47 protein-coding genes and 2 pseudogenes (2 of these 49 cut by a window edge) are annotated in these 57,671 nt (G+C 60.2%); 19 read left to right on the forward strand and 30 right to left on the reverse strand.

What is annotated here, in order from left to right; genetic code table 11:
* From C9422_RS17315 to C9422_RS17325, 3 genes are all read right to left on the reverse strand, one after another.
* A protein-coding gene (locus tag C9422_RS17315; protein ID WP_116581504.1) for a P-loop NTPase fold protein crosses the window boundary here: on the reverse strand, positions 1-2,219 show its 5' portion. 283 nt of this gene lie to the left of the window's left edge; 2,219 of the gene's 2,502 nt are visible here — the first part of the coding sequence; its start codon is at positions 2,217-2,219; its stop codon lies beyond the left edge, outside the window.
* 341 nt (positions 2,220-2,560) lie between these two features.
* Positions 2,561-3,124 carry a PaaI family thioesterase gene (locus tag C9422_RS17320; protein WP_116581505.1) on the reverse strand — a complete coding sequence of 188 codons (564 nt, stop codon included), beginning with the start codon at positions 3,122-3,124 and terminating at the stop codon, positions 2,561-2,563.
* 120 nt (positions 3,125-3,244) lie between these two features.
* A complete protein-coding gene (locus C9422_RS17325; RefSeq protein WP_007977979.1) occupies positions 3,245-4,153 on the reverse strand; it encodes a LysR family transcriptional regulator in 909 nt (302 codons plus the stop codon).
* Positions 4,154-4,257: 104 nt separating this feature from the next.
* On the opposite strand from C9422_RS17325, the gene C9422_RS17330 reads away from it, so the two are divergent.
* The 6 genes from C9422_RS17330 (at position 4,258) to C9422_RS17355 (ending at position 11,795) form a co-directional block, all read left to right on the forward strand.
* Positions 4,258-5,124 carry a pirin family protein gene (locus C9422_RS17330; protein ID WP_116581506.1) on the forward strand — a complete coding sequence of 289 codons (867 nt, stop codon included), beginning with the start codon at positions 4,258-4,260 and terminating at the stop codon, positions 5,122-5,124.
* A 93-nt stretch (positions 5,125-5,217) separates the two neighbouring features.
* Positions 5,218-5,901 carry an isochorismatase family protein gene (locus C9422_RS17335; RefSeq protein WP_116581507.1) on the forward strand — a complete coding sequence of 228 codons (684 nt, stop codon included), beginning with the start codon at positions 5,218-5,220 and terminating at the stop codon, positions 5,899-5,901.
* 36 nt (positions 5,902-5,937) lie between these two features.
* Positions 5,938-6,564 carry an isochorismate family cysteine hydrolase YcaC gene (gene ycaC / locus C9422_RS17340; protein WP_116581508.1) on the forward strand — a complete coding sequence of 209 codons (627 nt, stop codon included), beginning with the start codon at positions 5,938-5,940 and terminating at the stop codon, positions 6,562-6,564.
* 210 nt (positions 6,565-6,774) lie between these two features.
* Positions 6,775-8,223 carry a mechanosensitive ion channel domain-containing protein gene (locus C9422_RS17345; RefSeq protein WP_116581509.1) on the forward strand — a complete coding sequence of 483 codons (1,449 nt, stop codon included), beginning with the start codon at positions 6,775-6,777 and terminating at the stop codon, positions 8,221-8,223.
* Between the two features lie 174 nt (positions 8,224-8,397).
* Positions 8,398-11,016: a putative mucin/carbohydrate-binding domain-containing protein gene (locus tag C9422_RS17350; RefSeq protein WP_165824787.1), complete on the forward strand. Its 2,619-nt coding sequence runs from the start codon at positions 8,398-8,400 to the stop codon at positions 11,014-11,016.
* 338 nt (positions 11,017-11,354) lie between these two features.
* Positions 11,355-11,795 carry a carboxymuconolactone decarboxylase family protein gene (locus C9422_RS17355; RefSeq protein WP_116581511.1) on the forward strand — a complete coding sequence of 147 codons (441 nt, stop codon included), beginning with the start codon at positions 11,355-11,357 and terminating at the stop codon, positions 11,793-11,795.
* A 22-nt stretch (positions 11,796-11,817) separates the two neighbouring features.
* On the opposite strand, the gene C9422_RS17360 is transcribed toward C9422_RS17355, so the two are convergent.
* Together C9422_RS17360 and C9422_RS17365 are read right to left on the reverse strand one after the other, a co-directional pair.
* Entirely contained in the window at positions 11,818-13,410 is a 1,593-nt protein-coding gene (locus C9422_RS17360; protein WP_116581512.1) for a DHA2 family efflux MFS transporter permease subunit, read from the reverse strand.
* Positions 13,407-14,528: an HlyD family secretion protein gene (locus C9422_RS17365; protein WP_116581513.1), complete on the reverse strand. Its 1,122-nt coding sequence runs from the start codon at positions 14,526-14,528 to the stop codon at positions 13,407-13,409. The genes C9422_RS17360 and C9422_RS17365 overlap by 4 nt, the downstream gene beginning before the upstream one ends.
* Positions 14,529-14,902: 374 nt before the next feature.
* Here C9422_RS17365 and C9422_RS17375 point away from each other — a divergent pair, with 374 nt between their 5' ends.
* A complete protein-coding gene (locus C9422_RS17375; protein ID WP_116581515.1) occupies positions 14,903-15,631 on the forward strand; it encodes a class II aldolase and adducin N-terminal domain-containing protein in 729 nt (242 codons plus the stop codon).
* 1 nt (position 15,632) lies between these two features.
* Here the strand turns inward: C9422_RS17375 and C9422_RS17380 are convergent, their stop codons facing one another.
* From C9422_RS17380 to C9422_RS17400, 5 genes are all read right to left on the reverse strand, one after another.
* Complete coding sequence (locus C9422_RS17380; RefSeq protein ID WP_116581516.1) at positions 15,633-16,697, reverse strand: GlxA family transcriptional regulator; 1,065 nt, start codon at positions 16,695-16,697, stop codon at positions 15,633-15,635.
* Between the two features lie 9 nt (positions 16,698-16,706).
* Entirely contained in the window at positions 16,707-18,368 is a 1,662-nt protein-coding gene (locus C9422_RS17385) for a choline dehydrogenase (RefSeq protein ID WP_116581517.1), read from the reverse strand.
* A gap of 151 nt (positions 18,369-18,519) precedes the next feature.
* Positions 18,520-19,689, reverse strand: coding sequence for an aromatic ring-hydroxylating dioxygenase subunit alpha (locus C9422_RS17390; RefSeq protein WP_116581518.1), 1,170 nt, complete (start codon positions 19,687-19,689; stop codon positions 18,520-18,522).
* A 236-nt stretch (positions 19,690-19,925) separates the two neighbouring features.
* Complete coding sequence (locus tag C9422_RS17395; RefSeq protein ID WP_095968036.1) at positions 19,926-21,107, reverse strand: acetyl-CoA C-acyltransferase family protein; 1,182 nt, start codon at positions 21,105-21,107, stop codon at positions 19,926-19,928.
* Entirely contained in the window at positions 21,104-21,886 is a 783-nt protein-coding gene (locus C9422_RS17400) for an enoyl-CoA hydratase-related protein (protein ID WP_116581519.1), read from the reverse strand. The genes C9422_RS17395 and C9422_RS17400 overlap by 4 nt, the downstream gene beginning before the upstream one ends.
* Positions 21,887-22,100: 214 nt before the next feature.
* On the opposite strand from C9422_RS17400, the gene C9422_RS17405 reads away from it, so the two are divergent.
* Genes C9422_RS17405 through C9422_RS17415 form a run of 3 tightly spaced genes read left to right on the forward strand, consistent with a single transcriptional unit; the run spans position 22,101 to position 25,570 of the window.
* A complete protein-coding gene (locus C9422_RS17405; RefSeq protein ID WP_116581520.1) occupies positions 22,101-23,207 on the forward strand; it encodes a polyamine ABC transporter substrate-binding protein in 1,107 nt (368 codons plus the stop codon).
* Between the two features lie 39 nt (positions 23,208-23,246).
* Positions 23,247-24,665: an aminotransferase gene (locus C9422_RS17410; RefSeq protein WP_116581521.1), complete on the forward strand. Its 1,419-nt coding sequence runs from the start codon at positions 23,247-23,249 to the stop codon at positions 24,663-24,665.
* Positions 24,662-25,570 carry a LuxR C-terminal-related transcriptional regulator gene (locus C9422_RS17415; RefSeq protein ID WP_116581522.1) on the forward strand — a complete coding sequence of 303 codons (909 nt, stop codon included), beginning with the start codon at positions 24,662-24,664 and terminating at the stop codon, positions 25,568-25,570. Before C9422_RS17410 ends, C9422_RS17415 begins: the two co-directional genes overlap by 4 nt.
* 103 nt (positions 25,571-25,673) lie before the next feature.
* On the opposite strand, the pseudogene C9422_RS32940 reads toward C9422_RS17415, so the two are convergent.
* The 17 genes and pseudogenes from C9422_RS32940 to paaF all read right to left on the reverse strand — a co-directional run.
* Positions 25,674-25,796: pseudogene (locus C9422_RS32940) on the reverse strand (DUF6124 family protein); the annotation flags it as partial.
* Positions 25,797-25,865: 69 nt separating this feature from the next.
* Positions 25,866-25,967 (reverse strand): annotated as a pseudogene (locus C9422_RS32945) (DUF6124 family protein); the annotation flags it as partial.
* 571 nt (positions 25,968-26,538) lie between these two features.
* Positions 26,539-28,596, reverse strand: coding sequence for a phenylacetic acid degradation bifunctional protein PaaZ (gene paaZ, locus C9422_RS17420; protein WP_116581523.1), 2,058 nt, complete (start codon positions 28,594-28,596; stop codon positions 26,539-26,541).
* Between the two features lie 58 nt (positions 28,597-28,654).
* Positions 28,655-29,908: an OprD family porin gene (locus C9422_RS17425; RefSeq protein ID WP_007978003.1), complete on the reverse strand. Its 1,254-nt coding sequence runs from the start codon at positions 29,906-29,908 to the stop codon at positions 28,655-28,657.
* A 22-nt stretch (positions 29,909-29,930) separates the two neighbouring features.
* Positions 29,931-31,577: a cation acetate symporter gene (locus C9422_RS17430; protein WP_116581524.1), complete on the reverse strand. Its 1,647-nt coding sequence runs from the start codon at positions 31,575-31,577 to the stop codon at positions 29,931-29,933.
* Positions 31,574-31,882: a DUF485 domain-containing protein gene (locus tag C9422_RS17435; RefSeq protein WP_007978006.1), complete on the reverse strand. Its 309-nt coding sequence runs from the start codon at positions 31,880-31,882 to the stop codon at positions 31,574-31,576. The genes C9422_RS17430 and C9422_RS17435 overlap by 4 nt, the downstream gene beginning before the upstream one ends.
* A gap of 126 nt (positions 31,883-32,008) precedes the next feature.
* Positions 32,009-33,085, reverse strand: a complete 1,077-nt coding sequence (gene paaE, locus C9422_RS17440) for a 1,2-phenylacetyl-CoA epoxidase subunit PaaE (protein WP_116581525.1) — start codon at positions 33,083-33,085, stop codon at positions 32,009-32,011.
* A gap of 34 nt (positions 33,086-33,119) precedes the next feature.
* A complete protein-coding gene (gene paaD, locus C9422_RS17445) occupies positions 33,120-33,653 on the reverse strand; it encodes a 1,2-phenylacetyl-CoA epoxidase subunit PaaD (RefSeq protein WP_116581526.1) in 534 nt (177 codons plus the stop codon).
* Entirely contained in the window at positions 33,640-34,401 is a 762-nt protein-coding gene (gene paaC, locus C9422_RS17450) for a 1,2-phenylacetyl-CoA epoxidase subunit PaaC (RefSeq protein WP_116581527.1), read from the reverse strand. The genes paaD and paaC overlap by 14 nt, the downstream gene beginning before the upstream one ends.
* Positions 34,402-34,409: 8 nt before the next feature.
* Complete coding sequence (gene paaB / locus C9422_RS17455; protein WP_007943393.1) at positions 34,410-34,691, reverse strand: 1,2-phenylacetyl-CoA epoxidase subunit PaaB; 282 nt, start codon at positions 34,689-34,691, stop codon at positions 34,410-34,412.
* Between the two features lie 200 nt (positions 34,692-34,891).
* Positions 34,892-35,881: a 1,2-phenylacetyl-CoA epoxidase subunit PaaA gene (paaA, locus tag C9422_RS17460; RefSeq protein WP_007978015.1), complete on the reverse strand. Its 990-nt coding sequence runs from the start codon at positions 35,879-35,881 to the stop codon at positions 34,892-34,894.
* Between the two features lie 1,157 nt (positions 35,882-37,038).
* Positions 37,039-38,364, reverse strand: coding sequence for a phenylacetate--CoA ligase PaaK (gene paaK / locus C9422_RS17470; RefSeq protein ID WP_116581528.1), 1,326 nt, complete (start codon positions 38,362-38,364; stop codon positions 37,039-37,041).
* A gap of 99 nt (positions 38,365-38,463) precedes the next feature.
* On the reverse strand, positions 38,464-39,675 hold the full coding sequence (pcaF, locus tag C9422_RS17475) for a 3-oxoadipyl-CoA thiolase (protein WP_116581529.1): 1,212 nt from the start codon (positions 39,673-39,675) through the stop codon (positions 38,464-38,466).
* Positions 39,668-40,117: a hydroxyphenylacetyl-CoA thioesterase PaaI gene (gene paaI / locus C9422_RS17480; protein ID WP_102702677.1), complete on the reverse strand. Its 450-nt coding sequence runs from the start codon at positions 40,115-40,117 to the stop codon at positions 39,668-39,670. The genes pcaF and paaI overlap by 8 nt, the downstream gene beginning before the upstream one ends.
* Positions 40,110-41,627 carry a 3-hydroxyacyl-CoA dehydrogenase PaaH gene (gene paaH, locus C9422_RS17485; protein WP_116581530.1) on the reverse strand — a complete coding sequence of 506 codons (1,518 nt, stop codon included), beginning with the start codon at positions 41,625-41,627 and terminating at the stop codon, positions 40,110-40,112. The genes paaI and paaH overlap by 8 nt, the downstream gene beginning before the upstream one ends.
* Before the next feature lie 3 nt (positions 41,628-41,630).
* On the reverse strand, positions 41,631-42,422 hold the full coding sequence (gene paaG / locus C9422_RS17490; RefSeq protein WP_007972022.1) for a 2-(1,2-epoxy-1,2-dihydrophenyl)acetyl-CoA isomerase PaaG: 792 nt from the start codon (positions 42,420-42,422) through the stop codon (positions 41,631-41,633).
* A gap of 40 nt (positions 42,423-42,462) precedes the next feature.
* On the reverse strand, positions 42,463-43,236 hold the full coding sequence (gene paaF / locus C9422_RS17495) for a 2,3-dehydroadipyl-CoA hydratase PaaF (RefSeq protein WP_116581531.1): 774 nt from the start codon (positions 43,234-43,236) through the stop codon (positions 42,463-42,465).
* Between the two features lie 348 nt (positions 43,237-43,584).
* Here paaF and paaY point away from each other — a divergent pair, with 348 nt between their 5' ends.
* The 3 genes from paaY (at position 43,585) to feaR (ending at position 46,252) form a co-directional block, all read left to right on the forward strand.
* Positions 43,585-44,175 (forward strand): phenylacetic acid degradation protein PaaY, encoded by a 591-nt coding sequence (gene paaY / locus C9422_RS17500; protein ID WP_116581532.1) that lies wholly within the window; start codon positions 43,585-43,587, stop codon positions 44,173-44,175.
* Positions 44,176-44,312: 137 nt separating this feature from the next.
* Complete coding sequence (gene paaX, locus C9422_RS17510; RefSeq protein WP_007972019.1) at positions 44,313-45,236, forward strand: phenylacetic acid degradation operon negative regulatory protein PaaX; 924 nt, start codon at positions 44,313-44,315, stop codon at positions 45,234-45,236.
* Between the two features lie 101 nt (positions 45,237-45,337).
* Positions 45,338-46,252 (forward strand): transcriptional regulator FeaR, encoded by a 915-nt coding sequence (feaR, locus tag C9422_RS17515; RefSeq protein ID WP_116581534.1) that lies wholly within the window; start codon positions 45,338-45,340, stop codon positions 46,250-46,252.
* Between the two features lie 157 nt (positions 46,253-46,409).
* Here the strand turns inward: feaR and C9422_RS17525 are convergent, their stop codons facing one another.
* Positions 46,410-47,147, reverse strand: coding sequence for an anti-sigma factor (locus C9422_RS17525; RefSeq protein ID WP_116581535.1), 738 nt, complete (start codon positions 47,145-47,147; stop codon positions 46,410-46,412).
* Positions 47,140-47,652, reverse strand: coding sequence for a sigma-70 family RNA polymerase sigma factor (locus tag C9422_RS17530; protein ID WP_116581536.1), 513 nt, complete (start codon positions 47,650-47,652; stop codon positions 47,140-47,142). Before C9422_RS17530 ends, C9422_RS17525 begins: the two co-directional genes overlap by 8 nt.
* 165 nt (positions 47,653-47,817) lie before the next feature.
* Here C9422_RS17530 and C9422_RS17535 point away from each other — a divergent pair, with 165 nt between their 5' ends.
* Positions 47,818-48,786 carry a metallophosphoesterase gene (locus tag C9422_RS17535; RefSeq protein WP_116581537.1) on the forward strand — a complete coding sequence of 323 codons (969 nt, stop codon included), beginning with the start codon at positions 47,818-47,820 and terminating at the stop codon, positions 48,784-48,786.
* 12 nt (positions 48,787-48,798) lie between these two features.
* Complete coding sequence (locus C9422_RS17540; protein ID WP_116581538.1) at positions 48,799-49,107, forward strand: cupredoxin family copper-binding protein; 309 nt, start codon at positions 48,799-48,801, stop codon at positions 49,105-49,107.
* A gap of 125 nt (positions 49,108-49,232) precedes the next feature.
* On the opposite strand, the gene tynA is transcribed toward C9422_RS17540, so the two are convergent.
* A complete protein-coding gene (gene tynA / locus C9422_RS17545; protein ID WP_116581539.1) occupies positions 49,233-51,521 on the reverse strand; it encodes a primary-amine oxidase in 2,289 nt (762 codons plus the stop codon).
* A gap of 718 nt (positions 51,522-52,239) precedes the next feature.
* On the opposite strand from tynA, the gene C9422_RS17550 reads away from it, so the two are divergent.
* The 4 genes from C9422_RS17550 to C9422_RS17575 form a co-directional block, all read left to right on the forward strand.
* A complete protein-coding gene (locus tag C9422_RS17550) occupies positions 52,240-53,634 on the forward strand; it encodes an MFS transporter (RefSeq protein WP_116581540.1) in 1,395 nt (464 codons plus the stop codon).
* Positions 53,635-53,890: 256 nt separating this feature from the next.
* Positions 53,891-54,391, forward strand: coding sequence for a sigma-70 family RNA polymerase sigma factor (locus tag C9422_RS17560; RefSeq protein ID WP_008021652.1), 501 nt, complete (start codon positions 53,891-53,893; stop codon positions 54,389-54,391).
* Between the two features lie 157 nt (positions 54,392-54,548).
* Positions 54,549-55,532 carry a FecR family protein gene (locus C9422_RS17570; RefSeq protein ID WP_116581541.1) on the forward strand — a complete coding sequence of 328 codons (984 nt, stop codon included), beginning with the start codon at positions 54,549-54,551 and terminating at the stop codon, positions 55,530-55,532.
* A gap of 98 nt (positions 55,533-55,630) precedes the next feature.
* On the forward strand, positions 55,631-57,671 hold the 5' portion of the coding sequence (locus C9422_RS17575; protein ID WP_116581542.1) for a TonB-dependent receptor. Its footprint extends 383 nt past the window's final position; the window shows 2,041 of its 2,424 coding nt (coding positions 1-2,041); its start codon is at positions 55,631-55,633; its stop codon lies beyond the right edge, outside the window.

Below are 57,671 nucleotides of genomic sequence, written 5' to 3' on the forward strand. Positions count from 1 at the left end.
AATGTGTTTGACTTTTGGTGAGAGCTATAGTGATGGTCATGCTCCTCTACTAGCACGGCATTGATGATGCAAAGTGCATAAAACTCCATAATTTTTGCGGCGCCAGCATCGGCATCCATTGCATAGGTTTGTGCAACGTTTATTAGGCTAAAATATAGGCGCGTCCAAATTTTTCCAATCAGGATGGCAGAAGGGTTTAAGTTTTTTTCACGACCTTTAGTATCGTCAATCCATTGGCGGATGCTGCTAATTAAGTTTGATGTGAAATTTACGGGTTGCTCGTGCTCGTACACCTTTTCCAAGCCGTCTTCTGAGCCTGAGTTGTCAGACCATCGTGGGGCGGAAATAGTTGGGGTTGATCTGACTTTTCCCAGTTCGTGAGTAATGTGGGTATGTGTATTTTTTGAAGATGTTCGTAATAATCTGCACATTAGTCCAAGTATGTTAAATATGGAGGCGTATGTTCTGTTGTCTTTGTCGAAAACATTAATTAGCGTATAAGAGAATGCGGGTCGGATTTTGCCTTGCTCAAGTTTTGTTAATATTTCATCAATTGGGAGAGCGTTTGGGTTACTACCAGTCCCGCGATTAAGCCTCAGTACGCCACATTTTACTGGTGTGGACGATGGAGTAGATCCCATAATCACAGGTGCCGCATGCCAAGCCCAGTTTAAGGCGTCTTCTTCCCTGCCGATACTGAAGTAGTTTTTGAATCTGGTCAGCGCAATCTCGTCGTCTTCAGTTTTCATGACCTTATGCGCCTCCTTGAACAGTGCAACGCTTCCTGGTCCCTGCAGTAGATATCTAATAGTGTTGGCGGTGTTGTTTTCACAATGTCTCGCAACTTCCGCGGATAGCGCGGCGAAACTTTTGCGCAAGCTTTCATCTTTTGGTTGTGGCCGCAGATAGGCACCGGTGTCAAATTCACCGTCTTCAAGTGTCAAACGGAATACCGCATCAATTAAAGTTGGTGCATCACCTGCGCTCAATGCGTCGGTATCGATTCCCTTTTTGTATAGGCTGCCTAGTACCATGGCGCGCATCGCTTCCGAAAGGACAGAAGGAGCTATGGAGGAACCCTCTTGGGCCAAGTGAGGTGCACAAGAGTTTAATAGCTGAAGGATCGAACGCAGTGGTTGCTTAAGTAAGAACTCTCGAAATAGACTAATGTCTTGATCCGATTTCAATCTGAATCCATCAGCGATAATGCTTTTTAAGACCGTGTCTAGACTGCGAGTCTTTCCATCTTCCCAACTGTGGTGCGTGATCGATATTTTCTCAATCGCGTTATTAAAACTCCATAGTGGCGATAGGTGTATTCGTTTGTTTATTGGGAATAGTTTTAGAAGGTACTGGTCCTCAAGATGATCAATTAGTTTTTCACGTTGCTGATTTCGTGTAGGATCTTGTTTGTATAACCTGTCACCAATATTTTCGCAGTAGTGGTCTCTGACTAGGTGTGAGTACAGTTCGAGGTCGCCGGTTATCAACACAACAAATCTTGGGGTGTCTAGGTAACAGCGAATTAATTCGAGTACCTCTCGCCCTTTTTTAAAGTTCGTGTCTGCATCATCGATGGCAATAACGAGTGCGTCTGCGTCTAGTATTTTGCACGTAATCTCTACAAGTTCTTGAAAATTTCTTGCCAGTTCGACGCCGTCTTTTGCTCTTTCAATTCCCCAGTCAAGAAAGACCTCTTCATCGATACTGTTTAATGGGTTGTGGTCTTCGTTAAGTAGTTGGAGTCCACCAGCGAGTTTTTTAAATTGTTTTCTGAATGCTTCGCCTTTGTCGTCAAAAGTGTCTGAATATCTCTGGCTGGTTTTTTGAAGGTGGGTGTCTACGTTTTTTTTGATTTTATATATTATTGATAAAAAAAGATGCTCGCGAATATTTATTTTGCTTGGGTCGAGTAGTTGTAGTGGTGCAAGTCTCAATTCTCTAAGTTCGTTAGTTTTTTCACTGGTCAGTGCGTTGTATATGGCAGTCAAAAATGTTGACTTACCTGCGCCACGTGTACCGTCGATGAAAAATACCTGGCTGTTTCCAAGCGCAGGCGAGTAGGGCTCGGTTAGATTTTTTTTTGTTAGACGGTTTTTTATTTGAGTGGTGAGTTTTTTGAATGACTCTGCTTGTATGAGATTGTTTGGTTCGATGTGGCCATTTTTTTCGCTGGCTGATAAGTCAATTATTATGTTTGAGTCAATTTTTGAAGTCATTTACTATGGTCCATGTTTAATAGTTAGATCTAACTGATTTGAAGTTAGAGCTCAGAGTGGGGTCTATCGAGTTCTTGTGAAGATTAATACCCACTAACTCACGACAGCTTCTTCCTGGGGAACTTTAATTTTTATAAATAAACCAACTTTAGAGAGAATCCTGTAAAAGCCTACTGAGACGATATCGAATTGATATCATTTCGTCTACGGTGACCTGATCTGGCAATGAAATTTTTTGGGTAAAGAAACGCTAGGTGGCGTAGAGGCGGTCAGGAAACGAGGTTGGGCTGTGCAGTTCAAATTACCAATCAAATATTAGGGAATCGCTATGTGGCACTTTTTTAAACAGAACGCTGAGTTACCCTTACCCCCCGAGCCTCAAGAATCATGCAAGTGGTGGTCCCCGTCGCATACAACCGCCCATCCACATCATAAATCCGCCCCTCGGCCAGCGCCGTCGAGCGACCCAAGTGCACAATCTTGCCCTCGGCACGCACCGGTCCACTGGCGTTGTTCAGTGCGCGGACGTAGCTGATGCGCAGATCCAGCGTGGTGTAACCCTGGCCTTTTTTCAGTTGCGTATGGACTGCGCAACCCATGCATGAATCCAGCAAGGTCGCGGCATAACCGCCGTGGACCGTGCCCAGCGGGTTGTAGTGCCGGGCATCCGGCGTGCCCTGGAAGATGAACAGCCCGGCCGACCATTCGATGGGGATGAAATCCATCAGCGTGCCAATCGGCGGGGAGGGCAATTCGCCGTTGCCGATGCCTTCGAAAAACTCGGCGGGGGACAACGCGCTGACCTCGGCCATGGACAGACTGCCGGGCCCGGCGAGGCGGGCGCGCATGGCCTGTTCCTGGGCGATCCATTGGGCGAGGGTGGCGTCGCGGTTGGGGCTTTGCATGACGGAGTCCTCGGTGGGCTCAATATTATGGGTGTAATCAAATTCGATATTATGCCCGAAATAAAATATCCGCTACCCCCAATCAGCTGACCGCTTGCCGCTCAAAGCTTGCCGCTGCCCCTACGCAATATCACTGCGACTGAATTCCTCCCCGAGAAAATCGATCAAGGTGCGCACCGACGGCAGCAACCCCCGACGCGAGGGGAAGATCGCATGGATCACACCGCTCTTCGGTGCCCAGCCCGGCACCAGTTCCACCAGTTGCCCGGCAGCGATTTCATCGCGCACCACCACGCTGGGCAGGTGCACGATGCCGATCCCGGCGACCGCCGCATGGCGCAAGGCCAACAGGTCATCGGTGACCATGCGCGGGGCATGCCGGATCATCGCCGTGCTGCCATCGGCGCCGAACAGTTCCCACTGATATTCGCGCTGCGCCGCGCCCCAGTGCAGGCTCGGCAAGCCGCTGAGGTCGGCCGGGGAGGCCGGTGTCGACAGGCGCGATAAAAAGGCCGGACTGCCGACCACGCTCTGGGTGCTGTTGCCCAGCACCTTCATCACCATGTCAGTGTTTTCCAGCGGTGGAAAGCGTACCCGCAGGGCAATGTCGATGCCTTCGTGAATCAGGTCGACCCGGCGGTTGGTGCTCTCGATGAACACTTCCACCAACGGGTACTTGAGCATGTACCGGGTCAGCATCGGCCCGACCCAGGTGTTGAGCAGCGCCGTCGGGCAACTGATACGCACTATGCCCTGAGGCTCGGAGCGGTTGCGCTCGATCAGTTCGGCGGCGCTTTCCGCCTCCACCCGCATGGCCAGGCAGCGCTGGTAATACGCCTGGCCGATTTCCGTCAATGAGCAATGCCGGCTGGTGCGGTGCAGCAGGCGCACGCCGAGGCGTTCTTCAAGCTCGGCAATGCGTCGGCTGAGCTTCGACTTGGGCATGTCCAGTGCCCGGCCGGCCGCAGCGAAACCGTGATGCTCCACCACTTGGGTGAAGTAGTAGAGGGTGTTGAGGTCTTCCACCATCGTTCTCCAAATAGAACGCTAAAGCTGATTTTTGCAGTCTAGCGCAGCAAAGGTCACGGTTTTAAGCTTTGTCCATGGCTTCACACCCCTCATCAGGAGACACCATGAAAAACATCATCGGTATCTACACCAGTCCACGGACCCATTGGGTCGGCGACGGTTTTCCGGTTCGCACGCTGTTTTCCTACGACAACCTGGGCAAACACATCAGTCCGTTCCTGTTGCTCGATCACGCCGGCCCCGCTGAATTCACCCCGACCACCGAACGACGTGGTGTTGGTCAGCATCCTCATCGTGGTTTTGAAACCGTGACTATCGTTTACAAGGGCGAACTGGAGCACCGGGATTCCACCGGCAGCGGCGGCAAGATCGGCCCTGGCGATGTGCAATGGATGACCGCGGCCTCGGGGATCCTGCATGAAGAGTTTCACTCCGACGGTTTCGCCAAAAGCGGCGGCACCCTGGAGATGGTGCAACTGTGGGTCAACCTGCCGGCCAGGGACAAAATGGCCGATCCTGGCTACCAGACGATTCTCGATGCTGACATCCCGAGCATCGCCTTGAAAAACAACGCCGGCAGCCTGCGCCTGATCGCCGGTGAGTTCGACGGCCACAAGGGCGCGGCACGCACCTTTACCCCGGTCGACCTGTGGGACATTCGTTTGAATGCCGGCAAGTTGCTCACCCTTGACCTGCATGAAGGGCGCAACACCGCACTGGTGGTCTTGCGTGGCACGGTTCAGGTCAATGGCCTGGAACCGGTGCGCCAGGGGCAACTGGCCCTGTTCGATCGCAAGGGCGATCAGATGACTCTCGAAGCCAGCGAAGACGCGGTGGTGTTGTTGCTCAGCGGCGAGCCGATCGACGAGCCGATCGTCGGTCACGGGCCGTTCGTGATGAACACCGAGCAAGAAATCCACCAGGCCTTCGCCGACTTCCAGTCCGGACGCTTCGGCCGGATGCACGCTTAATTCGCATCGCTTTAACACCCGACTCTACACAGGATGAGTAGGCCGGTTTTCAGGCCAGGGATGGCTGTTGCCCAAAAGAAAGAGGAAACGCACATGAGTACTGTCTACGCGGCCAACTTCAACGGCCAGAAACCGACCATAGATCCCGATGACAGCGCGATGCTGTTGATCGATCACCAGAGCGGACTGTTCCAGATCGTCAAGGACATGGACGTGCCGCAACTGCGCGCCAACGCCATTGCCCTGGCCAAGGCTGCCACCTTGCTGAAGATGCCGGTGATTACCACTGCCTCGGTTCCGCAAGGACCGAACGGGCCGTTGATCCCGGAAATCCACGAGGCCGCCCCCCATGCGCAGTACGTGGCGCGCAAAGGCGAAATCAATGCCTGGGACAACCCGGAGTTTCACGCGGCGGTCAAAGCCACCGGCAAGAAAACCCTGGTGATCGCCGGCACCCTGACCAGCGTGTGCCTTGCGTTCCCGTCCATCGCCGCCGTGCATGAAGGCTACAAGGTGTTTGCGGTGGTCGACGCCTCCGGCAACCACTCGAAACTGGCCACTGACCTCACCGTTGCCCGCCTGGCCCAGGCCGGGGTGGTGCCGATCGACATCATGGCGACGCTCTCTGAGCTGCAAGGCTCGTGGAACCGCCCCGATGCCGAACAGTGGGCCGCTGTCTACGCCCAGGCCATGCCGCATTATCAATTGCTGATCGAGAGCTACCTCAAGGCCCAGCAAGTGGCGAACGAACACGAGGCGCTGGATTCCCAGCGCTAACCGAATCGGCATCGATAACCTGCGAGGATTACTGCAATGACTACTTCCTACAAGCGTCTGGACAAGGACAACGCCGCCGTTCTGCTGGTGGATCATCAGACCGGCCTGCTGTCACTGGTCCGCGACATCGATCCTGATCGCTTCAAGAACAATGTGCTGGCCCTGGCCGACCTGGCCAAGTACTTCAAGCTGCCGACCATCCTTACCACCAGTTTCGAAACCGGTCCCAACGGCCCGCTGGTGCCCGAGCTCAAGGCGCAGTTCCCCGACGCGCCGTACATCGCTCGCCCGGGCCAGATCAACGCTTGGGACAACGAAGATTTCGTCAAGGCGATCAAGGCCACCGGCAAGAAGCAACTGATCATCGCCGGCGTAGTGACCGAAGTCTGCGTGGCGTTCCCGGCACTGTCGGAGTTGGCCGAAGGCTTTGATGTGTTCGTGGTCACCGACGCGTCCGGCACCTTCAACGAACTGACCCGCGAATCGGCATGGAGCCGCATGACCGCCCAGGGCGCGCAATTGATGACCAGGTTCGGCCTGGCCTGTGAACTGCACCGCGACTGGCGCAACGATATCGAAGGGTTGGGCACACTGTTCTCCAACCATATTCCGGACTACCGCAACCTGATGACCAGCTACAGCACGCTGACCAACAGCAAATAGTCCAGCTACGACTATCCCTGTGGGAGCGGGCTTGCTCGCGAAAGCGGTGTGTCAAACAACATAAACGTTGCCTGACACACCGCTTTCGCGAGCAAGCCCGCTCCCACATTTGTTTTTGTGGCGTTTGCAGAATCCCGCCAAATCAATTGCTCCTACACTAGTGCCAATCCACGCTATCTTCGCGTCATTGGCCCTGGATGGAGTTGCTTGATGCTGTCATTGCTCACTGAACACCCATTGATCTGCGCCATGGCGCTGATCCTGATCGATCTCGGGCTGTGGTATTTGCTCAGCGCCGCGGGCAGTGCCTGGCGGCTGCTGGTGCGGGTGGTGATTTTTTCGTTGTTCAGCCTCCTGTTGTTCAACGAAGGCCTGAACCCGATGGAGCCGCCGCCCTGGGCCGATAACGTGCCACTGCACCTGGCCGCCACCGGCTTGCAGATCGGCTGGTGGTTGTTCGGCGCGCGGACTCTGACCGTGTTGATTGGCGCGGTGATGATGCAACGGGTCGGGCATACCGGGCGCTTGCTCCAGGATTTGCTCGGCGCGGTGATTTTCCTGATCGCGGTGATTGCGGCCCTGGCCTATGTGCTGGAACTGCCGGTCAAGGGCGTGCTGGCCACCTCCGGCGCGTTGGCGATCATCGTCGGCCTGGCGTTGCAAAGTACCCTCAGCGACGTGTTCTCCGGGATCGTCCTCAACACCACCAAGCCCTATCAACTCGATGACTACATCTCCATCGACGGCATGGAGGGCAAGGTGACCGACATCGACTGGCGCGCCACCCGCCTGCAGACCTCTCAGGGCTGCATGGCGGTGATTCCCAATTCGTTGGCGGCCAAGGCCAAGATCATCAATTTCAGCCGGCCGAACGACATGTTCGGTATCTCCGTATCCCTGGAAGTGAGCCCTCATGCTAGGCCGAACACGGTGATCGACGCGTTGGAACGGGCCATGCAAGGTTGCCGTGCGCTGCTGGATAAACCGTCACCCAGCGTTGGCCTGAAAACGTCCAGCAACACCGGAGCGATCTACGAAATCAGCGGGTTTGTCGCGTCGATGGATGAGAAACGCTCGGTGCGCAATCAGCTGTACGATCTGGCTTACCGGCACTTGCAGGCCTCCGGGGTCAATTTGTTGTCGAGCGTGGAGCCCAGCCCGCCGATCAACTCGACACGCAAGCGGGCGTTGCTGGACAGCTCGCCGATTTTCTCCACCCTGCGTCAGGAAGAGAAAGACACGTTCAGCCAGAACATGACCCTGCAAACCTTTCGCGCCGGGGAGGTGATCCTGGAAGCGGAGGAGGTCAGCGATCACTTGTTCATTATCGAGTCCGGCGTAATCTCGGTGACCTTGATGCGCCACGGAACGCCCTACGAATCCGGGCGCATGGGGCCGGGGGAGGTGATCGGCGAGGCGGGTATTCTCACCGACAGCGCGCTGCCTGCGCAGTTTACCGCCAAGACATTCTGTGGCCTGTACCGCATCGAAAAGTCCTACCTCAAGCCGTGCCTTGATGCCCGTCACGACATCAACAATGCAATGAAAGCCTTGCTCGATTACCGGCTGCAAAAAGCGAAAACCCTGACTCAGGAGCTGCCGGTGGCGGTGGAGAAAAAGGGCTTTCTGCGGTGGCTGCGCAGACACACCGAGGTTTAATTTCACCCAAGGGTTAAGTTTATAAGGCTGTAAGTGTTCTTTTTTCGCTATAGCCAGGGGCTATATATTTCATTCGATAGTGTTCTATAAAGCTGTCATTTATGACAGCAGTAGTTATTTTCTGCTGAGAGTAGCGTTTCTCTCTCTTAACTCATTCTTTTTGAGGGCATGGAAATGGCTGGCGAAGAGATTCAAATGCAGACCTTTAAATTCCAGAGCCTGGAGCGTCCGGACTGGATGATCAAGGCAGGTCTGGACAAGGGGACGTTTCATGATCGACATGACTTGGGAGTTGTACTTCCCTATGGTACCGAGATTTACTTTCGCCTGAAAACACCGGCATCAAGCGTCGGCGTGCAATTACGTTTGCTGAATGATGACGGAAAGACGGAAAAACAATCTGAAGTAAAAACAGAATGGCGTTCACTGTTTGCTACCGTGGCTTCGGTGCCCTTTGTCGATACTCTATACACAGAAAAAGCTGGCGAGTTGATTGAAATTGAAGTGACGTTTGTGGGGAATGTAACCAGGTTGTCGAAATATTATTCTGGTACGCAGGGGGAGGCTTTTTTTACAAGCTGGAATGCGACGGGTGCTGCATTTGCTCTGTTGTGCACGAAATATGCACAAATTTTAGTGCCTATAAAAGACAAGGTTTTTTTATCGAGTCTAGGCGGGTTGCAAAAACTATCTGATTACTATGATCAATTGTTCGAGTACTTTAATTACTTGACGGGCCTGTCATTTGATACGACGGTGCCCACTGACAGGAATATTCCCAATCGTTATTTTATGAAGGCTGACAAGTCGGGAGGAGGAGCCGCTTATTATGGCGGGGGGTGGACCGCAGAAGTGGGTGGTTCAGTTGCTGGTTTCTGGTTGGATGTCGAGGCGACAAATTGGGGCTGTCTACACGAAGTGAGTCATGGTTATCAAGGGAATTTTTTTAGTGATGAAGTTATCCAGATGGGCGAAATTTGGAATAGTGTCCTGTCTCAACTCTATCAGGATAAGTGGTTGGGGGCTGATGTTTACAGTAAGGGGTGGCTTTACACTTCTGGGGAAGAGAGATTCTACGCGGACGCCAGGAAAGTATTTGATCTAGGTATGAGTAGTGCAGGTCCTGCCGGTCACTTTGTACTGTTTTTCTACATGCTGATTATTTGGAAGACGGGCGAGAAAGGTTTGGCGGAGTTTTATCAGCGTTACCGTCGCATAAGCAATGTTTCAACGGTTGACGCCGTGAATTACCCGGCGATGGATATGTTGAGCAGCGTCTCTATTGATGTCGGGAACGCTGATGTGTCCGGGTTCATGGAATATGTAAAGGTTAAACTGACCAGGCGTCAGATCATAGAAAATTCCTACAGTGGCGCGACACCCGTTTGTCCGCTTTATGTGCCCCTGGCGCCCTCTGATCCAGAAGCGTTTCGGAAAATGGTCGGTGTGAGAAGTTTCTTGCATCTTGTGAGCACTGCCCAATTGGCCGTCACTGGCTTGAAAGGCGGAGTGATTTTTAAATTTAAATCTGATGTCTACAACCAAGTTGTTGGCAAGTCCTTGGTTTTAAAGAGTGGAAGCGGAAAGTCCAGGGTGATAAGCGTCAGGGGTCAAAACAATTTGGTGGCAGATTTGCCTGTGGGAATATATTCCTTGCAGTTGCCTTCTGCTCGTGTTGGTGGTTTTGAAGCTGACAGATTCTATGTGGTGGTTCGACAAGGTGTAAGCGAGTTTGATTGTGTTTATATTGATAAGCGGGCAAGTGTTTTTGCAGATCAAGCAATCTATTTGGGAGGGCTCTCCGGCGACTTTGGTACGATTAGGGTGAACATTTCGCAAGGCGCGTTGGTATTTGATGTAGCGTCGGAAAATCCTCACGAGTATTTTAAAGAAGAATTGTATGCAAAGGTGACTATAAAAAACTCTGAGGGCAGGCTGGTTTTTGAGCGCGAAATTTTGGGGAAGACTACTTTATTTCATCTGGAGCTTTCAATTTCCCCAGGTTATACGATCGAAGTCATTCATGTGGAGCCTGATCGCTTGAGAGTGTCAAATGTCGTGAGCGGGTCACCTGTTATCGATGAAACTAATAAAGTAAATATTTTGACCGTTACGGAGCGTGGTCTTGTCAATCAAGATCTGGGAACCGATGCTGATGAAAACTTGAAGGCTGCCATGGAACGAGCCGCTGAAGTTTACGAGCGATTACCGCATCTGGTTCTGCATGATGACTTTCCGATGAAAGGTGATTTTGTACGTGCCATTAATTTGTTTGCCGAACCTGAGCGAAGTGAGTTGTTTTCACGTTATAAAAAAATTGAGTTTTCTACTCCTGGCACGAATGGTAATGCGGGTGGTAATGTCGTATGGTATCTAAAGGGGTTTGATGATGGTTTGATAGGGCTTGTAAGTTTTAAACTTTCAGAAAACCTGGTTGAGTTAAAAATCTTTCCAGTGATGCCGCATGGTTATTTTGCCTTCCCGTATGTTGCCGTTGTCCTCAAATCAAGCAATGGCGAAATTCGATATTTGCGTGAGCTGCGAGGAGATGCCCTCGCCGAGGAAGAGTCGGTGGTGCTTTCATTTACAACAGGTGACACCGTAAGTGTCATGCACAAAGAGCCTAGCCGTAATTATCTGGAGGATGAAGATGGTTTCCGGTATGCGACGGGGCTCGTTCAACATGCTACCTGCAGCGCTCTACGGCGATTGGAGCTGTCCAGCTACTGGTCGACAACTTTGGACAATCCCGACTCTGAAAATGCCTCGAAGGAATGCAAAGTTGATGGCTAGATCGGTTTTGAAACGATGATCGAAGAGTTGACGTTACTGCGTTAATCAGAGACTCGTTCACCCTACGTTATCTTGCGGCGGACCCTTGCATTTAGCCCTCGCGCGTGAGTGTCCGGCGACTGATGCCTTCGTAGCGCAAGGCTCGTTGCCTGGCTTGGGCATGCTCGGCACTTCGGCTTCCGGCAGGTGAGCGCAGACCAAGTGATGGCAATTCTGAAATAGCCCTCCCTTCAGGAAGCCACCGTCAGTGGCCTCCTCGACTTCTGGAATATTGGCTATTTGTGCAGACCAGCCGAGGGACTAACGTAGCGACACACCCACTTGCCCTGGAGCACGTCATGCAACCCCGTATCGATTTCTACACTGCCAGCCCCGACGCCCTCAAGGCGATGATCGCCCTGGAAACCGCAGTGTCGAAGCTGCCGCTGGAAAAAAACCTGATTGAACTGGTCAAGCTGCGCGCTTCGCAGATCAACGGCTGTGCCTTCTGCATTGACATGCACACCGCCGATGCGATCAAGGGTGGCGAAACCCCGCGTCGTCTGTTCGCCGTGACGGCCTGGCGCGAGGCGCCGTTTTTCACCGAGCGTGAACGCGCTGCGCTGCTGTGGACCGAATCCCTGACCCAGCTCAGCCTGACCCACGCTCCGGACGAAGACTACGAACTGGTCAGCGCACAGTTCACGCCCAAGGAAATGGTCGACCTGACCGTCGCCATCAGCACCATCAACAGCTGGAACCGCCTGGCGGTCGGCTTCCGTAAAACGCCTCAGGCCTGATGTTCAACCAACCGCCGATGCCTCAATGGGCATCGGCACTCGGCGCGGCCGGTGGTTGCACCTTGCGCATCAGGGGCACCATCGCCGTGGCGATGACGAAGCACACCCCGATCATCAGAAACGCGTCGCCATAGGTTTGTGTCTGGGCTTCGCGGTAGGTCAGCAACCATAGCTGATGCAGGCTGGCGGTGACCCCGGCGTCACCGCTCTGGCCGAGGGCGGCGAAGTTGTTGCCGACCTGGGACAGCCATTGGTTGAGGGCCTCGTTGGTGCTGTTGAGGTTTTCCGCCAACCGGGTGAAATGCAGGTTGGTGCGGTCGTTGAGAATGGTCGCACAGGCGGCGATGCCGATGGCCCCGCCCAGGTTACGCATCAGGTTGAACAGCCCCGATGCATGTTTGAGCCGCGCCGGTGCCAGGCCGCCGAGGGTCAGCGTCACCGCGGGCGGCACCGCCAGTTGTTGGGCAATCCCGCGAAAGGCTTGCGGCAACATCAACTCCCTGGCCCCCCAGTCATGGGTGATCGGGCTGAAATCCCACATCGATAACGCGAACAGCCCGAGGCCGGTCATCATGATCCAGCGCAGGTCGACGCGGTTGGCCAGAAAGGCGTACAGCGGAATCGCCATGATCTGGAACACCCCGGTGGAGAAAACCGCCAGACCAATGTCCAGCGCACCATAGCCACGCACCCGGCCGAGAAACAGCGGCGTCAGGTAAATGGTGGCGAACAGGCCGATGCCGGTGACGAACGAGAAGAAGCAGCCCAGGGCAAAGTTGCGATCCTTCAGGGCGCGCAGGTCGACAATCGGATTGGCCACTTGCAGGGTCCGGCCGATGAACGCCAGCCCGGCCAGGCCGCTGATCCATGCGGTGGTCAGGATCGTGCGATCGCTGAACCAGTTCCAGCGCGGGCCTTCCTCGAGGGTGTATTCCAGGCAGCCGAGGAACAGCGCCAGAAACACCATGCTCAAGTAATCCGCGCCTTTGAGCAGCGACAGTTCCGGCTGGTCGATTTTCACCAGCATCGGCACGGCCACGGCGACAAAGATGCCGGGGACCAGGTTGATGTAGAACAGCCAGTGCCAGGACGAGATGTCGGTGATCCAGCCACCGATGACCGGCCCCAGTGTCGGTGCCAGGGACGCTACTGCGCCTATGGTCGCGGCGGCGATCACCCGTTGCTTGCCGGTGAAGAACACGAAGGCCGTGGTGAACACCATCGGGATCATCGAACCGCCCAGAAAGCCTTGCAGGGCGCGGAAGGCGATCATGCTCTGGATGTTCCAGGCCACGCCGCACAGCAGGCTGGTCAGGGTGAAGCCCACCGCCGATGCGCAAAACAGCCAGCGTGTGGAAAACACCCTGGACAACCAGCCCGACAGCGGAATCACGATGATCTCGGCGATCAGGTAACTGGTTTGCACCCACGCGGTTTCGTCGGTGCCGGCGGAGAGTCCGCCGCCGATGTCACGCAACGAGGCCGAGACAATCTGGATATCCAGCAGCGCAATGAACATGCCGATGCACATGCTGGCAAAGGCGAAGACCTTGGTGGCCGTCGCCATGTCCGCGGCATTGAACGGTTGCGCCGGGGCGGCGAGGGCGCGGTTCATGGCGCGCTGGCCACGGCGGGCGCATCAGGCACCTTGCGCGTGTCCACTTCAGCGGTCACCGACAACCCCGGACGCAGGTGGCCGAGCACACTGTCGGCCGGGTCGAGGTGAATCCGCACCGGTACCCGCTGCACGATCTTGGTGAAGTTGCCGGTGGCGTTTTCCGGTGGCAACACACTGAATTGCGAACCGCTGGCGGGGGCGAGGCTGTCCAGGTGACCGTGGAACTCCTGCCCCGACAGCACGTCGGCACGGATCACCACCCGTTGCCCCGGCACCATGTGCGCCAGTTGGTCTTCCTTGAAGTTGGCGTCGACCCACAGGCCGCTGGAAGGCACCACCGAGAGCAATTGCGAGCCGGCCTGGGCATAGGCGCCGACCCGTGCCCGACGGTTGCCGATCACGCCGTCAACCGGTGCCTTCAGTTCGGTGTAGCCGACATTCAGTTGCGCCAGATCGCGCTCGGCCCTGGCCTGGATCAAGGCGGCACGGGCCTGTTGTTTCTGGGTGTCGATCACATTCAACTGGCGCTGAGCGGCCAGCAATTCCGCCTGGGCGCGGTTGCTTTGCGCCTGGGCGGTCTTGAACGTGGCGTTCGCCCGCTGGGCGCTTTCCACCGAGACAGCGTTGGTGGACACCAGTTTTTTGTAGCGGGCATCGTCATCCCGCGAACGGGTGGCTTCGGCACCGGCGGCGTCGATGCCGGCGCGGGCCTGGCCAATGACGGCCTGTTGCAGTTGTTCGGTGGCGTCGAGGTTGGCCAGCAAGGCTTCCTGGGCGGCCACGGCGCCTTCGGCCTTGGCCAGGTTGGCGCGGTAGTCGCGCGAATCGAGACGGATCAGAACATCGCCGGCCTTGACCTTCTGGTTGTCAGTCACCAGCACTTCGTCGATGTAACCCGCCACCTTTGGCCCGATCACCGTGACGTCACCGCCTATGTAGGCGTCGTCGGTTTCTTCGATGAAACGCCCGGCCGTCCACCAATGCGTGCCATATACACCGGCCAATACCAACGCTGCGATGCCCACTGTTGGCAGCAGCAGGCGTTTGAGCAGGGGAGGTTTGGCGGCAGTCACCGGGGCAGCCAGGTCGGGTTCAACGGTGGACATGCTGGTCATGGAGGATTACCTGTTGGAGCGGTGGTTAATTATGATGGCTGTAATATGACGCGTGTAATATTTTGTGGCAAGTGGTTTTTGCTGCCGGTCGTCAGGTAGTTTTCCGGGAAGATGAGCTTCTGTGTGCGCTGGAGAACCCCTGTGGGAGCAGACTTGCTCGCGAATGCGGTGTGTCAGCCAACATCGTCGCGGCCTGACACTCCCTCTTCGCGAGCAAGCCCGCTCCCACAGAGGATCCCGGCGCCGCCACCAACCCGTCCTTGCCTTCCCGGTTGCAGCTGGCGGATAACGGCAATCCGTGTCGTTTCCCGTCAAGTACGTGCAAGGCGTCGCTCTACACTGCCAGGCAAACGATCAGAATCCGGGAGCCGGGGATGAATCTATCTGTCGAACAATTGCGAATCCGACTGGCCTGTGCGTTCCGCTGGGCGGCGCGGCTGAATCTGCACGAGTCCATTGCCAACCACTTCAGCGTTGCGGTGTCGGGGGACGGCCGGGAGTTTTTGATCAACCCTTACGGCAGGCACTTCTCGCGGATCAAGGCCAGCGACCTGCTGCTGGTCAACGCCGACGACCCCGCCAGTCTCGACCGCCCGGACGCGCCGGACATCACCGCTTGGGCCTTGCACAGTGCCTTGCACCGCAACCAGCCCCACGCCCGCTGCATCCTGCATACCCACTCGAAATACGCGACGGCCCTGGCCTGTCTGGCGGATTCACGGTTGCCGCCGATCGAGCAGAACTGCATGCGTTTTTTCGAGCGGGTGGTGATCGACGAAGGCTTCGACGGCATGGGCCTGGGAGACGAGGCGGAGCGGGTCAGCCGTCTGCTGGGGGATAAGCCGATTCTGCTGATGGGCAACCATGGCCTACTGGTGGCGGCGCCGAGCATTGCCCAGGCGTTTGACGATCTGTATTACTTCGAGCGTGCCTGCGAGACCTACATCACCTCGCTTTCGACCGGCCGTGAACTGCGCATCGCCAGCGACGAAATCGCCCGCAAGACCTGCCGGCAATGGCTCGACTATCCGGGCTTTGCCGACAAGCATTTCAATGCGTTGATGGGCATTCTCGATGAGGAAGAACCGGGTTATCGCCTGTGAGTCAGTCTGCCTCGAGCGATCGGTGTTCCTTGCGCAACGGCTGGCGCATCACCGGGGCGGTCCAGACCTGGCTGCGGTCTTCGCTGGGTGGGCAGCCGAAGCGGGCGCGATAGGTGCGGGAGAAATGCTCCAGTGAACCGAACCCGGAACAGGCCGCCACTTGCGCGACGCTCAGGCGCGTCTGTTGCAGCAGGCTGTGGGCCTTGGCCAGGCGCAGGGTGATGTAGTACTTGAGCGGCGACAGGCCGGTCTGATGCTTGAATTGGCGCTCCAGTTGCCGTCGCGACAGGCCGACCTGAGCGGCAATCGCTTCGCAATCGAGCGGTTCTTCCAGCGCCTGTTCCATCAACCCGATGGCACGGCGAATCTTGCCGCCGTACAGCCCGGTGTTGGTCAGGCCGCCGTCCAGTTGATTGTCGGCCGGTGCGCGTACCTGGCCCATCAACAGGTGCATGCCGATTTCCCGCGCCAGTTCGCTGTCGAGGCTCTGGCCGATCCAGCCCAGCAGCATGTCCAGGGTCGTGGTGGCGCCGGCGCAGGTCATGCGCTGGCGTTCCAGAGTGTAGAGCTGTGGCCGGGCATGGACCCGTGGATAGCTCTCCTGAAACCCTTGCAGATTGTCCCAGTGCACGGCGGCTTCGTAGCCGTCGAGCACCCCGGCGGCGGCGAGCAGTTCGGTACCGGTTTCCACGCCCATCAACACCGCGCCGAACAGCGCCTGCTTGCGCAACCAGCTTTTGAGCGCGAGGTTGCGGCTGTGTTTGTGCACATCGAAACTGGCGAGCACCACGCACACATCGAACCCCTGATCGGCCTTCAAACCGTCATTGGCGACCGTGGTCAGGCCATTGCTGGCTTGTACCGGCTGGCCGTCCAGGGACAGCAGTGACCACTCGAACAAGGGCCGTTGAGTCAGCCAGTTGGCAATGGCCAGCGGCTCCAGCACGGCCGCCAGACCGAAGTTGGAAAACGACGGCAGCATCAGCACCGCGACCCGCAGTGGCGCGACCTCGCCGCGCCGCCAGGTGAAACGTGCATCGGTGCTGATGGACGACTGATTACTCATGAGTGATCTCTATCGTTGCTGCGTTTGCCATTGTGGGTGAATCCACACCGGGGCGTCGACAGCCGGCAGTGGCGGCAAGCCGCGAATCAGGTCGCTGGCCTTTTCCGCAATCATCACCGTCGGTGCATTGGTGTTGCCGCTGACGATCAGCGGCATGATCGAGGCGTCCACCACCCGTAATCCGTCGAGGCCATGCACCCGCAATTGCGCATCGACCACTGCTTCGGCATCGCCCGCCGGGCCCATCTTGCAGGTGCCGCTGGCATGGTAGCCGGTTTCCGTGACCTGCCTGGCCCAGGCGTCCAGTGCTGCATCACTTTGCGCTTGCGGGCCGGGCACCAGTTCTTCGCCCCGGAAAGCGGCCATGGCCGGTTGCGCGATGATCTCGCGCACCAGCCGCGCACCGGCACGCATGTCGGCTCGATCCTGCTCGGTTTTCAGGTAATTGAACAGGATGCGCGGCGGTTGCCTGGGGTCGGCGCTGTTGAGTGTGACGCTACCCAGGCTGGAGGGGCGCATCAGGTCGATATGGATCTGGAACGCATGGCCCGTCACCAGATCGACGCTGCCGGGTTTGACCGCCAAGGGCATGAAGGTCAGTTGCAGGTCGGGATGTTCAATCCCGGCCCGGGAGCGGATGAACGCCCCGGCTTCAAAGTGGTTGCTCGCCGCCAGGCCGTCGTGAGTGGCGAACCAGCGTGCGCCGATCCACCACTTGCCCGGCGCGGTGGTCCACGGGTAGAGCGACACCGGCTGCTTGCAGCGGTATTGCACCACGGTGTCCGGGTGATCGTTGAGGCGGCGGCCAACACCGGGTAAATCATGCTTGACCGTGATCCCCAGATCCCGCAGTTCCGCCTCCGGGCCGACTCCAGATAGCAGCAACAGTTGCGGCGAGTTGATCGCCCCGGCGGTCAGTAGTACTTCGCGCCGGGCAAAGGCCTGGCGGATCTCGCCGTTGTGTTCGTACTCAATGCCAACGGCGCGTTTGCCGTCGAACAGAACGCGCAAAGCCAGGGCATCAGTGCGCACCTGCACATTGCCGCGGGCCAATGCTTCACGCAGATAGCCACGGGCAGTGCTCCAGCGTCGTCCGTCGCGGGTGGTGCGGTCCACAGGGCCAAAGGCTTCTTGGCGATACCCGTTCAGATCATCGCTCAGGCCATACCCGGCTTCGGCACCGGCCACCAGAAACGCCGCGCACAACGGCGTCGTTGTATCGCCCGGGGTGACGTGCAGATGGCCTGCCGCGCCGCGGTAATCGTCCGCGCCATCTGCATGGGTTTGCGCACGCTTGAAATACGGCAGCACATCCTGATAACGCCAGCCGTCGCAGCCCAGTTCGGCCCAGCCGTCGTAGTCCCGGGCATGGCCACGGATGTAGACCATGCCATTGATCGACGACGAACCGCCCAGCGTGCGGCCTCGCGGTGTGCCGATCCGGCGACCGTCCAGATACGGTTCCGGCTCGGAACTGTAGCTCCAGTTGTAGCGCGTGCCGCCCACCACCAGGCCTACGGCGGACGGCATATCGATGGTCCAGCTCTGGTCCGCCGGGCCGGCCTCCAGCAGCAGAATCCGCACCGTCGGGTTTTCGCCCAGACGATTGGCCAACACGCAGCCAGCGGACCCTGCGCCCACGATCAGGTAATCAAATTCATGATCGGACATGGTTTAGGGTGCTCCCTCAATGAAAGGTCAGGACACATAACCCTGTGGGAGCGGGCTTGCTCGCGAATGCGGAGTATCAGGCAATGAAAATGTCGACTGACACACCGCTTTCGCGAGCAAGCTCGCTCCCACAGGGACTGCATTCGTCCGGTCAGTTCGCGGTCGACCCATGAATCCCGTTGAATACCAACCGATGAAAGTGATGCACCAGATGCTCGCTTTCATTGCTGCGCTGGGCATCGATCATGTAGCGGCCCTGGTCGTAACCGAGCGAATGCAGGCCTTTCTGCACTGAGATGTTCAGGGCGATGTCCTCCGGCCCCAGATCCTCGTTCATCCACTTCATGCACGACGTACTCACCGCCGCAGTCTCGGCATTGCTGGAGTAGTAACCGAAGCGCAGCAGCGAGCGCTCGGCGTCCAGCGGAATCATGATGAATGAGCCCAGGAACTCCGAGAACGGGAAGGTGTAGAAGGTATTGTTCGGCCACATGCCGATGTTGAAGAAGCACTCGTCCGGGTTGAGGTCCTTGCGTAGCGGCACGCCGTAGGCTTCGGTCACTGAGAGGTTGGCCGGGGCGATGTAGGTCCACCAGTTGTCGCGTTTGCTCAATTGGTAGCCCTTGAAGTCAATCAGCCGGGCCAGGTCGATGTGGCAAGGCCCCGACAGTTTGAAGTGATAACCCTCGATGGAGTTATCCATGATCACTTTCCAGTTGGCCGGTACGATCACGTCTTGCTCTTCGATCAGGCGCATGTCGGCCAGGTCCGGAAACACCCGGCGCATTTCCTCGTCCGCCCCGGGGAACAAATCTCGCAGGGACGGCGCAGCCGGGTCGAGGTTGAAGTAAATGAAGCCGCCCAATTCTTCGGTGCGGATCTGCGGGATGTTGAACTGCTGCAACTCGAAGTTCTTCATCTTCTCGCAGCGGGGTGCGCTGCGCAGGCTGCCGTCCATTTCGTAGCACCACGAGTGATAGGCGCAACGCACCACGCCACCGGTGGTGCCGCGCCGTTCTTCGAGCAGGCGATTGCCGCGATGCTGGCAAACGTTATGGAAGGCGTGGATCTGGCCCTGACGGTTTTTCGCCACCACTACGCTCTGGTCGAACAGATCCGTGACCACGTACTGTCCCGGCTCGGCGAACTCACTGACGTGCCCGGCCACGTGCCAGGCGTGCATGAAAATGTTGTCGCGCTCGGCCTTGAACAGGGTTTCGTCATAGAAGTAACGCGAGGGCAGGGTGAAGGCTTCTTCCGGGTCCTGATGGTCCCAGCCGTCGATCGGGCTCTGCTGCTTACGGTTCTGGAAACTGTGCATGGGGCGATCTCCTCAGTGACTGGCCGCGCGGTACGGCTTCGTGTTCTGAGGGGTAATCTAGGGTGCGGGGCGGGGCCGGTATTGATCGATTGCGACCAGTTGCGCGGAGAAAACATCAAGAACACCCCCTGTAGGAGCTGCCGCAGGCTGCGATCTTTTGATCTTGAACAATCAAAGTCAAAAGATCGCAGCCTGCGGCAGCTCCTACAGGAGGGCGTGAGAAGGGCGGGGGCTGCTTAGACGCGTTCGAAAATCGCCGCAATCCCCTGGCCGCCACCGATGCACATGGTCACCAGCGCGTAACGGCCGCCGGTGCGGTGCAGTTCGTGGATGGCCTTGGTGGCGATGATCGCGCCGGTCGCGCCCACCGGGTGACCCAGGGCGATGCCCGAACCGTTCGGGTTAACCTTGGCCGGGTCGAGGTCCAGTTCCTGGCTGACGGCGCAGGCCTGGGCGGCGAAGGCGATGTTGGCTTCGATCACGTCGAGGTCGGCGACGGTCAGGCCGGCGCGCTTGAGTGCCAGGCGGGTGGCCGGGATCGGGCCCAGGCCCATGAATTCCGGTTCGACGCCGGCGTGGGCGTAGCTGACCAGGCGGGCCAGTGGCTTCAGGTTGTTGGCCTGGACCGCGTTGCCGCTGGCCATGACCAGCGCGGCGGCGCCGTCGTTCAGGCCCGAGGCGTTGCCGGCGGTGACCGAACCGTCCTTCTTGAACGCCGGCTTCATGGCTGCCAGTTGTTCCAGGGACGTGGCGCGCGGGTGTTCGTCGACGCTGAACAGTTTGACGCCTTTGCGATCCTGGATTTCCACGGTCGCGATCTGCTCGCTGAAGTAGCCGTTGGCAATCGCGTGGGCCGCGCGATTCTGGTCTTCCAGGGCCAGGGCGTCCTGCATTTCACGGGTGATGCCGTTGCGCGCGGCGACGTTTTCGGCGGTGATGCCCATGTGGATGCCATGGAAGGGGTCATGCAGGATGCCGAGCATGTAGTCGATGACCTGGGCGTTGCCCATGCGCGAACCCCAACGGGCGGACGGCATCAGGTACGGGCCACGGCTCATGGATTCGGCACCGGCGCCGACGACGATGTCGGCATCGCCGAGCATCAGGGTCTGGGCGGCGTTGATGATCGCTTGCAGGCCCGAACCGCACAGGCGGTTGACGTTGTAGGCCGGGGTTTCCTTCGGGATGCCGGCGTTCATCGCGGCGACGCGGGAGATGTAGGCGTCGCGAGTTTCGGTCGGGATCACGTTGCCCATCACCAGATGGCCAACGAGCGCCGGGTCCACGGCGGCTCGTTCCAGGGCGGCTTTCACGGCCGTGGTCGCGAGGTCGGCCAGGGGCACGTCCTTGAGCGAACCGCCGAACGTACCGATGGCGGTACGGGCGGCGCTGACGACGTAGATTTCCGGAGTGTTCATGGCTGGTTTCCTTTCGGTGGATTCTTGTCTGTACTGCGATTGAGCAGGGCGTTCAAGGCGGTTTTCGCCTCGTCGGTATTCAGGCGCTGGATGAACAGCGTGTTTTCTTCGCGCAGGGTGGCTTCCAGTTCCGGCAACGTCGCCTGTTTCATCAACTGCCGGGACTGGCGCAAGGCCTCCTGGGGCAGGGCCAAAAAGCGCTGGGCGATTTTTCTGGCCGCTGCCAGGCATTGCTCGCCGTCATCGAAGGCTTCGTTGGCAATGCCCCAGTTCACCGCGTCGTTGCCGTCCAGGCCGTTGCCCAGCAGGAGCAGGCTCGCGGCGCGGGCGTGGCCGAGTCGACGGGGCAGCAACAGGCTGGCACCGAATTCCGGGCACAGGCCGATGTTGACGAACGGCATGCGCAGCTTGGCGTTGCGGGTGACCAGCACCTGATCGCAATGCAGCAGCAAGGTGGTGCCGATGCCGATGGCCGCCCCGCAGACTGCGGCGATCAGTGGCTTTTGCAGGTGCGTGACGACTTTCATCAGGCGAAACGCCGGGGCGTCCAGATGCGTCGGCGGATGCTGGAGGAAATCCACCAGGTCATTGCCACTGGTGAAGCAGGCCGGGCCGCCGGTGAGGATGATCACGCCGGTCTGCGGGTCTTCGTCGGCGGCCAGCAACAGGTCGGCCAGTTGCGTATACATGGCGTTGTTCAGCGCGTTGAGCTTGTCCGGGCGGTCGATGGTCAGCGTCAACACGCCGTCGCGTTGCTCGTGTTTGATCAATTCTGTCATCGCAGGCTCCGCAGGGTCGGTTCAGGCTGCCACTTTAAGCGCCGGACAAATCCCGATCTATGGCAAAACGGGTCAACTGCGCTGCCGCTTTTTGCCATGCCTGTGTGCCAAAAACGACACACACCCATTCGGGGTATGGTTCCGCCCGGCCAATCGACCAATAGTGGAGGCATCCGCTCATCCAGAGCCGAACTCGCTATAAGGTGCATTTGCTATGGGCAAGACACTGCTTAAGGTGATTTCCAGTCTGTTTGTTGTACCGCTGACCTTTCATGCCTACGCCGCACAAGGGGACGAGAGCAATACGCTGCGGCTGTACAACTGGGCGGATTACATCGGTGAAAAAACCATCGCCGATTTCGAAAAGGCCACCGGTATCAAGGTGGTCTACGACACCTTCGACTCTTATGAAACGGTGCAGGCCAAGTTGCTCACCGGCCATTCCGGTTATGACCTGATCGTGTTGAACGCGTCACTCGCGCCACCCCTGATCAAGGCCAAGGTGTTCCAGCCGCTGGACAAAAAACAGCTGCCGGGCTGGACCAACCTCGACCCGCAAGTCCTCGAGGATCTGCAAGGCTACGACCCCGGCACCCAGTACTCGGCGCCCTACACCTGGGGCAGCAACGGCGTGACCTACAACGTCGACAAGATCAAGGAACGCATGCCGGACGCGCCGATCGGTTCGCTGGCGATGATCTTCGATCCGAAGATCGTCTCGCGCTTCGCCGACTGTGGCGTGACCCTGCTCGATGCGCCGACCGAAGTCATCCCCATGGCCTTGACGTATCTGGGACGCGACCCGAGAAGCGCCGCGCCGGAGGATTTGAAGGCCGCCCAGGACTTGCTGTTGTCGGTGCGGCCCTACATCCGCAAATTCGACTCGGTCAATTACCTGACCAGCCTGCCCAACGGCGATGTGTGCATGGCCATGACCTGGTCCGGCGATTACGCCACGGCCATGGCCCGCGCGGCAGAAGCCAAGAAGCAGATCAACCTGGCGTACTTCATCCCCAAGGAAGGCTCGCTGATCTGGTTCGACAACCTGTACATCCCGGCCGATGCGACGCACGTCGCCAATGCGCACAAATTCCTGGAATACCTGATGCAGCCGCAGGTGATGGCGGATGTGAGTGACTACATCAATTACGCCAACAGTAACGCAGCGGCCACGCCCCTGTTGAACGCCGAAGTGCGCGACAACCCGGCGATCTACCCCGATGCACAGACCCGCAAGCGCCTGTTCCCGCAGAAGACCCAGGACGCCAAGGACATGCGGGCGATTACCCGGGTCTGGAGCACCGTGAAAAGCGGCATCTGATTTGTTCGATCGTGAGTCATTTCGGTTAGAGGTTCATTTATGGCGACGCCAACACGCAGCGTTTTTTCCCCAGCGGACGAGTCCCGGCTGGTCAAGGCCGACAAGGCCCATCACATGCACGGCTACCACATGTTCGACGAACACGCCGAGCAAGGCTCGTTGAACATCGTTGCCGGCGATGGCGCCTACATCTACGACACCCAGGGCAACCGCTTTCTCGATGCGGTGGGCGGCATGTGGTGCACCAACATCGGCCTGGGCCGCGAGGAAATGGCCGAGGCCATCGCCGATCAGGTGCGCCAGCTGGCCTATTCGAACCCGTTTTCCGACATGTCGAACAACGTCGCCATCCAGCTGTGCGAAAAACTCGCCAGCCTGGCCCCCGGCGACCTCGACCATGTGTTCCTGACCACCGGCGGCTCCACCGCGGTGGACACGGCTTACCGGCTGATCCAGTACTACCAGAACTGCCGTGGCAAGCCGGAAAAGAAACACGTCATCGCCCGGTTCAACGCCTATCACGGCTCCACCACCCTGACCATGTCGATCGGCAACAAGGCCGCCGACCGGGTGCCGGAATTCGATTACGCCAACCCGCTGATCCACCACGTCTCCAACCCCAACCCGTACCGCGCGCCGGACGGCATGGACGAGGCGCAGTTCCTCGAGTTCCTGGTCAAGGAGTTCGAAGACAAGATCCTGTCGATTGGCGCGGACAAGGTCGCCGCTTTCTTTGCCGAACCGATCATGGGCTCGGGCGGGGTGATCATTCCGCCCCGGGGGTATCTCAAGCGCATGTGGGACGTCTGCCAGCGCTACGACATCCTGTTCGTCGCCGACGAAGTGGTGACCTCGTTCGGGCGCCTCGGCAAGTTCTTCGCTTCCCGGGATGTGTTCGACGTGCAGCCCGACATCATCACCACCGCCAAGGGCCTGACCTCGGCCTACCTGCCGCTGGGCGCGTGCATCTTTTCCGAGCGCATCTGGAAAGTCATCGCCGAGCCGGGCAAGGGCCGCTGCTTCACCCACGGCTTCACCTACAGCGGCCACCCGGTGTGCTGCACGGCGGCGCTGAAGAACATCGAAATCATCGAGCGGGAAAACCTGCTGGCCCATGTCGACACGGTGGGCGCTTATCTGGAAGAGCGCCTGGCCACCCTGCGCGACTTGCCGCTGGTGGGGGATGTGCGCTGCCAGAAACTCATGGCCTGCGTGGAGTTCGTCGCCGATAAACACACCAAGGCGCTGTTCCCCGACGAGATCAACATCGGCGAGAAGATCCACGTGCGGGCGCAGGCCCGGGGTTTGCTGGTGCGGCCGATCATGCACCTCAACGTGATGTCGCCACCGCTGATCCTGACGTTTGGCCAGGTCGATGAGATCGTCGAGACCTTGCGTACATGCATTCTCGAAGTGGCGGCCGAGCTTGAGCAGAGCGGCCAGTACTTCGGCCAATGAACTCGCTGAACAGGCTATTACCAAGGGCCTGTGCACCCGCTAGACTGCGGGGCATGAGCAAACCAGACGACGATACGCTGATCGCGATGCCCTTCGGGGCGTTGCACAAATGGCATGGGGGAATGCGCGAGGCATTCGCCCATGTCGATGAGCCGGACGCCCTGCAGTACCTGGCGTCAGCATTGGCGCAGCTGGTGTCCGTCGAGTCGATGATGATCAGCCTGGAGCGCAAGGACCGCGCACCACAGCTGCTGCATCAGCGCGGGATTGCCCAGGAGTATCAGGTCTCGATTCTTGAGCGCTATTTTTCCGGGGGCTATTTGCTCGACCCGTTCTGCCTGGCGGTGGAACAGGGGTTGGCGCAAGGCTTCTATCACCTGGAGGAAATCGCCCCGGACAACTTCTTCGACAGTGACTATTACAAATCCTATTACCTGAAGGCGGGCTGTTCGGAAGACAGCTACTACATCGTCGATACCGGCAATGACACGAAAATTTCCGTCAGCCTCTATCAGGGTTTCGGCGGTGAATGCCTGAGCGACGCACAGTTGAACCTGCTGCGAGCCGTCGAACCGCTGGTGCGTGAATTCATCAGCGAATTCAGCCAGCGTGGACTGCTGCGCAGTGCCGGGATCGAGCGTGATGACGAGCAAGGCCTGCGCGACGATCTCAAGCATCGCGTGCAGGCGGCGTTCGAGAACTTCGGTTGTGAACTGCTCACCGAACGCGAGCGGGAAGTGGCGCACATGGTGCTGCGCGGGCATTCGGTGAAGTCCACGGCCAGCCAGATGAACATCTCGCCGGAAACCGTACGCATGCACCGCAAGAACCTGTACCTGAAGCTGGAGGTGGGTTCGCAGTCGGAGTTGTTTGCGCTGTTTATCGAGTGGTTGCGCAAGCACTGACAAGCAAAAGATCGCAGCCTGCGGCAGCTACTACAGGGGTTGCGTACACCCGGATGCCCCCAATCCCTGTAGGAGCTGCCGCAGGCTGCGATCTTTTGATCTTCTACTCAAACGGATCGCCCCGGTCCAGAGCCCGATTGACCGCCAACTCCCCCAGCATGATGACTTGCGCAATAACCAGCAGCGTATTGCGACTCGCCCCCTTCGTCCGATCCGCCAGATCTACAGGGGTTGCGTACACCCGGATGTACCCAATCCCTGTAGGAGCTGCCGAAGGCTGCGATCTTTTGATCTTCTACTCAGACGGACCGACCCGGTCCAGAGCCTGATTGACCGCCAACTCCCCCAGCATGATGACTTGCGCAATACCCAGCAGCGTATTGCGATTCGATCCCTCAGTCGACTAAACGTAGGGGTGGCGGCTGTGCGCAAGTTAGTCGACCGGCAAGGAAAGCAAAAACCGGCGCGTCCGAAGACGCCAAGCGCACAGCCACCATCGAGCGCAGGCTGATGCCTGACTGATGATACTCATGCGACCGCTTTAACCTTGCCCGGGCGACTAAACCCGATCACTGACAATCAGTGACGCGAATCAAGTTACCGAGCGGCCCCAAGGCGCACAAGCCGGCGGATTCTGGGGTATGTGTAGGCAACGACGCAAGGCGTTGTAGCTTTCGTGAAGTAACCTCGCGGCCTTTTAAACAAGCAGTAACTTGCCCATAAAAGCGCCGCGAATAAAGGCCCGTAAACCCCTCGCCACCTGGCATTTGCCGCAGCCGCAGTCATGCCCAAATTGATCTCATCAACCATCGAGAGGTGAAGTGAAGAAGCCGGTGGTACGTCAGGGAGACACGCATCAAAAGTCAAAAGATCGCAGCCTGCGGCAGCTCCTACAGGGGGGGCGTACACCCGGATGTACCCGATCCCTGTAGGAGCTGCCGAAGGCTGCGATCTTTTGCGCTTGACCCTTACTCTTCGCGCTTGACCACCAGGGTCAAAATGTCATAACTCGCCACCAGCTCACCCAACTGGTTGGTGACCTCCACATCCCACGCCACCACCCCTTGCGGAATCCCTTGCGGGCTCTTCTTGCCCTGGTCGATCTTGCGTTTGCAGGTCAGGCGCGCCTGGATGGTGTCGCCGATGCCCACCGGGTTGATGAAGCGCAGGGTGTCCAGGCCATAGTTGGCCAGCACCGGGCCGACGCCGGGGGATACGAATAATCCGGCTGCTGCCGACAGTACGAAGTAACCGTGGGCGATGCGCTTGCCGAATTGCGATTCCTTGGCCGCGATGTCGTCGAAGTGCATGTAGAAGTGGTCGCCCGACAGGCAGCCGAAGTTCACCAGGTCGGCTTCGGTGACGGTGCGGCGGTGAGTCAGCAGCGACTCGCCGATCTGCAGGTCCTGGAAATGGCGACGGAACGGATGCACGTCGGTTTCGACGACCTTGGCGCCGCGCACGTATTCGCCGGTGACCGCCGCCAGCATGGTTGGCGAACCTTGCACCGCCGCGCGTTGCAGGTAGTGTTTCACCGCGCGCAGGCCGCCGAGTTCTTCACCGCCGCCGGCGCGGCCCGGGCCGCCGTGCTTGAGTTGTGGCAGCGGTGAGCCGTGACCGGTGGATTCACCGGCGCAGTGGCGATCCAGCACCAGCAGGCGCCCGTGTAAGGCTGCCGCCACCGGAATCGCCTTGGCAGCGATCTGCGGATCCTTGGTCACCAGGCTGGCCACCAGGCTGCCTTTGCCGCGCGCGGCCAGGGCCAGGGCTTCGTCAAGATCGTCGTAGGCCATCAGGGTGCTGACCGGGCCGAACGCTTCGATGTCATGGGCACCGCCCTCGGCATGCGGGTCACGGGCCTGCAACAGGGTCGGGGCGAAGAACGCGCCTTTGTCGACATGTTCACCGCGCGGTTCGAAACCGTCGCGGGCGCCGAACAGCATGTCGCTGCTCTGCAACAGGGCTTCCAGGCGCTCGGCCACGTCCTTCTGCTGGTCGTGGGAAGCCAGTGCGCCCATGCGCACGCCTTCCACCGACGGGTCGCCGACCACCACTTTGGCCAGGCGATCACGCAGACGGGTAGCGACGGCGTCGATGTGTTTGGCCGGCACGATGGCGCGGCGGATGGCGGTGCATTTCTGCCCGGCCTTGGTGGTCATTTCCCGGGCGACTTCCTTGATGAACAGCTCGAACTCTTCGTCGTCCGGCGTCACGTCCGGGGCGAGGATCGCGCAGTTCAGCGAGTCGGCTTCGGCGGTGAACGGCACCGAGTTGCGGATCAGGTTCGGATTGACCCGCAGCTTGGCCGCCGTGTCGGCGGAACCGGTGAAGGTCACCACGTCTTGGCCCTGCAGGCGGTCGAGCAGGTCGCCGGTGCCGCCGATGATCAGTTGCAGGCTGCCCGCCGGAAGCAGGCCGGATTCATCCATCAGGCGCACCACGGCTTCGGTCAGGTAGCTGGTGGCGCTGGCCGGTTTGACGATGCACGGCATGCCGGCGAGGAAGCTCGGCGCGAACTTCTCCAGCATGCCCCAGATCGGGAAGTTGAAGGCATTGATGTGCACGGCCACGCCACCGCGCGGCACGAGGATGTGGGTACCGGCGAAGGTGCCCATTTTGCTCAGTTGCAGCGCCGGGCCTTCGTGGACGACGTTGCCCGACGGCAGTTCCCGCGAACCGAGGCTGGCGTAGGTGAACAGCGTGCTGTTGCCGCCCTCGATGTCGATCCAGCTGTCGGCACGGGTCGCGCCGCTGTGGTGGGAGATCGCGTAGAGCTGTTCCTTGCGCTCGCTCAGGTACAGGGCCAGGGCCTTGAGACGCTGGGCGCGCTGCTGGAAGTCCAGCGCCATCAAGCCGCTGATGCCCTGGCGACGGCCGTGCTCGATGGCTTCGGCGAAGTCCGGGCGTTCTTCATGGGTACGGAAGATTTCATGGCCGTCGATGGCGCTGCGCAGGATTTGTGCGCCGTGTTGGCCGATCCAGCGGCCGGCGATGAAGCTTTGCAGAGTTGCAGGTGAAGAGGACATCACGATTGCTCCAGGTGATGAAGGGTTGAAGCGCGGCCGCGACCGCGCCCTTTCGGAATTACCAAAGCGCCAGGGTGTAGCCGACGATCAAGCGGTTTTCATCGAGGTCGGTCGTCAAGCCGTTGCCGGAACGGAAGGTCACGTTGCGCCAGCGCAGGCTGACGTTCTTGAGCACACCGCTCTGGATGACGTAGCTGATATCGGTGTCGCGCTCCCATTCGCGACCGTTGTCGACGCTGCCCGCCTTGACGTGGCGGCCGTCGGTGTAGCGGGTCATGAAGGTCAGGCCGGGAATGCCTTGCGCCGCGAAGTCATAGTCGTAACGCAGCTGCCAGGAATCCTCCTCGGCGCGGGTAAAGGTGTTGAACGTCACCAGGTTGACCACGTAGGGGTCACCGCCGTTGAGGAACGGAAAGGCGCTGTCGCCGGACAGTTGCTGGTAGGCGGCACTGACCTTGTGGGCGCCGTGGGACACCGTGAACATGCTGTTGAAGTTGCGGTTGTCGATACGCCCGGCGCGTTCGGCACCGTCGCCCCGGCTGTCGAAGTAGCGCACATCGCTGCGCAGGTTGAAGCCGTTGCCCAGCGCTTGCGTATGCAGCAGTCCGGCAAATTGCTGGCGATAGATCTGGTCGAGCTTGCCGTAGTAGTAGCTCAGGTTCAGTTGTGGACTGAACGCGTAGCTGCCACCGCCGAAGTCGAAGTGATCGCTGGTGGCGGCGCCGTAGCCGATGTCATCGTTGCTGGAGGAGTCCCGCAGGTTGGCCTTGGTCAGGCGTCCGGCATTCACCGTCAGGCCGTCGATTTCCTGGCTGGTCAGCAAGCCACCTTCAAAGGTCGAACCCAGCAGGCGCGTGTCGTTGTAAGTCGCCACGGGCAACAAGGGCTGCAAGGTGCCGAGTTTCAACACGCTTTTGGATACTTTCAATTTGCCGGTCAGGCCCAGTTCGCTGTACTCGTCGTCGGGCTCATGGCTCTGCGGGCCAAACGGCAGCAGCCCGGTGCCACGGCGATCCGGGCTGGAGTCGAGCTTCAGCCCCAACTCTCCCAATGCGTCGAGACCGAAACCGAAGGTGCCGTCGGTGAATCCGGATTCGACACGCGCCGTGAAACCCTGGGCCCATTCCTCGGCCCTGGATTGCGGCGCGTTGTGCTGACGGAAGTCGCGGTTGATGTAGTAGTTGCGCATATCGATGCGGGCCTTGCTGTCGCCGATGAAGTCGGCCATGGCGCTGGGGGCGAACATGGGCAGGCTTAATGCGGCGGCCAGCGAAAACAGTGATTCACGAGGTGCGTTACGTGCGGGCTTCATTATTTTTATTCCCTGCCAAAATTCAGTGTTTGCTGGCGCCGGTGGCACCAATGCCGGTCATCGAACGGATGAACTGCGCCAGATAACGACCGCGCTCGAGGGCTGCACGGGGCGAGGTGTCGGTGACGGAAAACAGCCATGCACTGAAGAACGCCAGGCTCATGGAAAACAGCGCCGGGTTGGAGTACGGGAACAGCGCCTTGTCGTGATGCATCACGTTGACCCACACCGCCGGGCTCAGCACCAGCAGGACAATCGCCGAGACCAGGCCGGACAAGCTGCCGAGGACAGCGCCGCGGGTGGTCAGGCCTTTCCAGTACATCGAGAGGAACAGCACCGGGAAATTCACTGATGCGGCGATGGCCAGCACCAGGCCCGAGAGGAAGGCAATGTTCTGCGATTCGAACAGCAGGCCGAGGATGATCGCCAGCACACCGATGCACAGGGTGGCGATTCGCGACACGCGCATTTCCTGCTGTTCCGTGGCCTGGCCCTTGCGCATCACGCAGGCATACAGGTCATGGGACACCGCCGAGGCACCGGACAGTGCCAGCCCGGCAACCACCGCCAGAATGGTGGCGAAGGCGACTGCCGAAATGAAACCGAGGAACAGGTTGCCGCCTACCGCCTGGGCCAGGTGCACGGCGATCATGTTGCCGCCGCCGATGATCGCGCCACTGGCGTCGCGGAACGCCGGATCGGTGCCGACCATGACGATGGCGCCGAAGCCGACGATGATCAGCAGCAAGTAGAAGTAGCCGATGAAACCGGTGGCGTAGAACACGCTTTTACGCGCTTCCTTGGCATCGCTGACGGTGAAGAAACGCATCAGGATATGCGGCAGGCCGGCGGTGCCGAACATCATGCCAAGCCCTAAGGAAATCGCATCGACCGGGTTGGACAACAAGCCGCCGGGGGCCATGATCGCGTTGCCCTTGGCATGCACGGCGGTGGCGCCGGCAAACATGGCCTCGGTGCTGAAGCCGAAGTGCTTGAGCACCATGAACGCCATGAAGCTGGTGCCGAACAACAGCATCACCGCCTTGATGATCTGCACCCAGGTGGTGGCGAGCATGCCGCCGAAGGTCACGTAGAACACCATCAATACGCCGACCAGCATCACCGCATAGAGGTAGTCGATGCCGAACAGCAACTCGATCAGCTTGCCGGCGCCGACCATCTGCGCCACCAGGTACATCAGCGCCACGGTCAGGGTGCCGAAGGCCGAGGTCAGGCGCACCGGGGTCTGTTCCAGGCGATAGGACACCACGTCGGCAAAGGTGTATTTGCCCAGGTTGCGCAGGCGTTCGGCAATCAGGAACAGGATGATCGGCCAGCCGGCCAGCACGCCCAATGCGTAGAGCAGTCCGTCGTAGCCATTGAGGAACATCATCGCGGAAATGCCGAGGAACGAGGCGGCCGAGATCATGTCGCCGGCAATCGCCAGGCCGTTCTGGAAACCGGTCATGCCGCCACCGGCGGTGTAGAAGTCGGCGGCGGAGCGGGTGCGAAGTGCCGCCCAGCGTGTCACACCGAGGGTGAACAGGACGAACACCAGGAACATGCCGATGGCGTTCCAGTTCAGCGGCCGGGAGACGCCGTCGGCGGCCACCGCGATATCAGTGACCACCGTCAGCGGCAGCAGGAACAAGGCGAGAAGGCGACTCATCGGGCGCACTCCTGCTTGAGTTTTTCATTCAAAGGATCGATCACGTTGTTGGCGCGATAGACATAGAAACCGGTCAGCGCGAAGGCCAGCCCGACGATCACGACACCCACCAGCATGCCCACGGTGGTCACGCCGCCGCTCAGGGATTGGCCGAGGGTAGAAGGGGAGAAAGCCACCAGCAGCACGAAGCCGTAATAGATCACCAGCATGGCCAGGCTCAGTGACCAGTACAGCTTCTGTTTGCGACGAACCAGCTGGATGAAATCCGGGTGCTGGCGGATGAGTTCTATTTCCTGGGGTGTCATGACGCGCGCTCCTTTGTTGTTTTTGTTTTGGGTGAAACCGTTGAAAAGATCGCAGCCTGCGGCAGCTCCTACAGGGGATGTGCTTGCCCGGATGCCTGTGTAGGAGCTGCCGAAGGCTGCGATCTTTCAGAGCTGATCGAAATCCAGCACCACCTTGTCGCTGATCGGGAACGCCTGGCACGACAGCACGTAGCCGGCGGCCACTTCGTAGTCTTCCAGGGCGTGGTTGCTGTCCATTTCCACTTCGCCTTCGATGACCTTGCACTTGCAGGTCGAGCACACGCCGGCCTTGCACGAGTAGGGCAGTTCCGCACCTTGCTCGTTACCGGCGTCGAGGATGCTCTGGCTGTTGCGCGGCAAGTCGAAGGCCAGGGCGCGGCCATCGCTGATCACGGTGATCTGGCTGACCGCCGCATCGACCTGGCGGGCGGCTTCGCGGGCCGCACGTTTTTGCTCGCTGCCAGCGGCGGCGAACAGTTCGAAATGGATGCGCTCAGGTGGCATGCCCTTGGCCTTGAGGCTGTCGCGCACGGTCTCGGTCATTTCCTGCGGGCCGCAGATAAACGCCGCATCGAGCGCCTTGACGTCGAGCCAGCGGGTGAACAGCTGCTCGCACTTGTCGGCGTTGATCCGGCCGTTGTACAGGTCGACGTCCTGCTGCTCGCGGCTGAACACGAAGATCAGGTTCAGGCGCTGCAGGTAGCGGTTCTTCAGGTCTTCCAGCTGCTCGCGAAACAGCGCGCCGGAGCTGGAGCGGTTGCCGTACAGCAGGGTGACGCGGCTGTGGGGTTCGGTTTCCAGGGTGGTCTTGATGATCGACAGGATCGGCGTGATCCCGCTGCCTGCGGCCACGGCCAGGTAGTTGCCGTGGCGAGCCGGGTCGAGTTCGACGCAGAAATGCCCGGCCGGTGGCATCACTTCCAGCGTGTGCCCGGCCTTGAGCTGTTCGTTGGCAAACGCCGAAAAGCGTCCACCGGCCACACGCTTGACCGCAATACGCAATTCACCGTCGTTGACCCCGGTGCAGATCGAATAGGAGCGGCGTACTTCTTCGCCGTCCAGTTGGGTGCGCATCACCAGGTGCTGGCCCTGGGTGAAATGAAAGCTGTCTTGCAGGTGCTGCGGAATCTCGAAGGCGATGGACACCGCGTCACGGGTCTCGGCGCGCACGTCCTTGATGGTCAGGCTGTGAAATTTGCTCATTGTTGTTCTCCAGCTGGGACGGCCGATTCGCCGCTCAGATGCACTTGAAATAGTCGAACGGTTCCCGGCAATCGACGCAGCGGTACAGCGCCTTGCAGGCGGTGGAGCCGAACTCGCTGAGGACCTCGGTGTGGGCGCTGCCGCATTGCGGGCACACAACCTGCGGGCTTTCACCGAGCAGGCTGCGCTTGCTGGTGCTGCCCTCCGGCGGCGCAATGCCGTAGGCGCGCAGGCGTTCACGGCCGCTGTCGCTGATCCAGTCGGTGGTCCAGGCCGGGGTCAACTTGCGTTCCAACTGCGGCGCCTTGAACCCGGCGAGTTCAAGGGCTTCGCGGATGTCGCTCTCGATCACTTCGGTGGCCGGGCAGCCGGAGTAGGTCGGCGTGACCACCACGTGAAGGTGGCCGGCCTGCCAGTCCAGGTCGCGGACGATGCCCAGGTCAACCACGCTGACCACCGGCACTTCCGGGTCCATGACCTCTGAAAGGATCGCCCATGCGGCGGCCAGGTCGGTCGGCCCCGCCGGCCGGGCACCGAGGTCGCTGGCGATCAGCTCACCAGGTTGCATCGGGGTACGCTCGTGGCAGGCACTGCATTTCGGCCAGCAGGATGCCCAGGTGTTCGCTGTGCAGGCCCTTGCGTGCATTCAGGTAGAAATAGCTCGGTGCGGCGGGCACGGGCAGGGTGGCGCTGGCGAAGATCTGCTCGACCTTGGCTTGCCACTGGGCGGCCACACTGGCGATGTCCGGGGTGATGCCGGCGTCGCACAGGCGCTGCTCGCTGTCGTCGGCGGCGATCAGTTCCACGGTGAAGCGCCAGACTTCAGGGATGGCCGCGAGCATGCGCTTGTGGCTTTCCTCGGTGCCGTCACCCATACGCTCGATCCACTCGCCGGAGCGGCGCAGGTGATAGGTCACTTCCTTCACCGCCTTGGCGGCGATCCCGGCGATGCGTTCGTCGCTGGACTGGCTCAGGCCCTGCAGCACCGGCAAATGCCAGGCGTCGTAGAGGAACTGCTTGAGCATGGTCACCGCGAAGTCGCCGTTGGGTTGTTCCACCAGCAGCAGGTTGCGGTAAGCGCGCTCGTCGCGGCGGAACGCCAGGTGATCGGCGTCGCGGCCGTCGTCCAGCAGTTCGGCGGCGTACTCCAGCCAGTTGCGCGCCTGGCCCACCAGGTCGAGGCCGACGTTCATCAGCGCCAGCTCTTCTTCCAGTGCCGGAGCCTTGCCGCACCACTGGCACAGGCGCTGGCCCTGGATCAGGGCGCTGTCGCCGAGGCGCAGCAGGTATTCGATCAGATCAGTCTTGTTGTCCATGGTCGACCTCACATGTGCCCGACTTCGGCCGGCAGCTCGTAGAAGCTGGCGTGGCGGTAGACCTTGTCGTCCGACGGATCGAACAGCGGGTCTTTTTCATCCGGCGACGAGGCGGTGATCAATGCCGAAGGCACCACCCACAGGCTCACGCCTTCGCTGCGACGGGTGTAGAGCTCGCGCGCGTTTTCGATGGCCATGGTGGTGTCGGCGGCATGCACGCTGCCGACGTGCTTGTGGTTCAGGCCGTGCTTGCTGCGCACGAAGACTTCGAAGAGGGTCCACTCGGACATTTCAGTTACTCCACATCTGTTCGGTTTTTTGCTGGCGGGGCGGAAGATCAAAAGATCGCAGCCTGCGGCAGCTCCTGCATGGGATCGCCGGCTTCTGTAGGAGCTGCCGCAGGCTGCGATCTTTTAGCGGCTCTGGAGTCGCTGAAGATCAAGATCAGAAGATCGCAGCCTTCGGCAGCTCCTACAGGGGGCGATTTGACTTACGCGGCGTTCTTGTTTTGTTTTTTGCGGGCATGGGCGACGGCGGCTTCGCGCACCCAGGCACCGTCTTCGATCGCCTTGCGGCGGGCGGCGACGCGTTCCTGGTTGCACGGGCCGTTGCCCTTGAGCACTTCGTAGAATTCGTTCCACTGGATTTCGCCGAAGTCGTAGTGGCCGCGCTCGGCGTTCCACTTCAAGTCCGGGTCGGGGCAGGTGCAGCCCAGCAGCTCCAGCTGCGGGATGGTCTGGTCGATGAAGCGCTGGCGCAGTTCGTCGTTGCTCTGGCGCTTGATTTTCCAGGCCATGGACTGGGCGCTGTTCGGCGAGTGTTCGTCGCTTGGGCCAAACATCATCAGCGACGGCCACCACAGGCGGTTGATCGCGTCCTGGACCATGTCTTTTTGCGCCTGGTTACCGTGGCGCATCATGGTCAGGAGGATTTCGTAGCCCTGGCGCTGGTGGAAGCTCTCTTCCTTGCAGATGCGGATCATCGCCCGGGAATACGGGCCGTAGGAGGTGCGCTGCAGCACCACCTGGTTGACGATCGCCGCGCCATCCACCAGCCAGCCCACCGCGCCCATGTCGGCCCAGTTCAGCGTCGGGTAATTGAAGATGCTCGAGTACTTGGCCTTGCCGCTGTGCAGTTTGGCGATCTCTTCATCACGGTCGGCGCCGAGGGTTTCCATGGCGCTGTACAGGTACAGGCCGTGGCCGGCTTCGTCCTGGATCTTGGCCATCAGTTGCAGTTTGCGTTTGAGCGACGGCGCGCGGGTAACCCAGTTGCCTTCGGGCAGCATGCCGACGATTTCGGAGTGGGCGTGCTGGGAAATCTGCCGGATCAGGGTCTGGCGGTAGGCATCTGGCATCCAGTTCTTGGCTTCGATCTTGATTTCTGAATCGATTTTTTCCTGGAAGGCGCGTTCCTGTTCGGACATTTCCGAGAGGTCCTTGATGCGCTTTACGCCTGTTTCTACGAGCTGTGCGTACATTTTTGAGTTCCCGCCTTGAATCTGTTCTGGGGCATGGGGACTTTATAAGCGATACAGAATTTAATATCAAACACAAAATGACGTGTCGTATTTGTTTTTTGTATCGCTTTGGGGGTTGGGGGGCTTTGGGTGGGGGTGCATATCCGTTTCTTCGTTTGCGGCGGCTGGCGGTTTCGCCCTTACGGCGACTCACTTTTTTTACAAGCGCCTAAAAAAAGTAAGCAAAAAAACGCTCGCCCCGAACGTACGGCCCCTCGCTGAGGCTCGGGGTACCTTCGCTCCGGTATTCATCCGGGGGCATTGCCCTCCGGTCGGCTTCGCTTCGACCTACATGCAATGAGTTCGACTGCGTCGAACGGCGCTGTGCGCCAGTCCCCGGATGAACACCTGCGCTCAGCCTGCCGAGGGGGCGGGTGGATCAAGATCAAGAGCTGCAGGCGAGCTAACGCTCGGCCTGTTGAGTGGTGAAGAGCGGCGTGGTGTGGGCTGCTCTGTCTTTGCTTTTCTGTGGGAGCGAGCTTGCTCGCGATGGCGGCCTGACAGCCGACCAAGATCTTGCTGATGCCCACCGTTCAAATTGTGGGAGCGGGCTTGCCCGCGAAGGCGGCCTGCCAGCCGACCAATCTCTCGCAGGCATACCCGGATCAACTGTGGGAGCGAGCCTGCTCGCGATGGCGGTCTGCCAGTCGACTAGGTACCTCACAGACGAACGAAACCCGCGAACAGGCCGGCCGGTAGGCCGCCTCGGACGCTGTTGCGGTGTACGCCCCCTCGTGAGGCCGAGTGGAGGTTCTGCGCAGTGGGCAACCCGGCATGGATGCCGGGTTAGCCGCCCCCGGCCATGGATGGCCGATGGCGGCGGGCCCACGGAGCAGGACCGGAGCGAGGGCATGCCGAGCCACGGCGAGGCACCGAATGTCAGGGGCAAGAGCGTTTGGTTACTTTGCGCTTTTCAAAGTGACCCGCTGTAAGAGCGGAACCATAGGAGGCCGTTACCGAAGAAACGGATATGTACGCAATCAAAAAAAGACAGGCTGGCAGTCAAGCCGCCTTCGCGAGCAGGCTCGCTCCCACAGGAATAGGGCTCGACTCCAGAGTCGGTAAAGCCCGGCCAAAAAAAAGCCCCGCAATTAGCGGGGCCATAAAGGGTGCAGCAGTCATGCTTTAGGGCGTTTATCCAACACGTGGCAAGCCTTGCCCTCGGATCGCTTGATCGAGTGGAAAGGCTGCAAAACAACCCGCGAACTGATCCCGATATACGTCTTGATGTGTTTGCTCAGTTCCCCGCAAACAGCCTTCTGCTGTTCATCGGTCAGGTGCTGGTGCTCGGCCTTCAACTCGACATGCACATCAACGCTGTCCAGGTTGCCATTGCGATACAGATGGATCTCATAGCACTCGGCGAGTTGTTTGACTTTGAGTACCTGTTCCTCGATCTGTGTCGGAAACACGTTGACCCCGCGGATGATCAGCATGTCGTCGCTGCGTCCGGTGATCTTGTCGATGCGGCGCATCGGTCGCGCGGTACCCGGCAGCAGGCGCGTCAGGTCGCGGGTGCGGTAGCGGATCATCGGCAAAGCTTCTTTGCTCAGGGAGGTGAACACCAGTTCGCCCATCTGCCCGTCCGGCAGTACTTCGCCAGTGACCGGGTCGATGATTTCCGGGTAGAAGTGGTCTTCCCAGATGGTCGGGCCGTCCTTGGTTTCGGCGCATTCCATGGCGACACCTGGCCCCATGATTTCCGACAGGCCGTAGATGTCCAGGGCGGTGATGCCCAGGCGCGCCTCGATGGCGCTGCGCAGTTCGGCGGTCCACGGCTCGGCGCCGAAGATGCCCAGGCGCAGGGCGAGTTTGTGCGGGTCGATGCCCTGGCGCTCGATTTCGTCGGCGATGTTGAGCATGTACGACGGCGTGACCATGATGATGTCCGGCTGGAAATCCTTGATCAGTTGCACTTGTTTTTCGGTCTGGCCACCGGACATCGGGATTACCGTGCAGCCGAGGCGTTCGGCGCCGTAGTGCGCGCCGAGGCCACCGGTGAACAGGCCGTAGCCATAGGAGATGTGCACCTTGTCGCCACGGCGGCCACCGGCGGCGCGGATCGAGCGGGCCACCACGTTGGCCCAGGTGTCGATGTCGTTCTGGGTGTAGCCGACCACGGTCGGTTTGCCGGTGGTGCCGCTGGACGCGTGCAGGCGTACGATGTCGTTCATCTGCACGGCAAACATGCCGTAGGGGTAGTTGTCGCGCAGGTCGGACTTGGTGGTGAAAGGGAATTTCGCCAGGTCGTCGAGGGACTTGATGTCGTCCGGGTGCACGCCCAGCGCATCGAAGCGCTGACGGTACAGCGGCACGTTGTTGTAGGCGTGGTTCAGGCTCCAGCGCAGGCGTTCCAGCTGATGCTGGCGCAGCTCGTCGATGCTGGCGGTTTCCAGCGGGTCCAGCACAGGGTTCAGCACGGCTTGGGCAATTGGCATGTTCATGTGTTCACTCGAATTGTTTTTGTGTTCCAGCCCTTTTGCACAAGGGCTTTGAGTGCATGCCCCAAGGATACCTCTCGGCTCCTCGGGAATCGCGATTCTTTAGTGGGATAGACGCTCGATGATCAGCGCGATCCCCTGGCCGACGCCAATGCACATGGTGCACAGGGCGTAGCGGCCGTTACGTTCCTCAAGCTCATGCAGGGCGGTGGTCACCAGTCGCGCGCCGCTCATGCCCAACGGGTGGCCAAGGGCGATGGCGCCGCCGTTGGGGTTGACCCGCGGATCGGTGTCGCTCAGGCCAAGCTCGCGCAGCACCGCCAGACCCTGTGCGGCAAACGCTTCGTTGAGCTCGATCACGTCCATGTCGGCCAGGCTCAGGTTGGCCACTTCCAGCACCTTGTGCGTGGCCGGCACCGGGCCGATGCCCATGATCCGTGGTTCGACGCCGGCGGTGGCCATGGCCACGACCCGGCCACGGGCGGTCAGGCCGTGGCGCTTGGCGACTTCCGGGCTCGCCAGTAGCAGCGCGCAGGCACCGTCGTTGACCCCGGAGGCGTTGCCGGCGGTGATGCTGCCTCCTTCACGGAACGGCGTGCCGAGTTTGGCAAGCTGTTCGAGCGTGGTGTCGCCGCGTGGATGTTCGTCGTGCTCGACCACTTTGGCCGGGCCTTTGCGCTGCGGGATTTCCACGGCGACGATTTCTTTCGCCAGGCGCCCGTTGGCCTGGGCGGCCGCTGCACGCTGCTGGCTGCGCAGGGCGAAGGCGTCCTGATCGGCCCGGGAGATGTTGAACTGTTCGGCGACGTTCTCCGCAGTCTCCGGCATGGAGTCGATGCCGTAGGCCTTTTTCATCAGCGGATTGACGAAGCGCCAGCCGATGGTGGTGTCGAAGATCTCGGCCGCACGGGAAAACGCCTGTTCGGCCTTGCCCATCACCAGCGGCGCGCGGGACATCGACTCGACACCGCCGACCAGCATCAACCCGGTTTCGCCGCTGCGAATCGCCCGTGCAGCCGTGCCCACCGCGTCCAGCCCGGAGCCACACAGGCGATTGAGGGTGGTGCCGGGCACGCTGACCGGCAATCCGGCCAGCAGGGCCGACATGCGCGCGACGTTGCGGTTGTCTTCGCCGGCCTGGTTGGCGCAGCCGTAGATCACGTCGTCGACGGTGCTCCAGTCGACTTGCGGGTGGCGGCGCAGCAGTTCGCGCAGCGGCACCGCGCCGAGGTCGTCGGCGCGCACGCTGCTCAGGACCCCGGCGTAGCGGCCTATAGGGGTGCGGACGGCGTCGATGATCAGGGCGTCATTCATTCGGGTTCTCCTGCGTCAGCACCGGGCCGCGCACTTTGTAGGATTTGCCATGGAACAGGGCGATCAACTGGCCCTGCTGGTTTTCGATACGCACGTCGTAGTTGCCGGTGCGTCCGGAACGGCTCTGCTCGATGCAGTCGGCATTGAGCGTGTCACCCAGGCGGGCCGGGGCGATGTAGTCGATGCTGCAACCGATGGCCACGGTGGCTTCGTTGTAGCTGTTGCAGGCAAAGGCGAACGCCGAATCGGCGAGGGCGAACAGGTAGCCGCCGTGGCAGGTGCCGTGGCCCTGGACCATGTCGGCCCGCACCGTCATGCCCACTCGCGCGCAACCGGGGCCGGCCGAGAGCAGGCGCATGCCCATGGCCTGGCTGGCGGCGTCGCGCTGGAACAGCGACTGCGCGCACTCACTGGCCAGGGTCATGGCTTCATGGTTAGTCATGGAATGTTCTCCCTTCGGCGACGCGACGGCGCAGCAGCAGCGACGGCCGGTAGCGTTCTTCGCCATAACTGGTTTGCAGGTTTTCCAGCACGTTCAGAATGTGCGACAGGCCAATGGCATCGGCCCAGGCCAGCGGCCCCTGCGGATAATTGACCCCGGCGCGCATCGCCAGATCGATGTCGGCGGCGGACGCCACACCCTGCAGCAGGGCATCGGCGGCTTCGTTGGCGAGCATCGCCACGGTGCGCAGGACGGCGAGGGCCGGGCTGTCGCTGAGCAGGCTGACCTTGAGGCCGGCCCGTTGCAGCAGGGCCACGCCTTGTTCGAGGGCCTGCGGATCGATGCCGGCCGCATGGCTGATGGCGATGCGTTTGGCATTGGCGTAATCGAACGCCAGATCCAGCAGGATCAGGTTGCGCAGCCCGTCTTCGCGAGCCCGCTGACAGGCCATGCGCCCATCGCTCAAGGCCAGCACGGCATCACCGACTCGCAGCAAGCCCAGACCATCGCGCTGGACGATCTCGACGCCTTGTTCATGCAAGCGTGCGAGCAAACCTTGAGCAATACCGAGGTCGCCCTCCACGGCACAGACCTCGACTTTCGCATCGCTGCTGATTTCAGCCGCTTGCGGACGTTCCGCGCCTTGGGCGTAGCGGTAGAAACCCTGGCCGCTCTTGCGTCCCAGGCGTCCGCCGTCCACCAGTTCTTTCTGGATCAGCGACGGCAGGAAGCGCGTGTCCTGGTAATAAGCGTCGAACACCGAACAGGTCACGGTATAGTTGACGTCGTGGCCGATCAGGTCGGTCAGCTCGAACGCGCCCATGGCAAAGCCGCCGGCTTCGCGCATCAGCGCATCCAGGGTCGGGCAGTCGGCCGCGCCTTCCTGCAGCATCCGCAGGCTTTCGGCATAGAACGGCCGGGCCACGCGGTTGACGATGAAGCCCGGCGTGGAGCGGGTGTGCACCGGTTTTTTGCCCCAGGCCTTGGCGGTGTCGTACAGGCACTCAGCCAGGACGGGATCGCTGGCCAGGCCGGAAACGATTTCCACGAGTGCCATGACCGGCGCCGGGTTGAAGAAGTGCAGGCCGAGCAAGCGTTCTGGATGCTCAAGCTGCGCGGCGATGCTGGTGATCGACAGCGACGAGGTGTTGCTGGCGAGAATGCAGTGCTCGCCGCAGATGCCTTCGAGCTGGCGGAACAGTGCACGCTTGACCTCGAGGTTCTCGACGATGGCTTCGATGATCAGCTCGCAATCGGCCAGGGCTTCGATGGCTTCCACCGCTTGCAGGCGGTCAACGGTTGCGCTGCGCGATTCGGCGGACAGCTTGCCGCTCTCGACCCGTTTACCCAGTTGTCGATCGATGCCTTCGATGGCCTGCGCCGCCGCGCCGGGACGGTTGTCCAGCAGCAACACCGGATGGCCGGCTTGCGCCGCGACCTGGGCGATGCCGGCGCCCATGGCCCCGGCGCCGATCACGGCGATGCGTGCAGAGGTGTTCAATGCGGTCATGACTCAGCGCCCCTTGAAGCTTGGGGTGCGTTTTTCCATGAAGGCGCCGACGCCTTCGCGATAATCCTCGCTGCGCCCGGCCAGGCGTTGCAGGTCGCGCTCCAGTTCCAACTGTTCGTCGAAGCTGTTGCTCAGGCTGGCGTTGAGGCTGCGTTTGATCAGCGCCAGGCCGTAGGTGGGTTGAGTGGCGAGGTGGCGCGCCAGTTTCAGCGCTTCGTCGCGCAGGTCGGCGTCGTCCACGCACTGGTAGATCAAGCCCCATTGTTCGGCCTGTTCGGCGCTCAGGCGATTGCCAAGCAAGGCCAAAGCCTTGGCTCGGGCCATGCCGACCAGGCGCGGCAAGGTCCAGGTGCCACCGGAATCGGGAATCAGGCCGATCTTGCAGAACGCCTGGATGAAACTGGCCGAACGCGCCGCCAGCACCAGGTCGCAGGCCAGCGGAATGTTGGCGCCGGCACCGGCGGCGACGCCGTTGACCGCACAGATCACCGGCAGCGGCAGGTCGCGCAACTGGCGGATCAGCGGGTTGTAGAACTTCTCGATGGACTCGCCAAGATCCGGCACGGCGCTGCCCGGCGCGACATTGCGGTCGCTCAGGTCCTGCCCGGCGCAGAAGCCGCGACCTTCACCGGTCAGCAGTAGAACGCGCACGTCCGGGTTCTGCCGCACTTGCTTGAGTGCTTCTTTCACTTCGCCGTGCATCTGGGTGTTGAAGCTGTTGAGCTGGTCTGGCCGGTTGAGGCTGAGCAGGGCGACGCCGGCGTCGATGGAAAACAGGATGTGTTCGAAGTTCATGGTCTGGGCGTTCTCTTGGCAGTCGTTCGAATTCGTTGGATTACTGGCCGGTGAAGGTCGGCGCGCGTTTGTCCTGGAAGGCCGCAATGCCTTCGTCGCGGTCGCGGGTGCCGGCCAGCACGGTGAAGGCGTGGCGCTCGAAGCGCAGGCCGCTGGCCAGGTCGGTGTCCATGGCCTTGAGCAGCGCTTCCTTGGCCAGGCGTACCGCCAGTGGCGCCTTGGCGGCAATGCCGCGGGCGATGTGCAGGGCGCGGTCGACGGTGAACTCTGGTTGAGTCACTTCGCTGACCAGGCCGGCGCGCTGGGCCTGGCGGGCGTCGATCGGCTCGCCGGTGAGAACCATCTGCATGGCCATGGATTTGCCGACGGCGCGCAGCAGACGCTGGGTGCCACCGGCACCGGGCATGATCCCGAGGTTGATTTCCGGCTGGCCGAAGCGCGCGTCTTCCCCGGCAATGATGATGTCGGCGTGCATCGCCAGTTCGCAGCCACCGCCGAGGGCGAAGCCGTTGACCGCGGCGATCAGCGGTTTGCTGAAGCGGGTGATGGTTTGCCACGAGGCCTGGCGCGGGTCGTCAAGGATGCCGACCAGGTTGCGTTCGGCCATTTCCTTGATGTCGGCACCGGCGGCGAAGGCCTTGCGGCTGCCGGTGAGGACCACGGCGCGGGTGTCGGGGTCGGTTTGCGCGGCGTTCAGTTCAGCGGCCAGTTCGCCCAGCAACTCGGTGGTCAAGGCATTCAGGGCTTGCGGGCGCTGCAGGGTAATCAGGCGGACGCCAGGCTCGATCAATTCGACGGCAAGGGTCAGAGGCATGGCGGATGCTCTCGCGGTGCACGCTCGGCGTGGTGCCGGCTCGTTATTGGATCGGCCGCAGGGGCCGGTTTTGCCCAAGTATAGCTACAACGTGATACGTAAATGCAATATGAAAATAGATTTAATGTGTCTTAATTGTGTGGCTTTCGATTTTTCGTCTTCCTGGTAGAAGGGCGCTTGTAACGGGTTTTTCCTTGAATTCATTGGGTTTTATAGCGTTTTGAAGGGCGCATTGGTTTTCGTCGGAAAGGGGTGTTTCAAGTGATACGGTTTTTAGTCTTTGTGCTGGTAAAAGTGATGTGATACAAAATAGGCCATTATTTGCATCGCTTTGCGAAGGAACCTGCCATGACCTGCTACAGCCTTGATGGCCTGACTCCGGTGGTTGACCCGAGCGCTTACGTGCACCCGTCCGCCGTATTGATCGGCGACGTGATCATCGGCCCGCATTGCTATGTCGGTCCGCTGGCCAGCCTGCGCGGGGACTTCGGGCGGATCGTGCTGGAGGAGGGCGCCAACCTGCAGGACACCTGCGTGATGCACGGCTTCCCCGACAGCGACACGGTGGTGGAGCGCAACGGCCACATCGGCCACGGCGCGGTGCTGCACGGGTGCCGGATCGGCGCCGATGCGCTGGTGGGCATGAATGCAGTGGTGATGGACAACGCCCGGATCGGCCCGCGCTCCTTCGTGTCGGCGGCGGCGTTCGTCAAGGCCGGTTTCGAATGCCCGGAACAGTCGCTGGTCATGGGCGCACCGGCCAGCATCAAGCGCAGCCTCAGCGATCAGGAAGTGGCGTGGAAACAGGCCGGCACCCGGGAGTATCAGCAACTGGCCCAGCGTTGCCTCGAGCAGATGCAGGTGTGCGAACCGCTGAGCGAACCGGAACCGAATCGCCCGCGTATCAGTGACAGTGGGTTGCGGCCAAAAGGCAGCTGATCCCCTGTGTAGGAGCTGCCGAAGGCTGCGATCTTTTGATTTTGTTTTTTTGACAAATCAAGATCAAAAGATCGCAGCCTTCGGCAGCTCCTACAGAGTTTCGGTATATTCCTTTTCTTTTTTTGCACGGAACGCCCATGTCGTCCCTGACTCCCTTGAACCACCTGATTACCCGCTTCCAGGAGCAGACGCCGATCCGCGCCAGTTCCTTGATCATCACGTTGTACGGGGATGCCATCGAACCCCATGGCGGCACCGTGTGGCTGGGCAGCCTGATTCAATTGCTCGAACCCATCGGCATCAACGAACGGCTGATCCGCACTTCGATTTTTCGCCTGACCAAGGAAGGCTGGCTGACCGCCGAGAAAGTCGGTCGCCGCAGTTACTACAGCCTGACGGGCACCGGTCGTCGCCGTTTCGACAAGGCCTTCAAGCGGGTCTACAGCACCACGATGCCGGCCTGGGATGGTTCCTGGTGCCTGGTGATGCTCTCGCAACTGACCCAGGACAAACGCAAACAGGTGCGCGAGGAACTGGAATGGCAAGGCTTCGGCGCGATTTCGCCGGTGGTGCTGGCCTGTCCGCGCAGCGACCGTTCCGACGTCAACGCGACCCTGCTCGACCTCGGCGCCCAGGAGGACACCATCGTCTTCGAAACCACCGCCCAGGACGTACTGGCCTCCAAGGCCCTGCGCCTGCAGGTACGCGAGAGCTGGAACATCGAGGAGTTGGCCGCGCACTATAGCGAGTTCATCCAGTTGTTCCGGCCGCTGTGGCAAGCCCTGCGCGAGCAGGAAAACCTGCAACCGGCCGACTGCTTCCTGGCGCGGGTGCTGTTGATTCACGAGTACCGCAAGCTGCTGCTGCGCGACCCGCAACTGCCGGACGAGTTGCTTCCCGGCGACTGGGAAGGCCGCGCCGCCCGCCAGTTGTGCCGCAACATTTACCGTTTGATCTACGCCAAGGCCGAAGAATGGCTGAACGCTGCACTGGAAACGGCCGACGGCCCGTTGCCGGATGTCGGTGAAAGCTTCTATCGGCGTTTTGGCGGACTGAAGTAGCACGTCACTGTTCAGGGAGTGGTGCGGTTCAGGAGACTCGAAGCATCCGGTGTCGTGTGGATTGACGTAGACAATAAAAATAAGCCTGCGTGAGGCCTGACATGATTTCTACAACAGCACAGCGCCATGAAGGGTTCGACCAGTGGATCCATCAGATCAACCAGATCTGTGGCGCCTTCAACGCACAACCCCTGGGCAGCGAATTTGCCGGGCGCATCCGCGAATACCAGAGCGATGCGCTCAAACTCAGTTTCGTCGACGTGTGCCAGGCGCGGTTGTACCGTACGCCCCAGGAAGTCGCGGCGGGCGAGGGCGGCAAGTATTTCGCGGTGTTCCAGCTCGACGGCACGGCGGGCATGGCCCAAGGCGACGACAAGGTCTTGCTGTCCCCCGGCGACATCACGCTGATCGATGCCTCCCGCCCCAGCGATTTCACCTACGGCGAAAACTCCCGGCAGTTGTCGCTGATCCTGCCGTATCAACTGGTCGAGCAAACCCTGCGCTTCAACCCGGTCAAGTGCGGCCACCGGATTGCCGCGACCTCGCCCATTGCCATGCTCTCGCACCGGCTGATCCTCGACGCCACCCGCCAGCAGCACCTGACCCGCCAGGAAAGCGAAGCGACCCTGGAGGCGATCGTCAGCCTGCTGCGCCCGGCGATCAGCCAGGCCGACGACTGCACCGATGCCCATGAGCGGATCTTCCGCAAGACGCTCACCTGCATCGACGAAAACATTCGCTCCGAAGACCTGTGCCCGGAATGGCTGGCGCGGGAAGTCGGCATGTCCACCCGCGGCCTGTACCGGATGTTTGCCAAGAAGGGGTTGGTGGTGGCGCGCTACATCAAGAACCGCCGCCTGGACCTGTGCGCCGAATCCCTGCGCCAATCGGGCAAGGAGCAGAAGTTGTCGGTGCTGGGGTATTCGTGGGGGTTTTCCGATTCGAGCTACTTCTCCACCGCGTTCAAATCGCGCTTCGGCATTGCGCCGGGGGAGTATCGCAAGCGGTATGCCTGATATCTCAATGGCAATGCATCGCCCATGTGGGAGTGGGCTTGCCCGCGAAGACTGAGTGTCAGTCGATATCAATGCTATCTGACACACCGCTATCGCGGGCAAGCCCGCTCCCACAGGGTTTTGTTTGTAGCCTATTCGCGGCGTTCATCAAAAAGCTCTACGGTTTGAGCATTTGGCTGAACGCCTCCAGCTCACTTCTCTCCAGATCGGAAACCAGCACGAAGCGCATGTGGTTTTCTTGCCAGGACACGACATTGAAACCTCGGATCGTCTGGCTCTGTCGCGGCTTGTCGGCCGCCTGCACGGGCAAGATGAACACATTGATTATGTGCTTGGCCCGGCCATAACTCAGGGCCGCCGTGGTCTGATGCTGCAGATAATCCAGCCGTCCGCCCAGCAGGGGAAAACCTTGTGCGGAGTAATCGAATACCGGCGGCGAGAAGTCGAGTTTGCCGGTGAACCAGGGCTTCACGGTATGGTGGTCGGACGACACCACATCGTTCAAATGCTCGCCCATCAACGAACGCACATGGCTGGAGACCGCCTCGTCCATCAATGGCTGTTCGCTGCCCGGCGTCGCTACATATAACACCACCGCGAAGGCCAGAGCCGCCGCTGAAAAAGCGGGTGCGAACCATTGACGCCAACGCTCGACGAAGCTGGCTGCCGGGGGAACAGGGGGGAACACCCGGGCAGTCAATGATGCCGGCGCTGCGTAATACGGCGCCCGTTGCTTCACACCGGCCTTCAGCAGCTTCGTTTGATCATGCAACCGCGAACACTCGGCGCACTCGGTCAGATGCCCGGCCACGTTCGCAGCCGTCGCCAAATCAAGTTCCTGGTCCATATAGCCATGCATCAGCGTCTGGCAAACCGTGCAGTCGAGTTCATTCATGATCGTGCAACTTCAGTAGTTCGAGCTTGAGCATGGCCCGCGCTCTGGCCAGCCTCGACATGACGGTGCCGATGGGAATGTCGACCACCAGGGCGATGTCCTTGTAGGGCATGTCTTCGAGTTCCTTGAGCACGATCACCTCGCGAAACGCCGGCGGCAGGGCGCACAGGGCTTGCTGGATCAGCGCCGCATTTTCGTTGTGGATGGCCAGCAGTTCCGGGGTCTGGCTGTGGCTGAGTGCCTTGTCGTCTTCGGGGAGTTCATCGCCGATAGCGACCCATTTGTGGCCGGCCGAAGTTTTGAGCCAGGTGTAGCTTTCATTGCGCACGATGGTCAGGAACCAGGCCTTGGCGTTGCCATCGGCGAAGCGGTGCAAAAACCTGAAGGCGCGCAAGGCACTTTCCTGCACGACATCGGATGCGGCGCTGTCGTTGCCGGTGAGCCAGCGCGCGAGGTTGTAAGCGGCGTCCAGGTGGGGTGCAAACAGTTCCTCAAATCGCTTCATAGTGGTTTCCGCACTGTCCCACCTCTATAACCGTGAAGCGGCGCATTTTATTCCCGGAAAAAAACATGTTTTTTCATCTGGAATAAAGTCCTGTCCCGCTCGGTTTACCTCGTGTCAGCTACATCACCCGCTTCACCACTGTAGTACGCCACCGAGGGCATACCGATGGACATTCATGCAAAAAACCAACGACGCACCGACGGCCCGCTCAACCCCGACCGCCGTACGCTGCTCAAGTGCTCGGCATGGGCCGGGGCAGGCGTGATCTGGGCCATGAGCGGCGGCATTCCCCGGGCCTTCGCCCTGGATGAGGCGGGCAATGTTTCCAACCCCAAGGCGCTCGCCAGCACCTTCCACTTCGTGCAGATCAGCGACTCGCACATCGGTTTCAACAAGGAGGCCAACCCGGAACCGCTCAAGACCTTGCAAGTGGCGATCGACAAGGTCATTGCGCTGCCAAAACGACCCTCGCTGATCCTGCACACCGGTGATATCACCCACCTGTCTAAAGCCGACGAGTTCGACACCGCCGCACAATTGCTTAACGGCCTGCCGTCCACCGTGCACTACGTGCCGGGTGAGCACGACACCCTCGACGAGGGCGGCGGCAAGCTTTATCTGGAGCGTTACGGCAAGGGCACCAAAGGCAATGGCTGGTACAGCTTCGATGACCACGGCGTGCACTTCATTGCGCTGGTGAACGTCTTCAACTTCCAGGCGGGCCGTGAAGCGACTCTGGGCGCCGAACAACTGGCCTGGCTGGCCGACGACTTGCGCGCGGTAACCAGCAGCACGCCAATCGTGGTGTTTACCCATATTCCGTTGTGGACGATTTATCAGCCGTGGGGCTGGGGTACCGAGGATGGCGATCAGGCGATCGCCATGCTGCGCAAGTACGGTTCGGTGACGGTGTTGAATGGGCATATCCACCAGGTCATCCAGAAGGTCGAAGGCAATATCACTTTCCATACCGCTCGCGGCACGGCTTATCCACAACCCGCGCCGGGCACTGCGCCGACACCGGGACCGATGACGGTAGCGGCTGATCAGTTGCGCAATTATCTGGGAGTCACCGATGTGCGAGCGACCCAGGGGGAGCACCCGCTGGCGCTGATCGATTCGACACTGGTTTAGGGAGGCGGTGCAATGAAAACGCGATTGTTGGCCGTTGCCTGCCTGATGGTATCGATGCCGGTGTGGGCTCAGGAGGTGAAAATCGACATCAAGGAATTCATGTTCGGCCCCAAGGATCTGAACGTGGCTGTGGGCACAAAAGTGACGTGGGTTAACGACGACGAGATCCCGCACACGGTGGCGGAATCCCACAAGGTGTTTCGCTCCGGGGCGCTGGATACCGGTGACAGCTATTCCTGGGTGTTCGACACGCCGGGGGAGTATGAGTATTTTTGCGCGCTGCATCCGCAGATGCTCGGCAAGATTGTGGTGAGCCAGTAAACATGTCCCCTGTAGGAGCGAGCTTGCTCGCGAAAAACTCGAAGACGCCGCTGGGCATCTGGTTTTACGCGTAATCGTTCACGCTCATCGCGAGCAAGCTCGCTCCTACAGGGGGCACGTATTTTTTATTCCGGGGTGCTGAGGTTCAACGTCGGCGTTTCATCAAAGAAGTTCCACGGCTTCAACAGCACATGCACCCACTCGGTCGGCATGATCGGCCATTCCTCGGCGCGGGCGATGTGGGTGGTGCCGGTGGTCAGCCAGACCACGTCGTCGGTGTTCTCGATGGAGTGGTTATCCTGGGTGAACTGCCCCAGGCCCGAGTCCTTGTCCGAGCGGTTCGGGTACTTGCCTTCCGGGTATTTTTCCTCGGGGTTGTATTGGGTCACCCACAGTTGCTTGTCCATGAAGCTCAGGCGGTGGTAGAGCCATTCGTCCTTGCCGAAGTTGGCGCCCTTGGCCACCGGGTGGGTGCCGCCGGCGTATGGAATCAGTTGATAGGAAACCGGGTTGCCGACCTTGTTCTCCTTGCTGAAGTTGGTCAGCAGGCGCACGGTCGACGGGTCGAATTTCTGCGCCGCTTGCTGCTCGGTACCGACCACTTTGGTTTCGGTCTGCATGGTGCTGGTGCGCGGGCCGCCACGGTCGTTGGGCAGCACCACCGGGTTCACTTCCACCAGTGAGTTCTGCTCGCCGTCCACGTCCATGTCGAGGCGGAAGTTGTAGATGTGCTGGTGCGTAGTGCCGACGATGTTGTGATCGAGCAGGGTGCCGTAGCGCGTGTCTTCCCTGGCGGTGTCTTCGTGCATGGTTTTGGACTTCACGCCCTTGACCGCTTCGATGCCGGTGGCGCCGGCGTCGATGCCGATGGTGCCGTTCTGCTGGAAGACCCAGTCGAAGATGTAGTCGTAGTTGCCGACGGTGCTGATCCAGCGCACCACCAGTTCACGACGCTCGGTGCTGAGGTTGGGCTGGCCCATTTCCTGGTGTTTGTATTCAGGCCCGGCGTAGCGCTCGAATACCGCCATGGCGCGGGGGATCGCGGTCGGTGCGCCGGTGTAGTCGGCGATGGTGGCGTCCAGCAGCACGGCGTTTTGCGGGGCGTCCTTGCCGCGGGCGATCGGCGAGGTCAGGGTGCCCATGCCGTAGTCGCCGGAGTCGAGGTAGGCCTTGAAGTACCAGCCGACATCCGGGTCGCCGTAAGGCACGATCATGCCGCCCAGCGAGCCTTCGTACATGATTTTGCGTTTCGTGCCCTTGTCGTCGTAGGTGACGGTGGACAGGATCGGCCCGACCCGCGAATCGAGGCGAACGTGGAAGTCCCAGTTCTGCCAGTGAATGCTGTTGCCGCTGATGGTGTAGTTCTTGCCCTCGGGCTCGATGATTTCCAGCGGTTTGACTGCGACGCCCTGGCGTCCGCGTCCGTCATACGGCGTCGGTTTCATCGGCACCGGGATCAGCGCGTCGTCTTCGATCTTGATCAGTTTCTTCTGTTCCAGATCGACAATCGCCACCAGGCCCTCGATCGGGTGCGCCCAGTAGTTGCCGTCACCGGTGTTGAGGTAGCTGACGATTTTCAGCAGGCGCTTGTCCTGCGCCAGGCCGTCCTTGCCGTCGAAGTAACCGACGGTCAGTGGCGTGGCCACGACCTTCTTCACGTCGTTGATACCGCGCTTGGCCAGGGCCTGGGCGTATTCCGGGCTGGTCTCGACGGCCGATTGCACCGTTGCGAAGTCGTCCAGCAAGACCATGCCGTGGGCACCTTCGATCGGCTTCCAGGACTTGAGTGTCTTGGTGTCGAGATCCACCAGCGCTTCGATCACGTGTTTGCCGTCGAGCACCACGATCGAGGCCTCGCGCGGCTGGGCGACGTTTTGCCCGGTGAGGGCGAAGTTCCACACCTGATCCTTGGGCGGCGCCTTGACCGAGACTTCGGTGAAACGGAAACCGGGCTTGTAGTTGTCCGATTTCTTGACGATGTCCACGGCTGTGGTGATTTCGGCGGCGCTCAGGGGGTTGAGCGGGTTGGGGCGGGTCTCGACGACGAAGGTCTTGTCCAGCCCGGACTGGAACACCTGGTTGATGAAGTCGGTGGACATGAACGCCTTATGGTCCTTGAACACCACCGGCACCGTCAGCTCGATGCGCTTGCCGTTGAGCATCGCCACTTTGCTGTCGGGCTTGACCTTGAGATAGACCCCGTCCTTGGCAATGGTGAACAGGTTGGCGTAATCGTCCCATTTCACCGTGGCACCAAAGGCCTCCAGACCCTCTTGCAGCGGCACCATGTCGGCATGACCGCCGTGGGCCTGGGCATTGTCCGCCCAGTAAGGCAGGCCGAGCGTGCCCAGCGTGATAGCCAGGGCGAGGCGGGCCAGCGGTTTTCTGTTTCGCAATGCAAGGGAGGTGAACATTCTGGGTTCCTTCGGAAAAGCCGATAACAGCCATGCCCGCACTTTGCTACAGCCGGTGAATGGATGCATTGGGAATCCTGCCAAAAACCTTTGGATCTGTGCCTGATTGAGCGTAGTAGGGCGGATACTGACCGCTTTGCTATCGGTTGTCGTACAACAATGAATGGTCGATGATCCCTTTCAAAACTGACAAGAGAGTGAGCGGTGCGTCGCGCTACCTGCGTCCAAGAGCCCGTTTAACGGGGTTATTCGATTATATATCGCATTTTCAGGACGGTCAGGCCGTTCAGGTCTAAGGAGTTTCTTGTTGACAGTGGCCCATGGGACTGGCTATAAATCGCTTAAGTCATACGACGACATATGACATGCACGTCCAAATCAAAAATAAAAAGAGTGTCGACCTCAACATGAATCCAATCGCCTCCCTCTCGCCCCTGAAGCTCCCGTGTTCAGCCATCGGCTTCCATGTGCACACACCCTTGCGCCCGTTACCCGTGACAACCCGTCACTGACTCGCGTGAGAAACGCAGGCTGAGCAATCAGTCCCTGCTTCCCAGTGGGTTGTCTGATGAGTTGTCCGAAACCAGTTGGCCCGATCCCTCGGCGGAATATGGCCCGTTTCGTCGTGGACCGATGCATTGAAGTGAAGCCCGGTGGCCCAATTGATCTCGTTTTACACCGAGAGATCATCACCCAAAATCTACAATAAAGTGATGCCATGAACTTGAACGAGCCCATTACTGCGCAACGCGTCAGCCAGTCTGTCGGTAAATACCGATGGACCATTTGTGCATTGTTGTTTTTTGCAACCACCGTCAATTACCTCGACCGCCAGGTGCTCAGCCTGCTGGCGCCGGATCTGTCGAGGCAGTTTGGCTGGAGCAACACCGATTACGCCAACATTGCCGCCGTCTTCCAGTTCACCTACGCGATTTCCATGCTGTTCGCGGGCCGTGTAGTGGACAAGATCGGCACCAAGGCCGCTTTTGTGGTGGCGATTTGCATTTGGTCGACCGGCGCCGTCATGCACGCCTTTGCAGAACCCATGGGCGAGGGTATTGCCGCCATCTGTAGCGCGCTGGGTATTGCGGTCATCCCGGTCTCGATCGCCGGCTTCATGCTGTCGCGCGCCGTGCTGGCGGTGGGTGAATCGGCCAACTTCCCGACCGCAATCAAGGTCACCGCTGAGTATTTCCCGAAGAAGGAACGCTCCTTCGCCACCGGCATCTTCAACTCCGGGGCCAACGTCGGCGCGATCCTGGCACCCATTTCGGTGCCGCTGATCGCTGGCCTGTGGGGCTGGCAGACTGCGTTCATCGTGATCGGCATGCTGGGCTTTATCTGGATGGGCGTATGGCTGGTGTTGTACGAGAAGCCGGAGCAGCAGAAGCGTCTGTCGGCGCAGGAGCTGGCGCATATCCGCAGTGATTCCCCCGCCAGCGCCGCTGTGCAGACGGGCGTCGACAAAAAGGTTTCGTGGTTCCAATTGCTGAAATACCGTCAGACCTGGGCGTTCGCCTTCGGCAAGTTCATGACCGACGGTGTGTGGTGGTTCTTTCTGTTCTGGCTGCCGACCTACCTGTCGGAGCAGTACGGCCTGAAAGGCGCAGCCATCGTGGTGCCACTGGCGGTGCTGTACAGCATGACCATGGTCGGCAGTATCGGCGGCGGCTGGTTCCCCAGCTATTTCATGGCACGTGGCGACAAGCCGTATGACGGCCGCATGAAAGCCATGCTGGTGATTGCCGTTTTCCCGCTGGTCGTGCTGCTGGCGCAGCCATTGGGGCACATCAGCGTCTGGGTGCCGGTATTGCTGATTGGTGTGGGCGCGTCGGCGCATCAGGCCTGGTCGGCCAACATCTTCACCACGGTGTCCGACATGTTCCCGCAAAAGACCGTTGCGTCCGTGGTCGGCATTGGCGGTATGGCGGGTGGGTTGGGCGGCGTCCTGCTGACCAAGATCGGTGGCTGGGTGTTCGACTACTACAAATCGGTGGGTGAAATCCGTACCGGCTACATGATCATGTTCGCCGTCTGCGCGCTGGCCTATCTGGTGGCGTGGAGTGTGATGAAGATGCTGGTGCCTCGCCACAAGGAAATTACCGACCTCTGAGTGACGGCTTCGAGGGTACCTGCAAGACGGACTAACCCGTCGGATTGAACAAGGCCGCTGAGCAATCAGCGGCCTTTTTTCGTTACCTGTAGGAGCTGCCGAAGGCTGCGATCTTTTGACTTTGATTTTGGAAAGAAAGATCAAAAGATCGCAGTCTTCGGCAGCTCCTACAGGGGGCGTGTTTGAGGTGGGTGGCGATTGCTTTGGTTTAATAAGAAGCATTACTATTCACGCCCCGTTTCCACAGCACAGCGCAATGACCCTCAAGCTGCCCCGCAGACACGGCTTTTTCGAGCATTACGAAGAGTTGGTTGGTACCTGGACCCGTCGCCTGAGGAATCGTCAGCAGGCCGAGGACCTGGCCCACGATACCTTCGTGCGGGTGCTTGAGTCCGATTCGGCGCGGGTGGAACAGCCCCGGGCGTATTTGCACCAGACCGCGCGCAACATTGCCGTGGATGGTTATCGGCGTGAGGACCGGCGGGGCGCCATGGAGTCAGAGGCGATCGATCTCAGTGAGTCGCCGACCGGCGACCCGGAGCATTTCATGCACGCGATCCAGCTGGCCGATTCCATCGAACGGGCGCTTACCGAGTTGCCGGTCAACTGCCGCAAGGTGTTTGTCTGGCAGAAAATCGAGGGCCTGACCCAGGCCGAAATCGCCGAACGCCTGGGGCTGTCCAAGAACATGGTGGAAAAGTATATGATCCGCACGCTTCGGCACCTGCGCGATCGCCTGGACGGGTTGCAGTCATGATGCGCTGCGGCCATGAACCTACCCGTAGGAGCTGCCGAAGGCTGCGATCTTTTGGCGGCCTTGGCGTTGCCGAAGATCAAAAGATCGCAGCCTTCGGCAGCTCCTACACAAAGCCGATACGGTGTGATGATTTTTCCCCGGCCCAACAGGAACTTCCATGATGGATACTCGTGATTGTGCGTGCGGGCAAACAAGGGTTCGCGATGACGCGGCGCTATGGTTTGTACGTTTGCAGGAACCTGTCGTCGATGTCGAAGTGCGTCGCCGGTTCCAGGCCTGGCTGGACCAACACCCCCAACACCGAAACGAATTCGACGTGCTCCAGAGTTTGTGGAGCGCCGCCGATTTGCTACCGGCGGCGCGTTTGCGTGCCTTGTGTGAAACTCCGCCAGCCCTGAAAAAACCTCGCCCGGTGCTGCGTTACGCGGTAGCCGCCAGCGTGCTCGCGGTGGCGCTTGGCCTGGGTCTGTTCAGCAGCCTGGATCATCCGGCGCCTTACACCGCCGAGTTTTCAACGGCCCTGAATGAGCGGCGCCATGTGGCGTTGCCGGACGGTTCGGCGGTGGATCTGGACAGCCGCAGCCGGATTCAGGTGCGTTTTGAAAAGGGTCAACGCCACGTTGAGCTGAGCGAAGGTGAAGCGATGTTCAGCGTCGCGCACGACACCCGCCGACCCTTTGTGGTCGAGTCGGGCAGCGGCAAGGTCACGGTCACCGGCACCCGGTTCGACGTACGCCGTGGCGCCAGCGAGACCCGGGTGGTGGTGGAGCAGGGCACGGTCAAGGTCCAGGGGCGCGAGGCTGCCGATCACGATTTCATCCATCTGACAGCAGGCCTGGGCACCCACGTCGATGCCCAGGGCAAGGTCGCGGTCGCCTACGCCGTCAACCCGACGGAAATGACCGCCTGGCGCAGTGGCAAACTGGTGTTCAACAATGCCAGCCTGGCCGACGTCGCCGAGCAGGTCTCACGTTATCGGGAGAAACCGCTCAAGGTCGCCAGCGCAGCGGTCGGCGATCTGCGCCTGACCAGCGTGTTCAAGTCCGACAACACCGATGCACTGCTCAAGGCCTTGCCGAGCATTCTGCCGGTGGCCGTGCGCACCCTTGGCGATGGCAGCCAGGAAATAATTTCAAAATAAAATTCAGGTTTTTTTCGAGTTCATCGTCTTCCTGTTCAACTGCAACTGGTTTGCATTAACAAGCGCACACTTTTGCGATCCACAGGATTACGTTCGACGTGAAAAACTCCACCGCTAAAAACAACAAATTCCCCTGGTTGCCGCTGGCGCTCGCCATCGCGGTCAACGTTGCGCTGCCCCAGGCCTTTGCCGCCGACGGCATCCGCATCCCGGCGCAACCCTTGGGACAAGCCTTGAGCCAGTTGGGCCAGCAAACCTCGCTTCAGGTGTTCTTCAGCCCTGAGCTGGTCGCCGGCAAACAGGCTGCGGCGGTGGACGGCAATATGTCCCCGGAAGACGCACTGCGCCAGTTGCTGCAGGGCAGCGGCCTGCAATACCAGATCGATGAAGGATCGGTGACTCTGATGCCGGCGCCGACTTCGGCGGCCAACGGCCCGCTGGAGCTGGGTGTGACCGACATCAAGGTGGTGGGCGACTGGCTCGATGACGCCGATGCCGCCTTGGTGCAGAACCACCCTGGCGCACGAACGGTGGTCCGCCGCGAAGCCATGGTCGAGCAGGGCGCGATGAACGTCGGCGAGGTGTTGAAACGGGTTCCCGGCGTGCAAGTGCAGGACGCCAACGGCACCGGTGGCAGCGACATTTCCCTCAACGTCGGCGTGCGTGGCCTGACTTCGCGCCTGTCGCCTCGCTCCACCGTGCTGATCGACGGCATCCCGGCGGCGTTCGCGCCCTACGGTCAGCCACAACTGTCCATGGCACCGATTTCCTCCGGCAACCTCGACAGCATCGACGTGGTACGCGGTGCCGGCTCCGTGCGCTACGGACCGCAAAACGTCGGCGGTGTGATCAACTTCGTGACCCGCGCGATCCCGGAACAGGCCTCCGCGGAAATCGGCACCACCCTGGAAACGTCGCAGCACGGTGGCTGGAAACACATCGACACGGCGTTCATGGGCGGCACCGCCGACAACGGCATGGGCGTGGCGCTGTTGTACTCCGGCGTGAACGGCAACGGTTACCGTGAAAGCAACAACGGCAACGACATCGACGACGTGATCCTCAAGACCCATTGGGCGCCGACCGATGTCGACGATTTCAGCCTCAACTTCCACTACTACGACGCCAAGGCCGACATGCCCGGTGGCCTGACCCAGGCGCAGTACGACGCCGACCCGTTCCAGTCGGTGCGCGACTACGACAGCTTCAGCGGCCGTCGCAAGGATGTGTCGTTCAAGTGGGCGCGGCAGATCGACGATCGCACCCAGGCCGAAGTGCTGACCTACTACACCGACAGTTTTCGTGGCAGCACCATCGCCTCGCGTGACCTGAAGACACTCAATTCCTATCCGCGCAGCTACTACACCTTCGGTATCGAACCACGGGTGTCCCATGTGTTTGATGTGGGCCCGACCACCCAGGAAGTCAGCGTTGGTTATCGCTACCTGAAGGAAGCCATGCACGAAGAGGCCAGCCGTGTGGCGCTGGTCAACAATGAGCCCGTCGTGCGTCCGGGGGCGGACGGCCATGTCTATCAGGACCGCACCGGTGGAACCGAGGCCAATTCGGTCTACGTCGACAACAAGATCGACGTGGGCAACTGGACCGTCACCCCGGGTATTCGCTTCGAACACATCAACACCGATTGGCATGACCGCCCGGTACTCGATACGGCCGGTAAACCGGTGCCGGAGAAAAAACGCAGCATCGAAAGCAACGAGCCGCTGCCGGCCCTGAGCGTGATGTACCACATGTCCGAGGCCTGGAAGCTGTTCGCCAACTACGAAACCTCGTTCGGCGCGCTGCAGTATTTCCAGCTGGGGCAGGGCGGTATCGCTAATGAGCCTGCCAACGGCCTGCAGCCGGAAAAGGCCAAGACCTACGAAATCGGTACGCGCTACAACGATGACGTGTGGGGCGGCGAGGTGACGCTGTTCTACATCGACTTCGACGACGAACTGCAATACATCAGCAACGATGTGGGCTGGACCAACCTCGGCGCGACCAAGCACCAGGGCATCGAAACCTCGGTGCACTACGATATGGCGGCGCTGGACCCACGCCTCGACGGCCTGAGCGCCAATGCCGGTTTCACCTACACCCGCGCCACTTATGAAGGTGAAATCCCGGGCTTCAAGG

Origin of the sequence: Pseudomonas sp. B1(2018), from assembly GCF_003097365.1 — a bacterium.
GTDB classification, from domain to species: domain Bacteria; phylum Pseudomonadota; class Gammaproteobacteria; order Pseudomonadales; family Pseudomonadaceae; genus Aquipseudomonas; species Aquipseudomonas laurylsulfatiphila.

Excerpts from the sequence above, each read along its gene's own strand:
- paaK (WP_116581528.1), bottom strand. The coding sequence starts at position 38,364 with ATGAACATGCCAATTGCCCAAGCCGTGCTGAACCCTGTGCTGGACCCG.
- tynA (WP_116581539.1), bottom strand. The coding sequence starts at position 51,521 with ATGTTCACCTCCCTTGCATTGCGAAACAGAAAACCGCTGGCCCGCCTC.
- C9422_RS17535 (WP_116581537.1), top strand. The coding sequence starts at position 47,818 with ATGGACATTCATGCAAAAAACCAACGACGCACCGACGGCCCGCTCAAC.
- C9422_RS17390 (WP_116581518.1), bottom strand. The coding sequence starts at position 19,689 with ATGCACAGTTTCCAGAACCGTAAGCAGCAGAGCCCGATCGACGGCTGG.
- C9422_RS17425 (WP_007978003.1), bottom strand. The coding sequence starts at position 29,908 with ATGAAGCCCGCACGTAACGCACCTCGTGAATCACTGTTTTCGCTGGCC.
- paaC (WP_116581527.1), bottom strand. The coding sequence starts at position 34,401 with ATGGACAACAAGACTGATCTGATCGAATACCTGCTGCGCCTCGGCGAC.
- paaH (WP_116581530.1), bottom strand. The coding sequence starts at position 41,627 with ATGACCGCATTGAACACCTCTGCACGCATCGCCGTGATCGGCGCCGGG.
- paaZ (WP_116581523.1), bottom strand. The coding sequence starts at position 28,596 with ATGTCCTCTTCACCTGCAACTCTGCAAAGCTTCATCGCCGGCCGCTGG.
- C9422_RS17350 (WP_165824787.1), top strand. The coding sequence starts at position 8,398 with ATGGCTGGCGAAGAGATTCAAATGCAGACCTTTAAATTCCAGAGCCTG.
- pcaF (WP_116581529.1), bottom strand. The coding sequence starts at position 39,675 with ATGAATGACGCCCTGATCATCGACGCCGTCCGCACCCCTATAGGCCGC.
- feaR (WP_116581534.1), top strand. The coding sequence starts at position 45,338 with ATGATTTCTACAACAGCACAGCGCCATGAAGGGTTCGACCAGTGGATC.
- C9422_RS17415 (WP_116581522.1), top strand. The coding sequence starts at position 24,662 with ATGAACTCGCTGAACAGGCTATTACCAAGGGCCTGTGCACCCGCTAGA.
- C9422_RS17430 (WP_116581524.1), bottom strand. The coding sequence starts at position 31,577 with ATGAGTCGCCTTCTCGCCTTGTTCCTGCTGCCGCTGACGGTGGTCACT.
- ycaC (WP_116581508.1), top strand. The coding sequence starts at position 5,938 with ATGACTACTTCCTACAAGCGTCTGGACAAGGACAACGCCGCCGTTCTG.
- C9422_RS17330 (WP_116581506.1), top strand. The coding sequence starts at position 4,258 with ATGAAAAACATCATCGGTATCTACACCAGTCCACGGACCCATTGGGTC.
- C9422_RS17360 (WP_116581512.1), bottom strand. The coding sequence starts at position 13,410 with ATGAACCGCGCCCTCGCCGCCCCGGCGCAACCGTTCAATGCCGCGGAC.
- C9422_RS17320 (WP_116581505.1), bottom strand. The coding sequence starts at position 3,124 with ATGCAAAGCCCCAACCGCGACGCCACCCTCGCCCAATGGATCGCCCAG.
- C9422_RS17550 (WP_116581540.1), top strand. The coding sequence starts at position 52,240 with ATGAACTTGAACGAGCCCATTACTGCGCAACGCGTCAGCCAGTCTGTC.
- C9422_RS17410 (WP_116581521.1), top strand. The coding sequence starts at position 23,247 with ATGGCGACGCCAACACGCAGCGTTTTTTCCCCAGCGGACGAGTCCCGG.
- paaD (WP_116581526.1), bottom strand. The coding sequence starts at position 33,653 with ATGCAACCTGGTGAGCTGATCGCCAGCGACCTCGGTGCCCGGCCGGCG.
- paaB (WP_007943393.1), bottom strand. The coding sequence starts at position 34,691 with ATGTCCGAGTGGACCCTCTTCGAAGTCTTCGTGCGCAGCAAGCACGGC.
- C9422_RS17525 (WP_116581535.1), bottom strand. The coding sequence starts at position 47,147 with ATGAATGAACTCGACTGCACGGTTTGCCAGACGCTGATGCATGGCTAT.
- C9422_RS17530 (WP_116581536.1), bottom strand. The coding sequence starts at position 47,652 with ATGAAGCGATTTGAGGAACTGTTTGCACCCCACCTGGACGCCGCTTAC.
- C9422_RS17435 (WP_007978006.1), bottom strand. The coding sequence starts at position 31,882 with ATGACACCCCAGGAAATAGAACTCATCCGCCAGCACCCGGATTTCATC.
- paaX (WP_007972019.1), top strand. The coding sequence starts at position 44,313 with ATGTCGTCCCTGACTCCCTTGAACCACCTGATTACCCGCTTCCAGGAG.
- C9422_RS17380 (WP_116581516.1), bottom strand. The coding sequence starts at position 16,697 with ATGAGTAATCAGTCGTCCATCAGCACCGATGCACGTTTCACCTGGCGG.
- C9422_RS17405 (WP_116581520.1), top strand. The coding sequence starts at position 22,101 with ATGGGCAAGACACTGCTTAAGGTGATTTCCAGTCTGTTTGTTGTACCG.
- C9422_RS17385 (WP_116581517.1), bottom strand. The coding sequence starts at position 18,368 with ATGTCCGATCATGAATTTGATTACCTGATCGTGGGCGCAGGGTCCGCT.
- paaY (WP_116581532.1), top strand. The coding sequence starts at position 43,585 with ATGACCTGCTACAGCCTTGATGGCCTGACTCCGGTGGTTGACCCGAGC.
- C9422_RS17540 (WP_116581538.1), top strand. The coding sequence starts at position 48,799 with ATGAAAACGCGATTGTTGGCCGTTGCCTGCCTGATGGTATCGATGCCG.
- paaG (WP_007972022.1), bottom strand. The coding sequence starts at position 42,422 with ATGAACTTCGAACACATCCTGTTTTCCATCGACGCCGGCGTCGCCCTG.
- C9422_RS17375 (WP_116581515.1), top strand. The coding sequence starts at position 14,903 with ATGAATCTATCTGTCGAACAATTGCGAATCCGACTGGCCTGTGCGTTC.
- C9422_RS17570 (WP_116581541.1), top strand. The coding sequence starts at position 54,549 with ATGATGGATACTCGTGATTGTGCGTGCGGGCAAACAAGGGTTCGCGAT.
- C9422_RS17345 (WP_116581509.1), top strand. The coding sequence starts at position 6,775 with ATGCTGTCATTGCTCACTGAACACCCATTGATCTGCGCCATGGCGCTG.
- paaE (WP_116581525.1), bottom strand. The coding sequence starts at position 33,085 with ATGAGCAAATTTCACAGCCTGACCATCAAGGACGTGCGCGCCGAGACC.
- paaI (WP_102702677.1), bottom strand. The coding sequence starts at position 40,117 with ATGACTAACCATGAAGCCATGACCCTGGCCAGTGAGTGCGCGCAGTCG.
- C9422_RS17365 (WP_116581513.1), bottom strand. The coding sequence starts at position 14,528 with ATGACCAGCATGTCCACCGTTGAACCCGACCTGGCTGCCCCGGTGACT.
- C9422_RS17560 (WP_008021652.1), top strand. The coding sequence starts at position 53,891 with ATGACCCTCAAGCTGCCCCGCAGACACGGCTTTTTCGAGCATTACGAA.
- C9422_RS17395 (WP_095968036.1), bottom strand. The coding sequence starts at position 21,107 with ATGAACACTCCGGAAATCTACGTCGTCAGCGCCGCCCGTACCGCCATC.
- paaF (WP_116581531.1), bottom strand. The coding sequence starts at position 43,236 with ATGCCTCTGACCCTTGCCGTCGAATTGATCGAGCCTGGCGTCCGCCTG.
- C9422_RS17400 (WP_116581519.1), bottom strand. The coding sequence starts at position 21,886 with ATGACAGAATTGATCAAACACGAGCAACGCGACGGCGTGTTGACGCTG.
- C9422_RS17325 (WP_007977979.1), bottom strand. The coding sequence starts at position 4,153 with ATGGTGGAAGACCTCAACACCCTCTACTACTTCACCCAAGTGGTGGAG.
- paaA (WP_007978015.1), bottom strand. The coding sequence starts at position 35,881 with ATGTACGCACAGCTCGTAGAAACAGGCGTAAAGCGCATCAAGGACCTC.
- C9422_RS17355 (WP_116581511.1), top strand. The coding sequence starts at position 11,355 with ATGCAACCCCGTATCGATTTCTACACTGCCAGCCCCGACGCCCTCAAG.
- C9422_RS17335 (WP_116581507.1), top strand. The coding sequence starts at position 5,218 with ATGAGTACTGTCTACGCGGCCAACTTCAACGGCCAGAAACCGACCATA.